Source organism: Micromonospora sp. NPDC049004 (assembly GCF_040649315.1).
Lineage (GTDB): Bacteria > Actinomycetota > Actinomycetes > Mycobacteriales > Micromonosporaceae > Micromonospora.
The window spans coordinates 166,898-221,657 of record NZ_JBEZFG010000008.1 but is presented as its reverse complement, the minus strand read 5'-3'; the positions used below and the strand labels follow the sequence as shown (position 1 = coordinate 221,657).

Annotated in this window: 58 protein-coding genes and 1 other RNA gene (2 of these 59 cut by a window edge); 19 read left to right on the top strand and 40 right to left on the bottom strand. The window is 71.6% G+C overall.

The window, feature by feature from the left end:
• Both AB0B97_RS24175 and AB0B97_RS24170 read right to left on the bottom strand, forming a co-directional pair.
• Positions 1–1,293 carry the beginning of a bifunctional [glutamine synthetase] adenylyltransferase/[glutamine synthetase]-adenylyl-L-tyrosine phosphorylase gene (locus AB0B97_RS24175; RefSeq protein WP_357496624.1) on the bottom strand. It extends 1,830 nt beyond the left edge of the window, so 1,293 of the gene's 3,123 nt are visible here — the first part of the coding sequence; it begins with the start codon at positions 1,291–1,293; its stop codon lies beyond the left edge, outside the window.
• Positions 1,293–2,060 (bottom strand): type 1 glutamine amidotransferase, encoded by a 768-nt coding sequence (locus AB0B97_RS24170; RefSeq protein WP_234586542.1) that lies wholly within the window; start codon positions 2,058–2,060, stop codon positions 1,293–1,295. Before AB0B97_RS24170 ends, AB0B97_RS24175 begins: the two co-directional genes overlap by 1 nt.
• Before the next feature lie 125 nt (positions 2,061–2,185).
• On the opposite strand from AB0B97_RS24170, the gene AB0B97_RS24165 reads away from it, so the two are divergent.
• Complete coding sequence (locus tag AB0B97_RS24165) at positions 2,186–3,121, top strand: LD-carboxypeptidase (protein WP_357496622.1); 936 nt, start codon at positions 2,186–2,188, stop codon at positions 3,119–3,121.
• A 108-nt stretch (positions 3,122–3,229) separates the two neighbouring features.
• Here the strand turns inward: AB0B97_RS24165 and AB0B97_RS24160 are convergent, their stop codons facing one another.
• Positions 3,230–4,120 (bottom strand): virginiamycin B lyase, encoded by an 891-nt coding sequence (locus tag AB0B97_RS24160; RefSeq protein WP_357496620.1) that lies wholly within the window; start codon positions 4,118–4,120, stop codon positions 3,230–3,232.
• Positions 4,121–4,322: 202 nt separating this feature from the next.
• Here AB0B97_RS24160 and AB0B97_RS24155 point away from each other — a divergent pair, with 202 nt between their 5' ends.
• Complete coding sequence (locus tag AB0B97_RS24155) at positions 4,323–4,802, top strand: hypothetical protein (protein WP_357496618.1); 480 nt, start codon at positions 4,323–4,325, stop codon at positions 4,800–4,802.
• Positions 4,803–5,028: 226 nt separating this feature from the next.
• On the opposite strand, the gene AB0B97_RS24150 is transcribed toward AB0B97_RS24155, so the two are convergent.
• The 4 genes from AB0B97_RS24150 to glnA all read right to left on the bottom strand — a co-directional run bounded on the left by AB0B97_RS24150 (position 5,029) and on the right by glnA (position 8,188).
• On the bottom strand, positions 5,029–5,406 hold the full coding sequence (locus tag AB0B97_RS24150; protein ID WP_357496616.1) for a VOC family protein: 378 nt from the start codon (positions 5,404–5,406) through the stop codon (positions 5,029–5,031).
• Between the two features lie 127 nt (positions 5,407–5,533).
• Positions 5,534–6,226, bottom strand: a complete 693-nt coding sequence (locus AB0B97_RS24145; protein WP_357496614.1) for a YafY family protein — start codon at positions 6,224–6,226, stop codon at positions 5,534–5,536.
• A gap of 99 nt (positions 6,227–6,325) precedes the next feature.
• The gene (locus AB0B97_RS24140; protein WP_234586527.1) at positions 6,326–6,751 is read right to left on the bottom strand and encodes a DUF350 domain-containing protein; all 426 of its coding nucleotides are present in this window, start codon (positions 6,749–6,751) and stop codon (positions 6,326–6,328) included.
• 87 nt (positions 6,752–6,838) lie between these two features.
• Entirely contained in the window at positions 6,839–8,188 is a 1,350-nt protein-coding gene (gene glnA / locus AB0B97_RS24135) for a type I glutamate--ammonia ligase (protein ID WP_007463316.1), read from the bottom strand.
• Positions 8,189–8,427: 239 nt separating this feature from the next.
• Here glnA and AB0B97_RS24130 point away from each other — a divergent pair, with 239 nt between their 5' ends.
• The 3 genes from AB0B97_RS24130 to AB0B97_RS24120 all read left to right on the top strand — a co-directional run bounded on the left by AB0B97_RS24130 (position 8,428) and on the right by AB0B97_RS24120 (position 12,530).
• Entirely contained in the window at positions 8,428–10,185 is a 1,758-nt protein-coding gene (locus AB0B97_RS24130; RefSeq protein WP_357496611.1) for an NAD+ synthase, read from the top strand.
• Between the two features lie 175 nt (positions 10,186–10,360).
• On the top strand, positions 10,361–11,206 hold the full coding sequence (gene panB, locus AB0B97_RS24125; RefSeq protein ID WP_357496609.1) for a 3-methyl-2-oxobutanoate hydroxymethyltransferase: 846 nt from the start codon (positions 10,361–10,363) through the stop codon (positions 11,204–11,206).
• Between the two features lie 73 nt (positions 11,207–11,279).
• Complete coding sequence (locus tag AB0B97_RS24120; RefSeq protein WP_357496607.1) at positions 11,280–12,530, top strand: DUF222 domain-containing protein; 1,251 nt, start codon at positions 11,280–11,282, stop codon at positions 12,528–12,530.
• 214 nt (positions 12,531–12,744) lie between these two features.
• On the opposite strand, the gene AB0B97_RS24115 is transcribed toward AB0B97_RS24120, so the two are convergent.
• The 5 genes from AB0B97_RS24115 to AB0B97_RS24095 all read right to left on the bottom strand — a co-directional run bounded on the left by AB0B97_RS24115 (position 12,745) and on the right by AB0B97_RS24095 (position 16,905).
• A complete protein-coding gene (locus AB0B97_RS24115; protein ID WP_357496605.1) occupies positions 12,745–13,095 on the bottom strand; it encodes a hypothetical protein in 351 nt (116 codons plus the stop codon).
• A gap of 121 nt (positions 13,096–13,216) precedes the next feature.
• On the bottom strand, positions 13,217–13,915 hold the full coding sequence (gene npdG / locus AB0B97_RS24110) for an NADPH-dependent F420 reductase (RefSeq protein ID WP_007463329.1): 699 nt from the start codon (positions 13,913–13,915) through the stop codon (positions 13,217–13,219).
• Between the two features lie 232 nt (positions 13,916–14,147).
• Positions 14,148–15,578 carry an RNB domain-containing ribonuclease gene (locus AB0B97_RS24105; RefSeq protein WP_357496603.1) on the bottom strand — a complete coding sequence of 477 codons (1,431 nt, stop codon included), beginning with the start codon at positions 15,576–15,578 and terminating at the stop codon, positions 14,148–14,150.
• An 86-nt stretch (positions 15,579–15,664) separates the two neighbouring features.
• Entirely contained in the window at positions 15,665–16,618 is a 954-nt protein-coding gene (locus tag AB0B97_RS24100; protein WP_357496601.1) for a histone, read from the bottom strand.
• 83 nt (positions 16,619–16,701) lie between these two features.
• Positions 16,702–16,905 carry a hypothetical protein gene (locus AB0B97_RS24095; RefSeq protein WP_357496599.1) on the bottom strand — a complete coding sequence of 68 codons (204 nt, stop codon included), beginning with the start codon at positions 16,903–16,905 and terminating at the stop codon, positions 16,702–16,704.
• Between the two features lie 250 nt (positions 16,906–17,155).
• Here AB0B97_RS24095 and AB0B97_RS24090 point away from each other — a divergent pair, with 250 nt between their 5' ends.
• A complete protein-coding gene (locus AB0B97_RS24090; protein ID WP_357496597.1) occupies positions 17,156–17,653 on the top strand; it encodes an NUDIX domain-containing protein in 498 nt (165 codons plus the stop codon).
• A 9-nt stretch (positions 17,654–17,662) separates the two neighbouring features.
• Here the strand turns inward: AB0B97_RS24090 and AB0B97_RS24085 are convergent, their stop codons facing one another.
• Both AB0B97_RS24085 and AB0B97_RS24080 read right to left on the bottom strand, forming a co-directional pair.
• Positions 17,663–18,529, bottom strand: a complete 867-nt coding sequence (locus AB0B97_RS24085) for an AraC family transcriptional regulator (RefSeq protein ID WP_234586506.1) — start codon at positions 18,527–18,529, stop codon at positions 17,663–17,665.
• A gap of 165 nt (positions 18,530–18,694) precedes the next feature.
• Positions 18,695–19,282, bottom strand: coding sequence for a GNAT family N-acetyltransferase (locus AB0B97_RS24080; protein ID WP_357496595.1), 588 nt, complete (start codon positions 19,280–19,282; stop codon positions 18,695–18,697).
• Between the two features lie 66 nt (positions 19,283–19,348).
• On the opposite strand from AB0B97_RS24080, the gene AB0B97_RS24075 reads away from it, so the two are divergent.
• Positions 19,349–20,233: a transglutaminase domain-containing protein gene (locus AB0B97_RS24075; protein WP_357496593.1), complete on the top strand. Its 885-nt coding sequence runs from the start codon at positions 19,349–19,351 to the stop codon at positions 20,231–20,233.
• Here the strand turns inward: AB0B97_RS24075 and AB0B97_RS24070 are convergent.
• The 3 genes from AB0B97_RS24070 to soxR form a co-directional block, all read right to left on the bottom strand.
• Complete coding sequence (locus tag AB0B97_RS24070) at positions 20,220–21,161, bottom strand: redoxin family protein (RefSeq protein ID WP_357496591.1); 942 nt, start codon at positions 21,159–21,161, stop codon at positions 20,220–20,222. The two genes, AB0B97_RS24075 and AB0B97_RS24070, sit on opposite strands and share 14 nt — an antisense overlap.
• Positions 21,162–22,388, bottom strand: a complete 1,227-nt coding sequence (locus tag AB0B97_RS24065; RefSeq protein ID WP_357496589.1) for an epoxide hydrolase family protein — start codon at positions 22,386–22,388, stop codon at positions 21,162–21,164.
• A gap of 164 nt (positions 22,389–22,552) precedes the next feature.
• Positions 22,553–23,011 (bottom strand): redox-sensitive transcriptional activator SoxR, encoded by a 459-nt coding sequence (gene soxR, locus AB0B97_RS24060; protein ID WP_357496587.1) that lies wholly within the window; start codon positions 23,009–23,011, stop codon positions 22,553–22,555.
• A gap of 85 nt (positions 23,012–23,096) precedes the next feature.
• Between soxR and AB0B97_RS24055 the strand changes: the two genes are divergently transcribed.
• Positions 23,097–23,984, top strand: coding sequence for an NmrA/HSCARG family protein (locus AB0B97_RS24055; RefSeq protein ID WP_357496585.1), 888 nt, complete (start codon positions 23,097–23,099; stop codon positions 23,982–23,984).
• Between the two features lie 19 nt (positions 23,985–24,003).
• On the opposite strand, the gene AB0B97_RS24050 is transcribed toward AB0B97_RS24055, so the two are convergent.
• Complete coding sequence (locus tag AB0B97_RS24050) at positions 24,004–24,450, bottom strand: hypothetical protein (protein WP_357496583.1); 447 nt, start codon at positions 24,448–24,450, stop codon at positions 24,004–24,006.
• Between the two features lie 127 nt (positions 24,451–24,577).
• Here AB0B97_RS24050 and AB0B97_RS24045 point away from each other — a divergent pair, with 127 nt between their 5' ends.
• Together AB0B97_RS24045 and AB0B97_RS24040 are read left to right on the top strand one after the other, a co-directional pair.
• Entirely contained in the window at positions 24,578–25,498 is a 921-nt protein-coding gene (locus AB0B97_RS24045; protein WP_357496581.1) for an expansin EXLX1 family cellulose-binding protein, read from the top strand.
• Positions 25,499–25,802: 304 nt separating this feature from the next.
• Positions 25,803–28,598, top strand: a complete 2,796-nt coding sequence (locus AB0B97_RS24040) for a TIM-barrel domain-containing protein (RefSeq protein ID WP_357496579.1) — start codon at positions 25,803–25,805, stop codon at positions 28,596–28,598.
• Between the two features lie 54 nt (positions 28,599–28,652).
• Here the strand turns inward: AB0B97_RS24040 and AB0B97_RS24035 are convergent, their stop codons facing one another.
• The 4 genes from AB0B97_RS24035 to AB0B97_RS24020 all read right to left on the bottom strand — a co-directional run bounded on the left by AB0B97_RS24035 (position 28,653) and on the right by AB0B97_RS24020 (position 30,063).
• A complete protein-coding gene (locus AB0B97_RS24035; RefSeq protein ID WP_357496577.1) occupies positions 28,653–29,093 on the bottom strand; it encodes a MerR family transcriptional regulator in 441 nt (146 codons plus the stop codon).
• Entirely contained in the window at positions 29,090–29,446 is a 357-nt protein-coding gene (locus tag AB0B97_RS24030) for a hypothetical protein (protein ID WP_357496575.1), read from the bottom strand. The genes AB0B97_RS24035 and AB0B97_RS24030 overlap by 4 nt, the downstream gene beginning before the upstream one ends.
• 84 nt (positions 29,447–29,530) lie before the next feature.
• Positions 29,531–29,806, bottom strand: coding sequence for a hypothetical protein (locus tag AB0B97_RS24025; protein WP_357496573.1), 276 nt, complete (start codon positions 29,804–29,806; stop codon positions 29,531–29,533).
• Positions 29,803–30,063 carry a hypothetical protein gene (locus AB0B97_RS24020; protein WP_357496807.1) on the bottom strand — a complete coding sequence of 87 codons (261 nt, stop codon included), beginning with the start codon at positions 30,061–30,063 and terminating at the stop codon, positions 29,803–29,805. Before AB0B97_RS24020 ends, AB0B97_RS24025 begins: the two co-directional genes overlap by 4 nt.
• A 269-nt stretch (positions 30,064–30,332) precedes the next feature.
• On the opposite strand from AB0B97_RS24020, the gene AB0B97_RS24015 reads away from it, so the two are divergent.
• Together AB0B97_RS24015 and AB0B97_RS24010 are read left to right on the top strand one after the other, a co-directional pair.
• Positions 30,333–31,139 (top strand): helix-turn-helix transcriptional regulator, encoded by an 807-nt coding sequence (locus AB0B97_RS24015; RefSeq protein WP_357496571.1) that lies wholly within the window; start codon positions 30,333–30,335, stop codon positions 31,137–31,139.
• The gene (locus AB0B97_RS24010; RefSeq protein ID WP_357496569.1) at positions 31,126–31,317 is read left to right on the top strand and encodes a DUF397 domain-containing protein; all 192 of its coding nucleotides are present in this window, start codon (positions 31,126–31,128) and stop codon (positions 31,315–31,317) included. The genes AB0B97_RS24015 and AB0B97_RS24010 overlap by 14 nt, the downstream gene beginning before the upstream one ends.
• Positions 31,318–31,398: 81 nt before the next feature.
• Here the strand turns inward: AB0B97_RS24010 and AB0B97_RS24005 are convergent, their stop codons facing one another.
• Entirely contained in the window at positions 31,399–31,737 is a 339-nt protein-coding gene (locus tag AB0B97_RS24005) for an immunity 51 family protein (RefSeq protein WP_357496567.1), read from the bottom strand.
• A 146-nt stretch (positions 31,738–31,883) separates the two neighbouring features.
• Between AB0B97_RS24005 and AB0B97_RS24000 the strand changes: the two genes are divergently transcribed.
• Both AB0B97_RS24000 and AB0B97_RS23995 read left to right on the top strand, forming a co-directional pair.
• Positions 31,884–32,426, top strand: a complete 543-nt coding sequence (locus AB0B97_RS24000) for a nuclear transport factor 2 family protein (RefSeq protein WP_357496565.1) — start codon at positions 31,884–31,886, stop codon at positions 32,424–32,426.
• A 147-nt stretch (positions 32,427–32,573) separates the two neighbouring features.
• On the top strand, positions 32,574–32,765 hold the full coding sequence (locus tag AB0B97_RS23995; RefSeq protein WP_357496563.1) for a hypothetical protein: 192 nt from the start codon (positions 32,574–32,576) through the stop codon (positions 32,763–32,765).
• A 363-nt stretch (positions 32,766–33,128) separates the two neighbouring features.
• On the opposite strand, the gene rnpB is transcribed toward AB0B97_RS23995, so the two are convergent.
• An RNA gene (gene rnpB, locus AB0B97_RS23990) (RNase P RNA component class A) lies at positions 33,129–33,545 on the bottom strand.
• Between the two features lie 127 nt (positions 33,546–33,672).
• Between rnpB and AB0B97_RS23985 the strand changes: the two genes are divergently transcribed.
• Entirely contained in the window at positions 33,673–34,434 is a 762-nt protein-coding gene (locus AB0B97_RS23985; protein ID WP_357496561.1) for a sulfite exporter TauE/SafE family protein, read from the top strand.
• A 126-nt stretch (positions 34,435–34,560) separates the two neighbouring features.
• On the opposite strand, the gene AB0B97_RS23980 is transcribed toward AB0B97_RS23985, so the two are convergent.
• Entirely contained in the window at positions 34,561–35,793 is a 1,233-nt protein-coding gene (locus AB0B97_RS23980) for an MFS transporter (protein WP_357496559.1), read from the bottom strand.
• Positions 35,794–35,847: 54 nt separating this feature from the next.
• On the opposite strand from AB0B97_RS23980, the gene AB0B97_RS23975 reads away from it, so the two are divergent.
• The gene (locus tag AB0B97_RS23975; RefSeq protein WP_234586465.1) at positions 35,848–36,309 is read left to right on the top strand and encodes a MarR family transcriptional regulator; all 462 of its coding nucleotides are present in this window, start codon (positions 35,848–35,850) and stop codon (positions 36,307–36,309) included.
• Positions 36,310–36,512: 203 nt separating this feature from the next.
• Here the strand turns inward: AB0B97_RS23975 and AB0B97_RS23970 are convergent, their stop codons facing one another.
• Positions 36,513–37,403, bottom strand: a complete 891-nt coding sequence (locus AB0B97_RS23970) for an NmrA/HSCARG family protein (RefSeq protein WP_357496557.1) — start codon at positions 37,401–37,403, stop codon at positions 36,513–36,515.
• A gap of 86 nt (positions 37,404–37,489) precedes the next feature.
• Here AB0B97_RS23970 and AB0B97_RS23965 point away from each other — a divergent pair, with 86 nt between their 5' ends.
• A complete protein-coding gene (locus AB0B97_RS23965) occupies positions 37,490–38,032 on the top strand; it encodes a helix-turn-helix domain-containing protein (RefSeq protein ID WP_357496555.1) in 543 nt (180 codons plus the stop codon).
• An 81-nt stretch (positions 38,033–38,113) separates the two neighbouring features.
• Here the strand turns inward: AB0B97_RS23965 and mctP are convergent, their stop codons facing one another.
• The 7 genes from mctP to AB0B97_RS23930 form a co-directional block, all read right to left on the bottom strand.
• Positions 38,114–39,763 carry a monocarboxylate uptake permease MctP gene (gene mctP / locus AB0B97_RS23960; protein ID WP_234586461.1) on the bottom strand — a complete coding sequence of 550 codons (1,650 nt, stop codon included), beginning with the start codon at positions 39,761–39,763 and terminating at the stop codon, positions 38,114–38,116.
• Positions 39,763–40,005: a DUF3311 domain-containing protein gene (locus AB0B97_RS23955; RefSeq protein WP_234586459.1), complete on the bottom strand. Its 243-nt coding sequence runs from the start codon at positions 40,003–40,005 to the stop codon at positions 39,763–39,765. Before AB0B97_RS23955 ends, mctP begins: the two co-directional genes overlap by 1 nt.
• A gap of 220 nt (positions 40,006–40,225) precedes the next feature.
• Positions 40,226–41,386 carry a bifunctional RNase H/acid phosphatase gene (locus tag AB0B97_RS23950; protein ID WP_357496552.1) on the bottom strand — a complete coding sequence of 387 codons (1,161 nt, stop codon included), beginning with the start codon at positions 41,384–41,386 and terminating at the stop codon, positions 40,226–40,228.
• Between the two features lie 3 nt (positions 41,387–41,389).
• Positions 41,390–42,127 carry a C4-type zinc ribbon domain-containing protein gene (locus AB0B97_RS23945; RefSeq protein WP_357496551.1) on the bottom strand — a complete coding sequence of 246 codons (738 nt, stop codon included), beginning with the start codon at positions 42,125–42,127 and terminating at the stop codon, positions 41,390–41,392.
• Positions 42,117–42,953 carry a Nif3-like dinuclear metal center hexameric protein gene (locus AB0B97_RS23940; protein ID WP_234586550.1) on the bottom strand — a complete coding sequence of 279 codons (837 nt, stop codon included), beginning with the start codon at positions 42,951–42,953 and terminating at the stop codon, positions 42,117–42,119. The genes AB0B97_RS23945 and AB0B97_RS23940 overlap by 11 nt, the downstream gene beginning before the upstream one ends.
• Positions 42,954–43,083: 130 nt before the next feature.
• Entirely contained in the window at positions 43,084–43,656 is a 573-nt protein-coding gene (locus AB0B97_RS23935) for a flavoprotein (RefSeq protein WP_234586453.1), read from the bottom strand.
• A gap of 16 nt (positions 43,657–43,672) precedes the next feature.
• A complete protein-coding gene (locus AB0B97_RS23930; protein ID WP_234586449.1) occupies positions 43,673–44,902 on the bottom strand; it encodes a helix-turn-helix domain-containing protein in 1,230 nt (409 codons plus the stop codon).
• A gap of 249 nt (positions 44,903–45,151) precedes the next feature.
• Between AB0B97_RS23930 and AB0B97_RS23925 the strand changes: the two genes are divergently transcribed.
• Entirely contained in the window at positions 45,152–45,823 is a 672-nt protein-coding gene (locus tag AB0B97_RS23925) for a bifunctional DNA primase/polymerase (RefSeq protein WP_357496805.1), read from the top strand.
• Positions 45,824–46,206: 383 nt separating this feature from the next.
• Here AB0B97_RS23925 and AB0B97_RS23920 read toward each other — a convergent pair whose 3' ends face one another.
• Genes AB0B97_RS23920 through AB0B97_RS23900 form a run of 5 tightly spaced genes read right to left on the bottom strand, consistent with a single transcriptional unit; the run spans position 46,207 to position 52,522 of the window.
• Positions 46,207–46,929 (bottom strand): FAD:protein FMN transferase, encoded by a 723-nt coding sequence (locus tag AB0B97_RS23920; protein WP_357496803.1) that lies wholly within the window; start codon positions 46,927–46,929, stop codon positions 46,207–46,209.
• A gap of 49 nt (positions 46,930–46,978) precedes the next feature.
• Positions 46,979–47,575, bottom strand: coding sequence for an FMN-binding protein (locus tag AB0B97_RS23915; protein WP_357496548.1), 597 nt, complete (start codon positions 47,573–47,575; stop codon positions 46,979–46,981).
• An 11-nt stretch (positions 47,576–47,586) separates the two neighbouring features.
• Positions 47,587–49,008 (bottom strand): ferredoxin reductase family protein, encoded by a 1,422-nt coding sequence (locus tag AB0B97_RS23910; RefSeq protein WP_357496546.1) that lies wholly within the window; start codon positions 49,006–49,008, stop codon positions 47,587–47,589.
• Positions 49,005–50,387 carry a DUF1501 domain-containing protein gene (locus AB0B97_RS23905; RefSeq protein ID WP_357496544.1) on the bottom strand — a complete coding sequence of 461 codons (1,383 nt, stop codon included), beginning with the start codon at positions 50,385–50,387 and terminating at the stop codon, positions 49,005–49,007. The genes AB0B97_RS23910 and AB0B97_RS23905 overlap by 4 nt, the downstream gene beginning before the upstream one ends.
• Before the next feature lie 8 nt (positions 50,388–50,395).
• Positions 50,396–52,522 (bottom strand): DUF1800 family protein, encoded by a 2,127-nt coding sequence (locus AB0B97_RS23900; RefSeq protein ID WP_357496542.1) that lies wholly within the window; start codon positions 52,520–52,522, stop codon positions 50,396–50,398.
• Positions 52,523–52,952: 430 nt separating this feature from the next.
• Between AB0B97_RS23900 and AB0B97_RS23895 the strand changes: the two genes are divergently transcribed.
• A complete protein-coding gene (locus AB0B97_RS23895; RefSeq protein WP_234586377.1) occupies positions 52,953–53,210 on the top strand; it encodes a DUF3040 domain-containing protein in 258 nt (85 codons plus the stop codon).
• A 4-nt stretch (positions 53,211–53,214) separates the two neighbouring features.
• On the opposite strand, the gene AB0B97_RS23890 is transcribed toward AB0B97_RS23895, so the two are convergent.
• Complete coding sequence (locus tag AB0B97_RS23890; RefSeq protein ID WP_357496540.1) at positions 53,215–54,129, bottom strand: SWIM zinc finger family protein; 915 nt, start codon at positions 54,127–54,129, stop codon at positions 53,215–53,217.
• Positions 54,129–54,760: the 3' portion of a DEAD/DEAH box helicase gene (locus tag AB0B97_RS23885; RefSeq protein ID WP_357496538.1), read on the bottom strand. 2,842 nt of this gene lie beyond the right edge of the window; 632 of the gene's 3,474 nt are visible here — the last part of the coding sequence; the start codon falls outside the window, past its right edge; it ends in the stop codon at positions 54,129–54,131. Before AB0B97_RS23885 ends, AB0B97_RS23890 begins: the two co-directional genes overlap by 1 nt.

Here is a 54,760-nt window from a genome sequence, read left to right as displayed (position 1 = left end):
CAGCGCGCGCAGCGCCGGAATGGTGCCCGGCGCCCGCAGCGTCTCGTCGCCCCGGCCGTGCACGAGTTGCAGGAGCTGGACGGCGAACTCGATGTCGCGCAGCCCGCCGGGACCGCGCTTGATCTCGCGTTCCAGCTCCTTCGGCGGGATGTTGTCGATGATCCGGCGACGCATCGCGCGGACGTCCTCGACCGCCTCGGGTCGTTCGGCGGCCCGCCACACCAGCGGAGCGAGCTGGTCGATCCACTCCTGGGCCAGCGGCAGGTCACCGGCGGCCGGACGGGCCTTGAGTAGCGCCTGGAACTCCCAGGTGCGCGCCCACCGCCGGTAGTAGGCCAGGTGGCTGGCGAGGGTGCGCACCAGCGGGCCGCGACTGCCCTCGGGCCGCAAGGCGGCGTCCACCGGCCAGGCGACCATGCCGCAGATGGAGATCAGCCGGGTCGCCACCTGGGTCGCGGCGGGCAGGTCGGTGTCCTCGGCCGCCACGAAGATCACGTCCACGTCGGAGACATAGTTCAGTTCGCCGCCGCCGCACTTGCCCATCGCCACCACTGCCAGCCGGGGCCGCTCGGTGCCGTCGGCCAGCTCGTCGACGGCGATCTCGTACGCCGCGGCCAGGGTCGCGTCGGCCAGCGCGGACAGCGCGGCCATGGTCTGCTCCAGGGCCCGGCCGCCGGTGAGGTCGGCCGCCGCGATCCGCAGCAACGCCAGCCGGTACGCGGTCCGCAGCACCGCCACGGGGTTGCCGTCGCCGGTCGGTTCCAGTCGACCCTCGGCGATCGGCGCGAGCCCGTCCGGGGCGGTGCGCAGCGCCAGACAGTGCTCCGGGTTGGCCACCAGGTGATCACCGAGCGCCGACGACGCGCCCAGGACGGCGATCAGTCGCCGCCGCAGCCCGGGATCGGCGTGCAGCTCCGCGATCAGCGGCGAGCGCGCGCCGCTGCCGCTACCGCTCGGCGTGCTGGCGCCGCTTCCGCCGGCGGCGCTGGCGGGGGGCGTGCGGGCGCTCGGCGCGCTGGCGGCCCGCGTGCTGGCGGCGCTGGTGCCGTTGGTCCGCGTCTCGGCCTCGACGATGCGGTGCAGTTGGCGCAGCGCCAGATCCGGGTCGGCGGCCCGGGACAGCGCGGCCAGCAGCTCCGTGGCCGTCTCGTCGACCGGCTCCTGCTCGACCGGCTGCCAGAGGCCCAGCCCGTCCGGGCCGAGCAGGTCGGCGGCGCGAGCGCCGCCGTCGCCGTCGGCGACCCCGAAGCCGTACCGGGCGAGCCGACCCGGCGCCCTCGTCGGCCGGCTCATCAGTGCCCGAGCAGCGGCAGGCCACGCCGCGTCGTGCTGTCGTCCAACTCGCCGAGGGCCAGCGCCGCGAACCGGGCGGCGAACGGCTGCCAGACCTCCTCGACGTCCACCATCACCGAGTCGCAGGCCGCCACGACCAGCTCCGGGTCGTAGCCCAGCTCCGCGAGCTGGGCCGAGTCGGTGGCCCAGTCGGCGATCATCGCGGTGTCGCACTCGATGTGAAACTGCAGCCCCCAGGCCCGGTCGCCGAGCCGGAACGCCTGGTGCGGGTACCGGGTGGAGGCGGCCAGCAGGGTGGCGCCCCGGGGCAGCTCGGTGATCTCGTCGGAGTGCCACTGGAGCACGTCCGGGATCAGCGGCACGTACCGGAACAGCGGGTCACCCTCGGCGGCGTCGCGCCGGCCGACCACGCCGGGGCCGATCTCCGGCCCGGACGGGCTCCGCTCGACCAGACCGGCGTGCGCGGTGGCGAGCAGCTGCGCGCCCAGGCAGACGGCCAGCGTCGGCACCCGGTAGCGGACCGCCTTGCGCAGCAGCCCCTCCACCGCCGGGAACCAGTGTGCGCCGGGTGAGCCGTCCGGCAGGGGGTACGCCTGCTGGTCGCCGCCGAGCACCACCAGCGCCGCGTACCCCTCCAGGTCGGCGGGGAGCTCGTCGCCGGCGTGCGGGCGGACCACCCACAGCTCCAGCCCTGCCTCGGTCAGCCACTCACCCAACCGGCGTGCGTCGTCCGTCGGGTCGTTCTCGATCACCAGCGCGGTTGCCACGCGTCGAGGCTAGCCGGTACGTCGCACAGCGCCACGCCCCGCCACGGTGGTCGGCGCGTACACAGGCGTCGACGGCCGGAGTTCGCCGCTCGTCGGGCCCCGCGGTGTCGTTAGGCTCTGCGATTGTGATCAACGAGGATTCGGCCGTCGTCCGCCCGCCCGTCCTGCGCCCCGGGGACACGGTGCTGCTGGTGTCACCGTCCGGGCCGACCTCGCCGGAGCGGGTCGCCCGGGGGATGGAGTTGCTCACCGGGTGGGGCCTGCGGCCGGTGCCGGCGCCCAACGCGTACGCCCGCCACGGCTACCTCGCCGGCACCGACGACCTGCGGGCCGCCGACCTGAACGCGGCGTTCGCCGACCCGCAGGTGCGCGGCGTGATCTGCACGCGGGGCGGGTACGGCGCACAGCGGATCGTGGACGCCATCGACATGGCCGCCGTCCGCCGCGACCCGAAGGTGGTGGCCGGCTTCTCGGACATCACCGCGTTGCAGCTCGCCCTGTGGCGAGGCGCCCGGCTGGCCGGCGTGCACGGCCCGGGGGCCGCCTGGCGGGACGAGCGGACGTCGCTGCGCTCCGCCGAGGCCCTGCACGCGGCGTTGATGACCACCGAGCCGGTGACCGTCGAGGCGGTGCCCACCGAGGAGACCTTCGGCGTACGGGTGCCGGGTCGCGCCACCGGCACCCTGCTGGGCGGCAACCTGTGCCTGATCGCCGCGTCGATCGGCACCGCGGACCTGCCCGACCTGACCGGTGCCGTGCTGTTGATCGAGGACGTGCAGGAACCCCCGTACAAGGTCGACCGGATGCTCACCCACCTGCGCCGCGCCGGCGCGCTGGACGGGCTGGCCGGCGTGGCGATCGGGCAGTTCACCGAATGCGGGGACGGCTGGGAAACCACGATCGTCGACGTCCTCACCGAACGCCTCGGCGACCTGGGCGTACCGATCCTCGGCGGCCTCCCCATCGGCCACGGCCCCGACCAGCTGACCGTCCCGGTAGGCACCACCGCAACCCTGGACACCGACACCGGAACCCTCACGGTCTCCCCCGCCGTCCGCTAACCCCACCCACCCGCCCGCACCCCTTTCCCGGCGGTGATCAAGAGGTTCGGGTCATTTCCGGGCCGGATCGTGACGCGAACCTCTTGATCACCGAGGTCAGGGGGTGGGTCAGGGGGTGGGGTTCGGGGTCAGGTGGGCTACTGCGCCGATCTCCAGGGCTGCCCAGACTCCGTCGGAGGTCCGGGTGATGCCGTGGGGTTCCGAGCGCGGGGTGGGCAGGTCGTAGCTCTCGATCCGGCCGGTGGGATCGATGTACCCGATCCGGTTCGCGCCCCACTCGGTGAACCACGCGCCGCCCGCCGGGTCGGCCACGACGGCGTGCGGCCGGGCGCTCCGGTCCGGTAACGGGATCTCGGTCACCTCGCCGTCCGGAGTGACCCGGCCGAGCTGACCGGCCGCGATCTCCACGAACCAGATGGCCCCGTCCGCGCCGAGCGCGAGGCCGACCGGCCCGGCGTCCGCGGTGGGCAACGGGTGCAGCGTCACCCGGCCGTCGAGGTCGATCCGGCCGATCGCGTTCGCCCGGTTGAGGGTGAACCAGAGAGCGTCGTCCGCGCCGGCGGTGATCATCGAGGCGAACCCGCCGGTCACGGGCAGCGGAAACGCGGTTACCGTCCCGTCGGTGTCCACCCGGCCGATCGCGTCGGAGGTCATGCCGGCGTACCAGAGCGCGCCATCGGGCCCGGCCGCGATGCCGCCCGGCCCGGCACCGGCCGGCAGGGAGACGGTGCGCTGTTCGCCGTCGACGCCGATCCGGCCGATCCGGTCGTCACCGGAGCGGGTGAACCAGAGCGCGCCGTCCGGACCCGCCGTGATGATCAACGGGCGGCCGCCGGCCGGCTCCAGCGGGTATGTCCGGACCCCGCCGTCGGACCCCAGGCGGGCGATCCCGCCGGCCTGGACCAGCGTCAGCCACAACGCGCCGTCGGGCCCAACCGTGATGCCGTACGGGCCGGAGTCCGACCCAGCGAGCGGAATCTCCCGAATGTCGACGGTCATCGTGCGGTGTCCCTCCGTTGGCGACCACCAACACTGGCCGCCGGACCAACGACGACACAACCGATTTCAGCGAGCGCCGCCTCGATCGGCAGCCCGCTGCTCGATTGTCAGCTGGCTGACAGGGTCGCCATGGGTCGCGCCCAGGATCGCCCGTCACTGTCGGTGACGACATTGCCGCATCACCGACCTTCTGGAGGACAGCATGTCCCGCACCATCCGTAGGAAGCACCTGCTGGCCGGCCTGGCCACCGCGGGCGTCCTCGGCGTGGGGATCGCCGCCCCGACGATCGCGTTCGCCGCGGACACCCCGACCCCGACCGCCAGCACCGCCCCCGCCCCCGGAGCGAAGGCCGACCGGCAGGGTGAGTTCGCCGAGGCGCTCGCCAAGGAGTTGGGAGTCCCCACCGACAAGGTGACCGCCGCACTGGAGAAGGTCCGCGAGCAGCACCGGCCCGCCGACCGTCCGGCACGCCCGTCCGCCGAGGACCGGCAGGCCGCGCTCAAGGAGCGGCTGGACCAGGCGGTCAAGGACGGCAAGCTCACCCAGGAGCAGGCCGACGCCATCACCAAGGCCGTCGAGGCCGGCGTCTTCCCCGGCCCCGGCGGCGGCCACCGTGGGCCGGGCGGCGGCGACCGTGGGCCGGCCGGCCACGGCGCTCCCGCAGGTACGCCGGGCAAGTAGCCCGACGGGTCGGCCTCCGACCACCCCGGGCTGGGGTGGTCCGGCGTGATCCACCCCGTTTCGCCGATGTGGCGGCGTCCCTCGCACCCGGACACCGCCACATCGGCGACCTGGAGTCGATCATGCGCGTGGGACCGACGTCGGCCCGCCAGCGCGCGAGATCCGCGCGGCTCAGCCCTTGCTGGCGGGACCGACGTCGGCCCCGGGCGCGCGGGATCCGCGCGGCTCAGCCCTTGCTGGGCGGGGGTGCGAACACGCCGAGGCGATTTCCCGCCGGGTCGAGCAGGTGGGCGAGCGTGAGACCGCTGGGTGCGGTCCGTGCGGGCATCAGCACCTTCGCGCCGGCGGCCTCGGCTCGCCGGCAGGTCTCCGCGACGTCGTCGACCTCGGCGTAGAACACCGCGTAGTTCGGGGACGTCCCGTCGGTCGCCCGGATGGCCCCGCCGATTCCGGTGTCACCGCCGGCACCCGTCACCCGATAGGACCCGCCGCTACCCGCGCCCTGCTCTTCGAAGGTCCAGCCGAACAGCTCGCCGTAGAAGCGTTCCGCCTCCTCCGACCGGTCGGTGCCGATCTCGAACCAGGTGATGGGCGTCGTGGACACGTGCTGCCTCCAGAGTTGCCGGGACGGCGGTTCGCCGTCGTCCAGAGCAGTTTCGAGGCCGTCCGCGACACCGTCCTGTCGGTGTTTCCGGATCACCCGACGGAGATCGGTGTGTGAAGGACCCGCCTCAGACCAGGCTCAGCGGCCGGACCCGTTCCCGGGGGATGTCGAGATCCGTCAGGCGCAGCTCCCGGACCACCACCTCGGGCAGCGCCTGGACGTCCCCGATCCGGTCGGTACGGAAGCAGCGCAGCTCGTCGCGCATGCGGCACCAGGCGAGCAGATACCAGTGTCGGGGGTTGCCGAGGTAGCCCAGCGGTTCGACGTCGCGCACCGAGTCGACGCCGGCGCGGTCGGCGTACCGGATGCGCAGCACCCGCCGCGCGGTGACCGCGTCGGCGACGGTGGCCGGGACGGGCGTGGCCGGCCCGTCGCCGATCAGGTGCACCCGGCCGGCGAGGCGGTGTGCCTCGGCGGCGTCGGCGGCCGGCAGCACCGCCACCAGCTTGCGCAGTGCGGTGGCGCCCGGCCCGGCGAACGGGGTGCCGGCGAGCCGGTGCAGCGCGACGGCCATCGCCACCGCCTCGGCCGGGGTCAGGTTGACCGGCGGCAGGGTGCGGCTGCGGTCCAGGACGTAGCCGCCGGTGCGCCCGGGCTCGGCCCAGATCGGCACCCCGGCCTCCTGGAGCGCGCCGATGTCCCGCTCGATGGTCCGGCTGCTCACCTCGAAGTGGGCGGCGAGCCAGCGGGCGCTGCGGGGCCGGGGCGACACCGCGCGCAGCTCCTCGACCAGGGCGTAGAGCCGGTCCGTGCGGTTCATGCCCGGCACGCTACGGCCGGGGTACGACGACCACCCCGGACGCGGCAGGCTCAAGCGGCCACGCTCAGAACACCGGCCTCAGGCCACCGGCCACCCGCGTCAGGCGATGCAGGCGCAGACGATCAGCGCCGCGCCGAAGTGCGTGGCGGCGCTGACCCGGGCCGCGGGGTGCGGCTCGGACGAGCAGATGACCTCACCGAGCTTGCCCGGGGTGAGCAGGTCGAGCACGAAGAAGGCCAGCGCCATGATGGCCAGCCCGACGAGCCCGAAGAGCACGGTGGAGGCCAGCCCCCGGCCGAAGTCGCTGTAGCTGGTCAGGATCGCCGTGAAGACGATGCCGGCGATGCCGAGCTGGTTGGCGGCGAGCAGCAACCCCGCGTTGGCGTTGCGCTCGACCCAGATCAGCTCCCGCAACCGTCCCGGGGTCAGCAGGTCGACGAGCCCGAACCCGGCAGCCATCAGCCCGACGCCGACGATCCCGAACACGACACTCTGCCAGGCACCGCTGAGCAGATCCTCCAGCACCGACTGCCTCCCGACTCTCCGCCCGGAGGGGTACCGGCGCGGTGATCGAGACGATAGCGGCAGCGCGCCACCGCGTCAGCCCCGCGACTACAGCGCCAGGTAGCGCTGCCGCTCGTACGGGGTGACCTCGCGGCGGTACTGCTCCCACTCGGCCCGCTTGTTGCGCAGGAAGAAGTCGAAGACGTGCTCGCCGAGCACCTCGGCGACCAGTTCGGATTCGGCCATCACGTCGATCGCCTCGGCCAGGTTCTCCGGCAGCGCCTCGTATCCCATGGCGCGGCGCTCGGCGCTGCTCAGCGACCAGACGTCGTCCTCGGCGCCCGGCGGCAGCTCGTAGCCCTCCTCGATGCCCTTCAGGCCGGCGCCGAGCAGCACCGCGAAGGCGAGGTACGGGTTGGTCGCCGAGTCCAGCGACCGGACCTCGACCCGGGCGGAGTTCGGCTTGCCGTACGCCGGGACGCGGACCAGCGCGGACCGGTTCAGGTGACCCCAGCAGACGTACGCCGGGCTCTCGGTGATCCGGTCGGGCAGGGCCTGCGGGAAGAGCCGCTTGTACGAGTTGACCCACTGGTTGGTGACCGCCGTGTACTCCCGGGCGTGCACCAGCAGGCCGGCGATGAAGGACTTCGCCACCTTGGAGAGCTTCATCGGGTCGCCACCGTCGTGGAAGGCGTTGCGCTCGCCCTCGAACAGCGACAGGTGGGTGTGCATGCCGCTGCCCGGCTGGTCGGTGAACGGCTTCGGCATGAAGCTGGCCTGCACGCCGGTGGAGAGCGCGACCTCCTTCACCACGTGCCGGAAGGTCATGATGTTGTCGGCGGTGGTCAGCGCGTCGGCGTAGCGCAGGTCGATCTCCTGCTGGCCGGGGGCGACCTCGTGGTGGCTGAACTCCACCGAGATGCCGATCCGCTCCAGCGCCAGCACGCCCTGGCGGCGGAAGTCGCGGGCCACCGCGTGGGTGGTGTGCTCGAAGTAGCCGCCGGTGTCCACCGGGGTGGGCACCGAGCCGTCCTGCGGGCCGTTCTCCAGCAGGAAGAACTCGATCTCGGGGTGGGTGTAGAAGGTGAAGCCCTTCTCGGCCGCCTTGGACAGCGCGCGGCGCAGCACGTGCCGCGGGTCGGCCCAGGAGGGGCCGCCGTCGGGCAGCAGGATGTCGCAGAACATCCGGGCGCTCTCGCCGCTGACCCCGCCCTCGAACGGGAAGACCTGGAAGGTGGTCGGGTCGGGCATGGCCACCATGTCCGATTCGAAGACCCGGGCGAAGCCTTCGATGGCCGAGCCGTCGAAGCCGATGCCCTCCTCGAAGGCCGCTTCCAGCTCCGCGGGCGCCACCGAGACGCTCTTGAGCGTGCCCAGCACGTCCGTGAACCACAGCCGGACGAACCGGATGTCCCGCTCTTCCAGCGTACGGAGGACGAACTCCTGCTGACGGTCCACTTCCCCAACCCCTCGCGACACTCTTTTTGTCCGCCTTGGCCGGGCTGTACCCGACCTGACCGCCCAGTGTTCCCGGGCCTGGTTACGCAGACGTTACGCGAACCGCCGCCGTCCGTCCCCTCGTGTCCCGCCCGCCGAGCGGTACCGATCCGGCCTGGTCGGTCACGGCCGCTCACGCGTGGCCGCCGTCTCGTCCGACGGTGCGGATTGCTCCGGCCTTGCTGGGGCAAGATGAGGACATGCCCACCCTGCGTCTCGCCCTGTCCCAGGTCAACCCGAGCGTCGGCGACCTCGCCGGCAATGCCGACCTGGTCCGCAGCTGGACCCGCCAGGCCGCCGACGCCGGCGCCCAGCTCGTGCTCTTTCCGGAGATGATGCTGACCGGCTACCCGGTCGAGGATCTGGTCTTTCGGCGTTCCTTCGTCGCCGCGTCCCAGGCCGCCGTCGAGCGGCTCGCCGCCGACCTGGCCGACGACGGTCTCGGTGACCTCCCGGTCGTCGTCGGCTACCTGGACGCCGACGGGCCGCCGCAGGTCAGCGGGGACGCCGAGCCGGGCCGGGGTGCGCGCAACGCCGCCGCGCTGCTGCACCGGGGCACTGTGGTGGCCCGCTACTTCAAGCACCACCTGCCCAACTACGGCGTCTTCGACGAGGACCGCTACTTCGTCTCGGGCGACCAGCTGACCGTGGTGCGGATCGGCGGGGTGGACGTCGCGCTGACCATCTGCGAGGACCTGTGGCAGGCCGGCGGGCCGTTCGCCGCCGCCCGGCAGGCCGGCGTCGGCCTGGTGGTCAACATCAACGGTTCGCCGTACGAGCTGAACAAGGACGACATCCGGCTGCCACTGGTTCGCCGCCGGGCCGCCGAGGCGAACGCGGTCATCGCGTACGTCAACATGATCGGCGGCCAGGACGAGCTGGTCTTCGAGGGCGACTCGATGATCGTCGCCTCGGACGGCGAACTGCTCACCCGCGCCCCGCAGTTCGTCGAGCACCTGCTCGTGCACGATGTCGAACTGCCGGCCGCGACCACGGCCCCGGGCAGCCAGAACGTCGCGGACGGCATGCGGGTGGCTCATTACACGCTGGACGTGATCCCGCCCGCGCCGACCGGCCCGGCCGCCGCCGGCGGGCTGATCGAGCCGGTGGCCGACGAGGCCGAGGTGTGGCACGCGCTGGTGCTCGGCCTGCGCGACTACGTCAACAAGAACCGGTTCGCGTCGGTGGTGCTCGGCCTCTCCGGTGGCATCGACTCGGCGGTGGTGGCCGCCCTCGCCGTCGACGCGCTCGGTCCGGACCGGGTGGTCGGGGTGTCGCTGCCCAGCCAGCACTCCTCCGAGCACTCCCGTGAGGACGCCGCCGACCTGGCCAAGCGCACCGGGCTGGACTACCGCGTCGAGCCGATCCAGCCGATGGTGGACGCCTTCCTCGCCAACCTGTCGCTGTCCGGGATCGCCGTGGAGAACCTCCAGGCCCGGGTACGCGGCGTCATCCTGATGGCGCTGTCGAACCAGGAGGGCCACCTGGTGCTCACCACCGGCAACAAGAGCGAGCTGGCGGTCGGCTACTCCACCCTGTACGGCGACTCGGTGGGCGGCTTCAACCCGATCAAGGATGTCTGGAAGACGCTGGTCTGGCGGCTGGCGAAGTGGCGCAACGCGGACGCGGCCCGCCGCGGCGACACCGCCCCGATCCCGGAGAACTCGATCGGCAAGCCGCCGAGCGCCGAGCTGAGCCCGGGCCAGCTCGACAGCGATTCCCTGCCCGACTACGACGTGCTGGACCCGATCCTCATCGGTTACGTCGACGGCGACCTGGGCCGCGACGGGCTGGTCGAGTCGGGCCACGACCCGGCAGTGGTCGACAAGGTGCTGCGGCTGGTGGATACCGCCGAGTACAAGCGACGCCAGTCGGCGCCCGGCACGAAGATCTCCATGAAGGCGTTCGGCCGCGACCGTCGACTGCCGATCACCAACCGGTGGCGCGAGCACGGCTGACCTCGTACACCCGGGTCGGGTTCACCGGACCCGGCCCGGCGCGGTGCGGCGGGCCCGGTGCGCGACGGTCGTGAGTGACATCTTCCACTGGGCTCTGCCGTCGCCGGGCCTGGCGGTGCGACGATCGCGACGGAACCCGGGGACCGCGCAGGCGGCCTCGAGGAAGGAGACAGTCATGACCGAGTCCACTCCGAACGAGGTGACCGCGCTGTACGGCGGACCGGCCACCCGTCGGGTCCGCACCCGCGACCTGATCGCCGCCAAGGAGCGTGGCGAGCGGTGGCCGATGCTCACCTCGTACGACCAGTACACGGCGGGGATCTTCGACCGGGCCGGCGTGCCGGTGCTGCTGGTCGGCGACTCGGCCGCGAACAACGTGTTCGGCTACGAGACCACCCTGCCGGTGACCGCCGACGACCTGCTCCCGCTGGTACGGGCCGTGGTGCGCTCGACCCGGCAGGCCCTCGTCGTGGGTGACCTGCCCTTCGGCTCGTACGAGGAGGGCCCGACCCAGGCGCTGCGCACCGCCGTCCGGTTCATGAAGGAGGGCGGCTGCCACGCGGTGAAGCTGGAGGGCGGCCGACGCTGCGCCGCGCAGATCGCCGCGATCGTCGGCGCCGGCATCCCGGTGATGGCGCACATCGGCTTCACCCCGCAGAGTGAGCACACCCTGGGCGGCTACCGCGTGCAGGGCCGGGGCGACACGGCCGACGAGGTGCTGGCCGACGCGCGGGCGGTGGCCGAGGCTGGCGCGTTCGCGGTGGTGCTGGAGATGGTGCCGGGTGAGGTGGCCAAGCAGATCACCCACGAACTGGCGATCCCCACTGTCGGCATCGGCGCCGGCCCGGACACCGACGCCCAGGTGCTGGTCTGGCAGGACATGGCCGGCCTGCGCACCGGCAAGGCCCCGCGCTTCGTGAAGCGCTACGCCGAGCTGGCCGACGTCCTCACCGACGCCACCCGCCGTTTCGCCGACGAGGTCCGTGGCGGCGAGTTCCCGAGCGCCGAACACACCTTCTAGAGCGGTCCGGGCCGTGACGAATCAATCGATCTTGGTCGCTGAAAGTGTCGTACAGGTGTTCTAGTCTCGGGTCATGATGGAGGGGTTGGCGCAGGCAGAGGCCACGGTCACGGCCTGCGCCGACTCGGCCGCCTGGGCTCTGCCCGAGCAGGGCCTGATCGCCGCGCTCGACGCCGCGCACCGCGTCGAGCAGCGTCTCGCCGCCATCAAGCTGGCCCTGATCCGCGAGCTCGACTGTCGCGGCACGCCCATCGCGCAGGGCGCGTCCTCCACGGCGGTGTGGCTGCGCGAACGCCTGCACCTCACCGTCCCCACCGCCCGCCGCCTCGTCGACCTGGCCACCACCCTCGACACCGGCAACCCCGGTGTACGACAGGCGCTGGCCGACGCCGACATCACCCTCGACCAGGCGCGCGTCATCGCCGACACCGTCACCACCGTCGAGAGCGCCGCAGGCAGCGCGGCCGCCGACAAGGCCGTCGGCCTGCTGGTCGAGTGGGCCGGGCAGTTCGACCCGACCCTGCTGCGCAAACTCGGCACCCGCATCCTCGACCACGTCGCACCCGACGTCGCCGACCGAGCCGCCCAGGCCGCCCTGGACGCCGAGGATCGCCGAGCCGCCCGCGACCGCCACATCACCATCTCCACCCTCACCGACGGCCGGCTGCGCCTCACCGGCACCCTCGACACCGAGACCGCCGGCCTGCTCCGCGCGGCCATCGACCCCCTGACCGCGCCCACCGGCCCCGACGACCAACGCTCCCCCGGCCAACGCCGCCACGACGCCCTCGGCGACCTGTGCCGACTCAGCCTGCGTACCGGCGAGCTACCCGAACACGGCGGCGAGCCCGCACAGATCGTCGTCACCACCAGCTACGACAACCTCGGCCGGCAGCTCGGCGCAGGCACGTTGGACACCGGTTTCGACCTCGCTCCGGAGACCGTGCGGCGCCTCGCCTGCGACGCCGCCATCCTGCCCGCCGTCCTCGGCAGCACCAGCCAGACCCTCGACGTCGGCCGGCAACGCCGCCTCATCACCGGCCCACTCCGCCGCGCACTCGTCCTGCGCGACCGCGGCTGCGCCTTCCCCGGCTGCGACCGCCCACCCCGCTGGTGCGACGCCCACCACATCCACCACTGGGCCGACGGCGGCGACACCAGCCTGACCAACGCCGTGCTGCTCTGCGGCCACCACCACCGACACGTCCACCACGGCGACTGGGCCGTCCGATTGGCCGCCGACGGCCACCCCGACTTCATCCCACCCGCCTGGCTCGACCCCGAACAGATCCCCCGCCGCAACCACTACCACCGGAGGACGTGACCACCGAGACAGCCGATCATCCCGGTCCGTCGTGGGGCTTCCTCTCGATTCGGGCATGCCTCGGTGGCACGGCGAGGGCCACCGTTCAGCCTCGTGAGCTGCTGGCCAGACGCTGCGCGTCTGTGATCTGACAAGGGTGCAGCCTGCCGGCGCATGGGCCGAGCCGCCCGGCCGCAACGCGGCCGAGCATGGGCGGCTCGATCGGTAGCGACACCTAGTTCTCGCGCACCTCGCGGGTGTCGGTCAGGTCGAGGTACGCCAGCAGCCGCAATAGCCCGCTCACATGCGACAGGTCGTGCCACAGCGACACGACGCCCTCCGGATCATCCCGTTGCAGGAGGCTCGTCAGCTCTGCGAGGTCGTCGCTACTCTGCCCGCAGTCGATCTCCGATTCGGGCCGCTGAACCATGCCGAATGCCGAACTCAGGTCCACGTTCCAGTAGTAGTCAACGTCGAGCTGCGACAGCTCGATCTGCGGACCGAATCGGCTCTCCGCCTCGTCCAGGAGCATCGAGCACGCTCGGCGCAGATCCGCGATCCTCAACACCGCATCAGCATCGGTCACGCCGCATGGTCCCTCCGGGCGCTGTCATCTGACCAGCCGATTCAGAGCGACCGGGCGGGCCCTGGCCGTCCGGCCAAGAGCCGTGCGCCCGGCCGGCCCTGCCCGGAGCGGACGGACGCTGTCAGAGGTCGGTGACGCGGATGCCGGCGTGCGCCTTGTAGCGCTTGTTGATGGCGATCAGATTCGCGGTGAACGCCTCGATCTGGTGGGCGTTGCGCAGCCGGCCGGCGTAGATGCCGCGCATCCCGGGAATCCGGGCGGCGAGCGCGCCGACGATGTCCACGAGCTCCCGGTCTTCGGTGCAGATCAGCACGTCGAGGTCGATCCGGTCGACCTCGGGGTCGGCCAGCAGCGGGGCGCTGACGTGGTTGAACGCGGCGCAGACGCGGGAGTCGGGCAGCAGCGCGGCGGCCTGCTGGACGGCGCTGCCCTCGGCGACGGTGAGGGCGTACGGGCCCTGCTTGTCGAAGCCCAGCGGGTTGACGCAGTCGACGACGATCGTGCCGGCGAGCGGCTCGGCGAGGGCGGCGACGGTGGCGGCGTGCCCGTCCCACGGGACCGCGATGATCACGACGTCGCTGCGACGGGCCACCTCGTCGTTGGCCGCGCCGGTGATGCGGACGTCGGCCGGCATCCGGGGCAGAGCGGCGATCTCGGCGGCGGACTCGGCGGCCCGCTCCGCCGATCGGGAGCCGATCAGCACCGTCTGCCCGGCCCGGGCGAGCCGGTAGGCGAGGCCACGGCCCTGATCGCCGGTGCCGCCGATGATGCCGACCGTCAGCCCGGACACGTCGGGCAGCGTGCTCGCGTCGTATGCCATGGGCTCATCCTCGCAAACCGCCCGGTCCGTCAGCAGCGCCGGCCGCTGTGACAATCCCCGCTACCCGACCGCCCGCCGACGAAGCCCCGCCGACGTGGTCAGCCAGACCCGCCGGCACGGCCGCCCAGGAACAGCCGGCACCGCCCAGCCAGACGAGCCCGACACCGCCCACCAGCAACCGCCGACGACGCCAGCCAGGACCAGCCGACAGGGCACGGCAGGAACAGCCGGTTCAGGCCAGCTCGAACAGCACCGTGCGGGCCGTCGGGTCGGCGGTGACCAGGCGCACCCGGACCCGTTCGCCGAGCGGCAGCGCACCGAGGCAGCGGCCACGGACCGGTGGGGCGTCCAGGGCCACCGTTCCGCCGGGCGGGCGGGGTCGGGACTTGCCGTTGGGTGGGGCGTCCACGTCGAGCACCGCCGCGTCGAAGGTCTCCCCCACCCGGTGCTCCAGCAGCACCGCCTCGGTGAGCTCGACGGCGCCGCGGCTGGCCGCCGAGGCGGTCCGGTCGGTGCTGGCCATCACCTCGGGCAGCCGGGGCAGCGCCGCTCGGGCCCAGTCGGGCACCTCGCGGCCCGCGTGCAGGGCCAGGCAGACCTCGGTGGCGTACCGGTCGGCGAGGCGCCGCAACGGCGCCGTGACATGGGCGTACGCGGCGGCCACCCCGCCGTGCTCCGGCTGCTCCGGCCGGGCGCCGTCGAAGGCGGTGTACGCGGCGCCACGCATCAACTCTGCCGCCTGGTCGATGAACGCGGCGGAACGCGGCTGCGCGGCGTCCAGGCCGGCGATCACCTCACCGGGGCCCGCGCCGTCCGGCCAGTGCACGCCCAGCGGGGCGGCGGCCGCCCGCAGGCGTTGCACCGCCTCCGGCTTCGGCGGTGGCATCGTCCGCAGCAGGCCCACCCCGCCGGCCAGCATGATGTCGGCGGCGGCCATCCCGGTCAGCAGCGAGATCTGCGCGTTGTGCTCCTCCATCGGCACCGGCCCGCGCAGCACCAGCCGCCAGCCGTCGCCGTCGGGCTCCACGTCCTGCTCGGGCAGCGGCAGGTTGATGGCGCCCCGGCGCAGCCCCCGGGCGGTCAGCCGCTCGCCGATCTCGGGCAGCAGCGCGATCGGCTCGGGCAGCCGACCGGCGTCGGCGGCCGCCTGCACCCCGGTGTAGTCGAGCTTCGCCCGGCTGCGCACCAGGGCGCGCTCCAGCTCGACGGCCACGGTGCCGCCGTCGGCGTCCAGGTCGATGGTCCACACCACGGCCGCCCGGTCGTCGTCGGGCAGCAGACTGGCCGCGCCCTCGCTGAGCGTCACCGGGTGCAGCGGCACGTTGCCGTCCGGCAGGTAGACCGTCTGCCCGCGTCGCCAGGTCTCCTCCTCGAGCGCGCCGCCCGGATCGACGTGCGCGGCGACGTCCGCGATCGCGTACCGCACGCGGTAGCCGCCGCCCGGCCGGCGGGCCAGGTGCATCGCCTGGTCCAGGTCACGCGAGGTGGCCGGGTCGACAGTGACGAACGGGACGTCGGTGCGGTCGACGGACGGCCGGGGCGGCGCGGCAGCCGCCGCGTCGGCCTCCCGTTGGGCGTCCGCCGGGAAGCCCTCGGGCAGACCGAGTTCGCGGCGCAGCGCGCCGAAGTCGATGCGGGGCGCGAGTACGCGTCGGATGACCACGGGTCAATCCTGACAGCGCCGCCGGTGATCCGCTTCCGGTGACCGGCCGAGATCTCCGTCGGTGTCGAGTCGAGGCCGCCGTGCGCTCAGCCGGTCGCCTTCCGGGCGGTGCTGCGCGTACCCCGGGGGGTGGTGGCTCGTGCGGCGACCGGGCGGGCGGGTGACTTGCGGGCGGTCACCTTGCGGGCCGGAGCCTTGGCAGCGGTGGTCTTCTTCGCCGGGGCCTTCTTCGCCGCCGCCTTGCGGGCGGTGGTCGACGAGGTGCCGGTCGCTTTCTTCGCCGGGGCGTTGCGGGCGCCGCCGCTCGGGCGGGTGGAAGCGGTCTTCTTCGCCGCCGTCTTCTTCGCGGGGGCCTTCTTCGCCGCCGTCTTTTTCGCCGGGGCCTTCTTGGCTGCCGTCTTCTTCGCCGTGGACGCCTTGGTCGCGACCTTGCGCGCGGGCGCCTTCGCGGCGGCGGTGGTCCTCTTCGCCGCCGACGCCGTGGTCTTCTTCGCCGCGCCTGTCGTCTTCTTCGCAGCGCTTGTCGTCTTCTTGGCGGCGCCTGTCGTCTTCTTCGCCGTACCCGTCGTCCGGCTCGCGGCGGTGGTGCTCTTGCGCGCCGGGGACGTCGAGGTCCGCTTCGCGGCGGTGGTCGTCTTGCGGGTGGCGGGTGAGGTGCCGGCCGACGCCTTCTTGGCCGGCGCCTTCCTGGCCGCCGCGCTGGTCCGGGTCGTGGCCTTCTTCGCCGCTGCGGTCTTCTTCGCCGCCGCGGTCTTGACGGCGGCGGTGGTGGCCGTCCTGGTGGGGGCGGCCTTGCTCGCGGTGGTCTTGGTCGCGGTCTTCTTCGCCGGGGCCTTCTTCGCCGCCGTGGTGGTCTTCCCGGCCGGGGCACGCCCCGCGCCGCCGGCCGCCTTGCGGGCCGGCGCCTTCGCGGCGGCCGTGGTGGACTTGCGTACGGGGGTGGTCCGGCTCGCCGCCGTGTTGCGTTCCGCCGCGGCGGTCTTCTTCGCGGTGGTGCGCCGGACTGTCGGACGGGTGGTGGCCTGCTGTGCTTCGGCCATCGTGGTTTCCTCCTCGGGGGACGTGCTCTCGCGTGCGTCCTCGCGGAGCACGAACTACCGCGACGCGGGCCGTCCCGCGCCGTCTACCTGTCCTCCCCGGCCCAACGGGCGTCCTCGGCCTCCCACGCCTCGTTCCGCTCCTGCACTCGCTGCAGGGCGTTCTCCGCGTCGGCCGCCGAGTTGTACGGGCCGAGGACGTGCTTCGCCGGACACACGTCGGCGTCCGTCTCGACCCGGTGATGCCGGGTGCACCAGTAGAACTGCCCTTTACGTTCGCTGTCGCTCATGGCAATCACTGTGCACCGCGAACCGGCTGACCGCCACCGGATCACACAAGTCGCCGAACCCTCTCCACAGTAGAGACGCTTACCGCGCTGCGGGCGAAAACACCGAAAGAAGTGCAGGTGGGGGCACTGGCCACGCGAAAAAGCCGGGGGAGTACGCGCGCTCTCGTCGTACCGTCGCCTGGTCGGGCTGAGCGCGACGCGGCGTCGACGGGACGGCGGCGGCCGCCCACGCGCGGCCTATGATCACCCGATGGCGGTACCGGACTACATCGTGGGGATGCGCAAACACGTCGGCCACGACCTGCTGTGGCTGCCCAGCGTCAGCGCGGTGATCCGCAACGACGCCGGCGAGCTGCTGCTGGGCCAGCGCTCCGACGACGGACGGTGGTCGGTGATCAGCGGTTTCGTCGAGCCGGGCGAGCAGCCGGCCACGGCGCTCGTCCGGGAGGTACGGGAGGAGACGGGCCTGGACGTGGCGCCGGTACGCCTGTCCAGTGCCGTCTCGCACCCGCACACCTACCCCAACGGGGACCACTGCGAATACCTGAACCTGGGTTTCGTCTGCCGGGTCGTGGCCGGCACCGCCCGGGTCAACGACGACGAGTCGCTGGCCGTGCGGTGGTTCGACGTGGATCGGCTGCCCGAGTTGGACAAGCACGCGCTGCTGGTCCTCGCCTACGCGCTGCGCGAGAACCAGTCGGCCGGCTACCTGCCGCCCGGTACGACCTGGGACGACGTCCCCGACTGAGCCGCCCCGTCAGGACGCGACCCGTTCGACGGGGATCCACAGCTCGGCGTCCGCCGTGGTCCCGTCCGCCGACACCCGGACCCGGGAGATCTCCGGTCCCGGCCGGCTGCGGTACGGGTTGGACGGGAACCACTGGGTGAAGACGTCCCGCCACAGGTACTGCACTGCCTGCGGAAACGCTCCGGAGGTGGTGAACACGGCCCACGTTCCGGCCGCCACCGGCAGCGCGTCCAGGTCCTGCGGTGGCGTGGCGCCGGTGACCGCCCCGTGCCAGTAGTCCAACTCGCTGCCCTCGGCCCGACCGTCGGCGAGGTTGTCGCTGACGTTGACGATCCCGGTCGGTTCCTGATCGGAGAGCGCCTCGATCCGGGCGGTCGTCTCCGCGTCGATGCTGCGGATGAACGCGACGATCGCCGGGTTCATCCCCTCGTGCACCAGCGGGACGCGGGCCTTGCGCCCCACCAGCGCGAACGCGTCCTTCGTGACGATGCGGTACTCCATGCTGCCACTCCCTTCCACGGTGAGTCGGAAGGACATCCGGGGCTGGGCGCGCAGCGCTGCCTGCGTACGCCGAGCTTCTCCCGGCCCCACGCCGTGCACGGCGTGGAACGCCCGGGCGAACGCCTCGGCCGATCCGTAGCCGTGGCGCACGGCGACGTCGAGCAACGTCCGCTCCCCCGCCAGCACGTCCGCCCCGGCGACGGTGAGCCGACGCCGACGGATGTACTCCGACAGCGGCATGCCGGCCAGCGCGGAGAACAGCCGCCGGAAGTGGTACTCCGACGTCAGCGCGATCCGGGCCAGGTCGGCCACCTCGATCTGCTGGTCGAGGTGCCGCTCGATGTGCGCCATGGCCTCGTTGAGCCGCTCCAGCACCCGGGCCTCCTTCCCTTACGAGCAGCAACGCTAGGCGGCAGGCCAGGTGGCCCACCCGACATCCGGTGCCCGCATCGGTCGGGTCAGGTGGACGGAAACTGTCCAAGATCGGGCGGCCGGCCGCGCCAGCTCGCGGTCCGGGGTTGATCCGCCAACCAGGACGTCTCAGCGGGGCGACTGTTGCATGATCCAGGTCGGCACGGGCTCGGGCAGCGAACCCAGTGCCTCCCAGCCGGCGCGGCGGTACAGCTCGACGTTGGCCGGGTTGCTGGTCTCCAGGATCGCCGGCAGGCCGTCAGCGGCGGCGCGGGCCAGCCCGGCCCGCATGACCGCGCGGCCCCAGCCACGTCCGGCACTGTCCGGGTGGGTGCCGAGGACACCGAGATACCAGAACGGGTACGTCGGCAGGGCCGCGTGCACGGCCTCGTCGTAGCCCTGGACGCGGGCCCGCACGTCAGCGGGGTATCGCGCCTCCGCAGGCGATCCGTGCCCGGCCGCCGGGGATCCGGTCGAGGGCTCGGCCGGGGGCTCCCAGATGGCGACGGACGCACCGCCACCTGTCATCCAGATCGACGACCGGTGCACCCGCTTGTCGAAGAGGTCCCCGAAGAAGGTGGCGGCGTGGCGCGGGTAGGTCTCATCGTCGGGGAACAGGAACCGCAGGATGGGATCCTTGACGAACGCGGCGACCAGTGAACCGACCACCGCATCGCGGTCGGCTGAGGTGGCGATGGTGATCTCGGGCGCTGTCACAGCAGTCGACACTAGCCGGAAAAAGCGCCTTGACCCTGACACGGTGGCAGGACGAAGACTCGCCTCATGGACGTCGACAGCTACCGCAAGCACTCCCCGTACAGCGACCCGGGCCGGCATGCCGCTCTGCTCGACGCCGTGCCCGCCGACATCGCCACCGTGGCCGCGACCGCCCGCAACGTGATCGTCCACTACCGGGCCGGCGGCGTCGAGTTGCCCGGCGACCGGCTGGAGGAGGTGAACAGCCGCTGGGTGGAGCGCATTCTCGACACCGACCAGTCCCGCTTCGCCCTGCCCCTGCGCACCGAGCGCCCGGCCGTCGACCGGGTGGCCGGCTGCTGCCGGGACCACACGCTGCTCTCGGTCGCGCTGCTGCGTCAGCACGGCATCCCGAGCCGCAGCCGGGTCGGCTTCGCCTCCTACTTCACCCCCGGCTGGCACTACGATCACGTGCTGGTGGAGTACTGGAACGGCCACCGCTGGGTCTGGGCCGACCCGGAAATCGACCCGGCCGGCGACCGGCGGTTCGACGGCTACGACATCGATCCGACTGCGGGACTCTTCGACTCGGCGGCGCGGGTCTGGTCGGCGTACCGGGCCGGAACGATCGATCCCGACGTCTACGGCGTGGCCCCCGACCTGCCGGTCCACGGCGCCTGGTTCATCTACGACTACGTCCTGCACGAGCTGGCCCATCGGCGCAAGGACGAGTTGCTGCTGTGGGACAGCTTCGGCGCGATGACCGACGACCTCGCCGACGCCGACCTCACGCTCGCCGACGAGATCGCCGCGCTGCTGCTCAAGGCCGACGACGGCGACGAGGCCGCGGAAAAGGCGCTCGCCGACCGGTACGCCACCGACAGCCGTCTGCGTCCCGGCGCTCGGGTACGCAGCTTCTCACCGGTCTCCGACGCGGTGAGCACTGTCGATCTGCGCGTCAGCCGAAGGTGAAGGCGTACGCCTCGGCGCCGGGTTCGCCGAACGTGACCTCCAGGGTCCGCTCCCGGACCGCGCCGTCCTGGCGCACGAGCTGGTAGAGGCGGCCGTCCGCCAGCACGCCGTTGCCGTCCCCGTCGACGTCGACGCCGTGGGACGGGCCGGGGGCCTCGCCGTCGAGGAGCACCCGGAACGGGATCGACCGCCCCGTCCCGGGGGCCAGAACGAGATGCGCGTCCCGGGCGTGGAACCGGAAGGCGATGCTGCCGCCGGCCCGGCCGACCGCGACGTTCTCCGACCCGATCGTCCACTCGCCCGACAGGGCCCACTGGTTGAGGACCAGGCTCTCGGGGAGGTCGTAGGCGCGGCGTTCGTCGAGCGCGGGTCCGTTCGGCGACGCGAAGTGTTCGCCGCGACTGAACCCGAGGTACGTCTCGGGCGTCCGCAGACTGTCCCAGTCGGCCTCCGCCTCCGGGCCGAGCCCGTTGACGGGTACGGGGTCGCGCTCGACGCCGAGCAGGTGCTGGAGAACCCGCTCGGACTGCTCGTAGCGCCCCTCACCGAAGTGCTCGTCGCGGATGACCCCGTCGGTGTCGACGAAGTACAGCGCCGGCCAGTACTGGTTGGCGAAGGCACGCCAGATCGCGTAGTCGTTGTCGACCGCGACCGGGTAGTCGATCGAGCGCGCCGCGACCGCCCGGCGCACCCAGTCGACCTGGTGCTCGAAGCTGAACTCCGGCGTGTGCACCCCGACGACGACGAGGCCGTCGTCGCGGTAGGCCTGCGACCAGGCCCGGACGTACGGCTCCTGGCGCAGCCAGTTGATGCAGGTGAGCGTCCAGAAGTTCACCAGGACGACGCGCCCGCGCAGCTCGGCGGGGCCGAGTGGCTCGGAGTTGAGCCACTCGGCCGCCCCGTTGAACGGGGGCAGGTGCACGGCCATCTAGCGCAGCGACCGGAAGGCGGTGCGAAGCTCCTCGGAGAAGATCTTCGGCTGCTCCCAGGCCGCGAAGTGCCCGCCCACGTCGAGCTTGTTGTAGTAGATGAGGTTCGGGTACGCCTGCTCGGCCCAGCTCTGCGGGGCCTCGTACAGCTCGTCGGGGAAGACGCTCACCGCCACCGGCACGTTGACGCCCTTGGCGGCGAAGAACGAGAGCTTGTTCTCCGCGTACAGGCGGGACGCCGAGATCGCGGTGTTCGTCAGCCAGTAGAGCGAGATGTTGTCCAGGATGTCGTCGCGGGTCAGGCCCGCCTGGGCGCCCTCGAAGACCTGCGCGATCAGGGCCAGGCTCTTCGCGTCGTGGTCGAGCAGGAACGACGCCAGGCCGACCGGAGAGTCGGCCAGCGCGGTGAGCGTCTGCGGCCGCGTCGCCATCATGAGGGCGTACGCGACGTGCTTCCAGACGTAGTTGGCTTCCTCGGCGGCACGCATCTCGTCGGCGGACAGGCCGGAGGGCAGCGAGCCCATGGCGTTGTTCGCGCCGGTGGTGTCGCCCTGGAACAGCAGGTCGATCTCGGGTGGGATCGCACCGGGCATGTTGGTGTGGATGCCGAGCAGTTGCGGAGGGGCCTGCACGCCCATCTGGTCCACGATGACCGCGCCCCAGTCGCCGCCCTGGGCCACGAACCGGTCGTAGCCGAGACGCGTCATCAGCTCGGTCCAGGCGGTCGCGATCTTCTGCGGGTTCCACCCGGACTCGGTCGGCTTGCCGGAGAAGCCGTGGCCGGGCAACGACGGGATGACCAGGTGGAAGGCGTCCGACGCGCTCGCGCCGTGAGCGGTCGGGTTGGTCAACGGTTCGATGATCTTCATTTGCTCGATCACGGATCCGGGCCACCCGTGGGTGACGATGAGCGGCAGCGCATCCTCGTGCTTCGAGCGCACATGGATGAAGTGGATGTCCACCCCGTCGATGGTGGTCATGAACTGCGGTACGGCGTTCAGCCGTGATTCCACCTTGCGCCAGTCGTACTCATCTTCCCAGTACCGCGCGACGGCCTGGATCGTCGCGAGTGGCACGCCCTGCGACTGGTCGTCGACGATTTCCTTTTCCGGCCACCGCGTTGCCGCGATCCGTCGTTTCAGGTCGTCCAGGTCCGCCTGGGGGATTTCCACCGTGAACGGGCGGATCTCCGTGGTGCCGGGACGTGTCTTCGTCTTGACCGCCATGCGTGCTTCCTCTCTGTCTGAGTTCGCGCCTCGCGAGGGGAATCATGCGGTGAGGGCACTGCCCGGACTTGTGCGCCGATTTCGAGAAGGGCACGCCGCCGCCATATCTCGGAGCGTAAAACGACGCCGACGGGCGTCGTGGCCATACCGGCAGACGGCCGTGATCAGTCCGTCCGCGGCAGACGACGTGCGCCGGGGCCCTCACGACCGAGCACGTCACGGGGGTTCGTCAGATGGCAGGCCCGCAGCGAGAGACAGCCGCAGCCGATGCATTCGGTGAGGTCGTCCCGCAACGCCTGCAGGTGGGCGATGCGCGCGTCGAGTTCGGTACGCCAGGCCGCGGACAGCCGGTTCCAGTCGACATGGGTCGGCGTGCGTTCGCTGGGGAGCTGGTCCAGGGCTTCCCGGATCGCCGTCAGCGAGATGCCGACGCGCTGCGACGCCCGGATGAAGGCGACCCGGCGCAGCGTGTCGCGACCGTACCGACGTTGGTTGCTCGCCGTCCGGGTGCTGCGAATGAGGCCCTTGCGTTCGTAGAAGTGCAGCGCGGAGATGGCCACGCCGCTGCGCTCGGCGACCTGTCCGACGCTGAGTTCGTGGAAGGCGGTGCGGGCCCTCGGCATGGCCCGAGCCTAACCCTTGCCCTCAACCATGGTTGAGGGCACAGACTCGGCGTCGTCCACGAACCGCGATCGGGGAGGCCGCACCGTGACCACCGTTCTCGTCATCGGCGCCACCGGAAAGCAGGGCGGCGCCGTCGCCGAACTGCTGCTCGACCACGCCCACGACGTCACCGCCTACGTGCGATCGCCCGAGTCGCCGTCCGCCGTGGCACTGGCCGCCGCCGGGGTACGGCTCGCCGTCGGTGACCTGGCCGATCCGCAGGCGCTCGCCAGAGCCGCCCACGGCGCCGACGCGATCTTCGGGCTGTCCGTGCCGTTCGGCGCCGGTGGCAAGGACGAGGAGGTCGCCCAGGGTCGCCTCCTGGTGGACACCGCGGCGCGGGCCGACGCGCATCTCGTCTACTCCTCCGTACGCGGCGCCGACCGGATGGTCGCCACCGACATCGACCACGCCGACAGCAAACAGCTCGTCGAGGCGTACCTGCGGGAACAGCAGGTCCGTGCCACAGTCCTCGGGCCGGTGTACTTCATGGAGAACGCCCTGAACGTCGGCTTCAGCCGGCTCACCGACGGCGTCCTGGCCAACCCGCTGTCCCCGGGCAAGCCGCTGGACCAGGTGACCGTCCGGGACATCGCCGGCCTCGCCGTGCACGCCATCGAGCACCCGGACCGCTTCGTCGGCGAGCGGATCGACGTCGTCTCCGACCGGGTCACCGGCGAGGAGGCGGCCCGCATCCTCGGCGATGTGCTCGGCCGCGAGATCCCGTACCGGCGGATGCCGCTCGACCAGGTCCGGCAGTGGGCCGGCGACGAGATCGGCGACATGTTCCAACGCTTCGAGGACACCACCGACTTCGCCGACATCGACGCGCTGCACGCCAGGTACCCGGACGTCGCCTGGCACAGCTACGCCGACTGGGCCCGCACCGTCGACTGGGACCGCGTCCTCGCAAGGCCGACGACCGCACGATAGCCACGCGGCTGTCCGGCCGTCAGGGCATATTCGCGTAACGCAGTGGGAGCGGAGGTCGTGGCCGACGCCAGACGACGTACGCCAGGATGGCGGCGACGGTCAGCAGTGCCACGCCGATGAGAAGGATGAACCAAGGCGTTCGATCGCCAACCTCGCGCACCCCGAAGCAGGGGTTGCTCTCGGCGTAGTGGACGTGAATGCGCTCGCCGGCGGTCACGGCCCGGTTCGCGTCGACCGCCGCACTAAAGTCCGCTTCACATGTCTCACCGCGGCTCGTCGTGAACTGAACCGTCAGGATGGTTCGCGCACCGCGATGCTCGACGTCGCGCACCACGGCCGATGCCTCCGACGCTCCGCGGTCAGCCGCGATCGACCAGATCACGAGGCCCGTGACGGTCATCGCGAAGACGAGGTAGAACGCCGAGAAGACCCGTAGGAAGGTTCGGCTCGGGCGTCGACGGTTCATGGCCGGAACTCTAGAAGGGGCCGACAACGCGACAGTCGCAACGGACTGCGCCCTTGCCAAACCAGCGCGTGACGGTTCGCTCGACGGCTTTGCGCTGCCGTGGCGTGGTGCGGCAACATCAGCCGCCGTGACGGCACCAGGCACGGATCCGGAGAACGCCACCCCGGCCGGCGACAACGGCACGCCCCGGTTGAAGCGGCGGGTCCGGCACTGGTTGGCCGGCACCGGGATCGCCGCTCTGGCCGCCGTACTCGGCATCACCCTCGCCGTACGCGGCGGCGCCACCCCGGCCTGCGCCGCGCCACCCGCGGGCAACACCGTCCACAAGGGAACGGCGAGCTTCTACGACGCGGGCCGCTCGGGCGGCACCTGCTCCTTCCCGGGCCCTCCCGCGGACCGGCTCTACGTGGCCCTCGGCGCGTCGCAGTACTCCGGGGCGGCGGCCTGCGGCAGTTACCTGGACGTCAGCGGCCCGAAGGGCACGGTCCGGGTGATGGTCATGGACCAATGCGGCGGGTGCGGGCCTAGCAAGATCGACCTCTCCGACGAGGCGTTCGCCCGGATCGCCGACCGGGCGCAGGGCATCGCGCAGGTGACGTACCGGGCGGTGGTGGACCCGCCGCTCGACGGCGGCCTCACCTTCCGGCTCAAGGGCGGCGCGTCGCAGTGGTGGTTCGCCGTGCAGGTCGGCAACCACGGCAACCCGCTGCGCTCGGTCGAGGCGAAGGGGCCGAGCGGGGGCTTCCGCAAGGCGGCCCGTCAGGTCGACAACTACTGGACCATCGAGGACGGGATCGGCCCCGGGCCGTACACGATCAGGGTCACCGACGTGTACGGCCACCAGACGACCGCCACGGGCATCCGCATGACGCCGAAGCAGGTCCAACGCACCTCGGCCTCCCTTCTCGCCGCCGTCCCGCCGTCACCTTCACCCTCGCCCTCGCCTTCGCTTTCGCCCTCGCCGACGCCGGTGGCGGAGTCAGCCGCGCCGACGACGACGGTCGAGGCCCTGGCCGGCGCAGCCCCACTGGCCGCCGCACCCTGCTGACCGGCGACCCGCGTCCCGCAGCGCGGCGGGCGGCGGTCGGCGCGGCGTGATCCACTCGGGATCGCCGATGTGGCGGCATCCGAGCGGCCTGATACCCCCAGATCGCCGACCTGGAGTGGATCATCCCGGGCGTCGGCTTGCGGCAGACCGGTCCGGAGGCGTGGCGTCCTACGAGCCCGTGGTCATGCATGGGTGGTGCGGGAAAGAGAGAAGGGACACCCTTCGAGGCCCGTTGACATGTGTTTCCGGCGAGTGACAGCGTTGTCATCGACTCATTTCCTCCATATGAGACGAGGAGCGCATCTTGCTCTATCGGAACTCACCGCGCCGCCGCACGACGGCAGCCGCCGCGGCCGGCATTCTCATCACGGGGCTGGCGCTCGCTCCGGCCGGGCCGGCGCAGGCCAGACCCAACAAGGGCCAGGACACAGCCGTACGCTCGGGCAACGCTCGGTTCGAGGTGCTGTCCCCGACCCTGATCCGCACCGAGTACCAGAAGGACGGCAGGTTCACCGACGCCGCCACCTTCAACGCCATCGGGCGCGACGACTTCCCCCGTACGCGGTTCACCAAGCACGTCGACCACGGCTGGCTCACCATCGACACAGGTGAGATGACGCTGCGCTACCAGGTCGGCTCAGGGGCGTTCACCGCCGACAACCTGACGGTGCGGCTCAAGACCGGCAAGCAGGTCGTGCAGGGCCAGCCCTGGGCCAGCCACACCGCTCCGGCGTGCGCGTTCGGCGCGCTCTGCGAGGCCGAGTCACTACAGCTGAGCGGTCCCGGCGTGGCCACCGACCACCGGGGATACAGCGGGCGCGGCTTCGCGGCCGGTTTCGCCTCGTCCGGCGACTCGGTCACGTTCGCGCTCGACGCACCGGCAGGCGGCACGAAGCAGCTCTGGGTCCGCTACGCCAACAGCACCGGCGGCGACGGTCAGAACGTGGCCCGCACCCTGACGGTCACGGTCGACGGCGACGCCGGTCGTACGCTGACGCTGCCGCCCACAGCGAACTGGGACACCTGGGGTCTGGCCAGCGTGCCTGTCGACCTCACCGCGGGTCGGCACGAGATCAGCGTCGTGCGGGGTCCCAACGACTCCGGCAACGTGAACGTCGACAGCCTCGCGGTGGTCAACCCGGGTGACCCGCTCCCGGCGCCGGCCGCGCCCCAGCCGCAGCCCCTGCGCTTCGGCACGCTGGCGGAGGCCGAGACCGGCGCGCTGACCGGCGGCGCGCGGCCCGCGAACGACCACAACGGCGCTTCCGGTACGGGATTCCTTGCCGGCCTGGAGAGCACCACGGCCGCCGTCGCGCTCACCGTGACGGATGTTCCGTCCCCGGGTGCCTACCAGGTGCAGATCCGCTACGCCAACGGCCAGGCCGGCGCCCAGCCGAGCCAGGCGCGCACCATGTCGGTCACGGCCGGGACGGCGACGCCGGTCACGGCGACTCTTCCGACGACCAGCGGGTGGGACTACTGGAACACCGTTTCCGTCCCGGTCCACCTCGACCGTGGCACCAACACGGTGACGCTGGGGTGCCCCACGGACGCCAGTTGCAACGTCAACATCGACACGGTCGCCGTCACGAGCAAGGACTCCCCGCTGCTCGCCCCGCACGCGCCGCTCGGCGGCTACCGCCGGGGCCTGGACGGCGTGACCGGTTCCGCGCTCACCGCCCCGGGCCTGCTCTACCAGGACGGCTGGTACCTCCTCGACGACTCGGCCTCGGCATTGCGCACCACCAAGCCCCGACCCGCCGCCGAGCAGGACGGCTACGTCTTCGCGTACGGGCAGGACTTCACCCGGGCCCTGAAGGACCTGGCGACCCTGACCGGGCCCACGAAGCTGCTGCCGAAGTGGGCGTACGGGGTGTGGTACTCCGAGTACTACGACCGCACCGCCGCCGAGTTCCAGAACCTGGTGGCCCGGGCCAAGGGCGAAGGCGTACCGCTGGATGTTCTTGTTCTTGACACGGACATCAAGGCGCCGGACAAGTGGAACGGCTGGAGCATCGACCCCACCCGGATCCCCGACCCGAAGGCGTTCTTCGACTGGGCGAAGAAGCAGGGCCTGCACACCGGCATCAACATCCACCCGAGCATCCTCGGCTCGGACCCGAAGTTCGCGCAGGCGCAGGCCACCGCGAAGGGCAAGCTCCAGCGCGTCGGCTGCAACGGCGGCCCCGACTGCTACGCGTTCGACTTCGGCGACCCGGACCAGCTCAAGGCGTATATGCAGCTGCACGACGAGATGCTGCCCAAGGGCAGCAAGGGTCCGGACCTGTGGTGGCTGGACTGGTGCTGCGACAACACGAAGTCCTCCCTGCCCGGGGTGACCGCGGACGCGTGGATCAACCAGCAGTACGCCGACAAGACCGGCTTCGCGTTCTCGCGGGCGTACGGCTCGTTGCAGGCCGGCGGCTACGGCAGCCCGACCCCGGTGGCGACCGGCCCGTGGGCCGACAAGCGCACCACGCTGCACTTCACCGGCGACACCACCAGTGACTGGTCGACGCTGCAGATGGAGGTCGGCTACACGCCTGGTGAGTCGGCCGCGACCGGGCTGACCGCAGTGAGCCACGACATCGGGGGGCACACCGGCGGCCTGCAGGAGCCGGGCACCGAACCGGGCAGCACCAAGCTGCCCGACGACCTCTACGCCCGGTGGGTGCAGTTCGGCACGTTCCAGCCGATCGACAGGCTGCACTCCAACCACAGTGACCGGCTGCCCTGGCAGTACGGCCCGGCGGCGAACGCGTCGGCCAAGAAGTTCCTGAACCTACGCAAGGAACTGCAGCCGTATACCTACGCCGCCGCCAAGGAGGCCACCCGCACGGGTACGCCGATCGTCCGCTCGATGTACCTGGCGTACCCGAACGAGCAGGCCGCGTACGCCACCGCCGGCTCGCAGTACCTCTACGGGCCGGACTACCTGGTGGCTCCGGTGACGACGCCGGGCACCACCGCCACGACGTCGGTGTGGTTCCCGCCGGGCAACAGCTGGACCGACATCTTCACCGGGAAGACGTACCGGGGCGGCACCACGCAGAACATCACCACCACCCTGGACACCATGCCGGTGTTCAAGAAGCACTGACGTTTCCAGGTATCAAGACACCGGCCGGGTGGGGCGACCCACCCGGCCGGTTCGTCAGTTGGCGTGACGGTGCTCCGCCAGTTCCGCGAAGGGCAGGGGGCAGCAGGTGTTTGCGGCGCAGGTGACCAGGTCGTCACAGCCGGCCGAGATGGCGTCCCGCAGGGTGTCACGGATGACTGTCAGGTCCGCCAGCCTCCGCTCGATCTCGACAAGCTTTTCCCTGGCACGCGCCTGGAGGCCGGTGTCGGATCGACCCCGGTGCCGGTGTCTGCCGGCGTCGAGCAGGTCCGCCACCTCGTTGAGGGTGAAGCCCAGGCGTTGCGCGGTCTTGATGACGCGCAGCAGGGTGACCGTCTCGGCCGGGTAGAGCCGGTGCCCGCCCGGCGAACGCTGCGGCGGGTCGAGCAGGCCCCGCCGCTCGTAGTAGCGCAGCGTCTGCTGGTTGACCCCTGCCGCGTCGGCCAGTTGCCCGCTGCGCAGGCCCGACCCGGTCAACTCCGGGTCCGCGGAGACCGGGCCCGCTCGGCGAGGGCGTCGAGCACGTCGACGTGGGCCGCCGGCACTCGGACGTCCAGCGCGAGCGATTCGGGTCCCGGCCGGGAAAGGCCGAACGTGAATAACGAGCAACACGATGACTCCCGGGCCGTCAGGTCCCGCGCCACCTCGTCGACCCGCGCGGCACCGTCGAGCTGAAAGCGCAGATGCCGCGCCGACAGCCGGCCCACGCCCCGCACCGCGTCGGTGAAGAACCGATCCCACTCGGCGAGCCGCAGCGGCCGCTCGGCCGTCGGGAGGGTGCAGGCATCCGGCACCCAGGCGTCGTCAGTCGTGACAGGGCGATCACTCATACCGTCGACGGTAAGCCTGTACCCAGGTATCGGATGCAAGCCCGACGGCCTGACTGGGCCACCATCGCCGGCACGCACAGGACCTCAGGTTCGACCGGACCGGCGGGGCCGTCGGGCCAGGGACAACCAGCCGAGGAACCTGTCGTGCATCGCCGCCACGTTTGGACGCAGACCCAGGTCGTACGCGTCGTCGATCGCCTCCCGCATGGACGCGGCCAGGTAGAACGCCAGCGCGATCGAATGACCGTAGAACTCGGTCGCGAGGGCGAGCCGAGCCGGCCCGCACGGCCAGGGCGCGGCGCAGTTGCGACACAGCCACGCCGGACGCATCGGCAGGTGCGGGCGAGGACGGGCGGTCATCCGACGCGCACCGGAACGCGCCTGCGTGGCCTGCTGGGTGCGACGGGCCGGGCCTGCCGGCGCACGCCCGCACGTCGCACGTACAACTCGCGCCGCGCGACCGCGTCGCCGGCGGCGTTCAGCTGGTAACCCTCGATCCAGACCCATCCGTCGTACGTGTGCCGCTCGGGCAGCTCGCGAATGACGCGTACGAAGATCGGCCGCAGGAACTGGACGCTGGCCGCGGTGGTCAGGTGGACCAGGTCGCCGGCCCGCATCGGCTTCTCGGGCTTGCCGTTAGGCACGGTCTCCCCCTGGTGCTGGGTGGGAAGGGCCGCTCCCGTGAGTGCTCGCCCGTCGGGAGCGGCCCCGCTACGAACGCGACCGCCGGGTCTCGTGGTCCCTACCGGCCGCGCCGCCTGGTGACACTCTGCTGTGGATGCCACTACGCTCGGAAGGCGTCGCAGGTGTCCGGGCCGGAGCTGGCGGGACAGGCCCCAGGGGTGTGCCGCCTCGGGTAGTCGATCTCCGTTTTGAGGAGCGTTGAATGGCTGACGTGCCAAGTCCCCTCGCGGACTTCATCGTGAGCGAGATCCGTCGCGCTCGTGGAGCGTCCGGGATGACGCAGGAGTCGTTCGGCCGGGCTGCGGGTTTCAGCGCCTCGCATGTCAGCGCCGTGGAGAGCGGCACCCGAGCGCTGACGATGGACTTCATCCGGGGAGCGGACCGGGCCTTCAGTAACGATGGGCTGTTCGGGCGCCTGGTCGTGAAGCTCGGCGCACCGTCGTGGTTTCTGCCGTGGCTCGACGCCGAGCGCGGCGCGCGACAGCTTCGCCTCTTCGAGCCACTATTGATCCCGGGCCTGCTCCAGACCGAGAACTACGCCCGCGTCGTGATGCGCCTGAACGATCGTATGTCCGCCACCGAGGTGGACCACCAGGTGAGCGCCCGCATGAGCCGACACAAGATCCTGACCAGCGACGCTCCGCCGCAGGTCGTGGGCGTCCTGGACGAGTCCGCGCTCCATCGCGGCGGCGACGAGTACGCCGGCATCATGACGGAACAGATCGCCCACCTCATCGCCATCGCCGAGCTGCCGCACGTCCACGTGCACGTGATCCCGGCGAGCGCCGGTCTCCACATCGGGCTGTCCGGGCCGTTCGCGCTGGCGCGGGCCAGCGATGGGGCTTGGGTCGGGCACCTTGAGAATCAGCTAGGCGGGATCGTGGTCAACACGGAAGATGGGCTGGATACTCTCCAGGCGAGGTGGGAGAACGTTCGCAACGAAGCGCTCCCGCGCCGACAGTCCAACGAGCTGATGAAGGAAGTGCGCAGCCATCATGGACCTCACTAACGCCATCTGGCGCAAGTCCCGGCGCAGCGGATCGTCCGGGGGCAACTGCGTGGAGGTCGCCGACAACCTTCCTGGCGTCGTCGGCGTCCGGGACAGCAAGGACCCCGCAGGCCCGGCCCTGACCTTCGATCCGGCGGCTTGGCGAGCGTTCGTTGCTCAGGTCACCACCCGGTCGTAACCCAGGCCAGACGCCTGGAAGCCCTGCCACCGGGCCGAAGCCTCGAATGTGCCGGCGTCCCCAACGGGCGCCCGCCAGCTGTCAGTCGTCGAACTCGAACCCGCTCGCCTCGGCGTCCGTGATGAGCCGCCGCATGCGTTCGCCGTCGGCCGCGACCACGTTCAACAGAGCTTCCAGCTCTTGAAGTGCGCCTCGATCGGTGCCGTGGGCGCAGAACATGCCACCCTCCGGGTCGTACGCGAACCGGCCTTCGAGCGTCGGGGCCTCGGTGCTGACGAGTACTTCCGCGACTCCTTCCCAGAAGTACCCGTTGGGCTCGTGACCGAGCTCCTCGACCAGGGCGTCGACCGGCATGGTCCCCGCATCCAACAGCAACGAATACTGTCCTGGAGTCGTCTCGATCAGCTTGAGCAAGGTCACCCTTCGAAGACTGACACCGGTTCGCGGTCAGGGCAAGATCACAACGATGGGTCGGCCGGCGTCGTCGTACAACGCTCCGACCCTCACCCTCCGGCGACCGAGACCAGGCGCAGCCGGCCATAGGGCCGGCAGGTTACGGTGAGCCGGTGACCGACACTCCTCGCGAGGTCTTCCTGAAACTCGTGAACGGCGTCTGCGAAGAGCGCTGGGCGGAGGTGGTGGACCTCTATGCCGAGCAGACCGACGTCTCCCACCCGTTCTTCCCGCTGGATGCACCGCCGATGCGCTCCCGCGAAGAGCTACGAGCCCACTTCGGCGGCGGGCCGCAGCCGTACCAAGGCCCGACTCTGCGGCGTCGGCCAACCCAGATCAACATCCACGAGACCGCTGATCCCGAGGTCATTGTGGCCGAGTTCCAGTACGAAGGAATCGTGGTGGAGACCGACGAACCCTTCACCATCCCGGCCGTGTTCGTCATGCGCGTCAGGGACGGCAAGATCGTCGAATCCCGCGACTACCTGGACCACCTGCGTTCAGCCGCAGCTCGCGGTCAACTGCCCGGGGTCTTGGATGCCATCCGCGACCACCACGCGAAGGACCCTGTCACTGACCCACCAGTGCACAACAGCGCCGAACCTCCCAGGCCGGGAAGCACCGGCGCCGGATCGGTACAGAGCGACGCCGAGTAGTCAGGGACGGCCAGACAGCTCCCCACCAAACTGCCCGCCATCGCCCTCCACCCTGACGTGGATGAGCGACAGCGTTCAGGTGAGGGCGTCCACAAGCACCCACGGTGCGGTTCTTCACCGCACGCGTTCGCCAATTACGGTCGCAGCATGGACGACCCGATCGAGCTGCGACTCGACCTCGCCACCGCCGAGGACCTTCGCATTGCTTTGTACGACTTGGGCGAGCACCAGGCCGCAGGCCGGCCGATCCCGTACATGGACCTCGAAACCAGCAGACGGCTCGGCGCCCTCCTGCGAGACCTGGACATCCGGTTAGGCGGTAGGGGCAGGTTCGCCTAGCCGGCTTGCCATCGATCGGTACGGAAGCCGGCACGTCGACGCACGTCGGGGTTGGGGCTCCCGTCCGCCGCGCCGGTCCAAGCCCGGGACTGGCTTGCCACCGGGTCACCATGTCGCGGCACCAGCTCCACCGCCAGGACGTGCCCGACTCTCCCCCACAGTCGCCGGCCCCGCTCCGAAACGATCGAGCGCAGGCCCCGAGACGACCCACGGCGGCACAGCCAGCCCGACCTGAGAAGGGGCCAACTGAGCCAGCACTCAGGGCGTCGTCAAACGCCGCCCGATATTGACCATGAACGACCATCGACGCCCGGACAGAGAACCAGCTCAGAACCTTGATCACGGCTCTGAGCTGGTGGGCGACGGACGAGTCGACCTGTACGCCGGATTCTGTGCGCGGCGCGTACCCCAAGGGGGTTTGCGCCGGCGGCGGCCATCCATCTCGGCCTGCCGTTGCCGGCAGGCTCCAGCGGCCTACCCGCAGACATCGGGCGGGCAGCCCTCAAGCGTCTGCGCCGGGTCGTCATCTTGCGGTGACGGCCCTTGCTTGGCCTTGCTCCGGGTGGGGTTTACCGAGCCACCCCGGTCACCCGGGGTGCTGGTGGGCTCTTACCCCACCGTTTCACCCTTACCGTCCCCGTTGGGGTCGGCGGTCTGTTTTCTGTGGCACTGTCCCGCGGGTCGCCCCGGGTTGCCGTTAACAACCACCCTGCCCTGTGGAGTCCGGACGTTCCTCGGCGGCGGGCCGAAGCCCGCCGACGCGACCGCCCGGTCGACTCGTCCGTCGCGCTCCCATCCTAACGACGAGCGTGCGGCAGGTATTGCCGCCCCGCGCGGGCAAGATCGCGCAGCTCATGGACGATCCGGCGACGCCAGCTCAGAAGGCGACAGCTAGCCTCGTGGGTCTATGGATCTCTCCCATGCCGCGCTGCTGCTCGCCGCCGGTCTCGCCGCTGGCACTGTCAACGCGGTGGCCGGTGGCGGTTCACTCATCACGTTCCCGGCGATGATCGCGATCGGGTTGCCGCCGGTGCCGGCGAACGTCAGCAACTCGGTCGCCGTGTTTCCCGGCTACGTGGCCAGCGTGGCGGGCAGCCGGCAGGACCTGCCGCGACCTCGGGCGCTGGCCACACTGGTGCCCACCACAATCGTGGGCACGATCGTCGGGGCGCTGCTGTTGCTGGCCACCCCGGCTCGCGCGTTCGAGCTGGTCGTACCATTTCTGGTTCTTGGCGCGACAGCGGTCCTGGCCTTCCAGGGCCCGCTGCGCCGGCTGGTCGGTCACCCCCGCGCACTGTCGCCGCGGCGGCGGACGATCGCGGTGCAGACGATGGTCGCGCTCGGCGCGGTGTACGGCGGATACTTCGGCGCGGCGCTCGGGGTGATGCTGGTCGCCGGCCTGGCCCTGGTGCTGGACGCGACGCTGGCGCGGGTGAGCGCCATCAAGAATCTGCTCTCCGCGTTGGTGGGCCTCACGACGCTTGTGGTGTTCGCCCTGTTCGGCCCGGTGAACTGGGCGGCGGTCGCGGTGGTCGCGCCGGCCACGCTGATCGGGGGGTACGCGGGCGCCCGGCTGGTCCGCCGGCTGCCGCCGGTGGTGCTCAAGACGCTGATCGTGGTGTTCGGTACGACGATCGGCCTCTACCTGCTCTGGCGTGCCCTGAACTGAGCGGCGGCAAAGCCAAGATTCGCGCAACTTCCGGGATGGTGCTGCCTCAGCGAGCCCGGAGGCAGCAGTTTCCCCGAAAGTGCGCGGATCTTGGGCGGTCCAGCGGACCAGCGGCGGCAGGCCCCGTCAGTACGCCTCGCCTACCGGTTCCTCGGCGGTGTTCTCGGCGCTCGCGGCGCTGCGGTTCCAGCGGGACCACAGCACCCGCTCGCCGTAGCCGGCGGCCATCACGTGCGCGAAGGCCAGGTAGACCAGCACGCCGACGGCGAGCACCCCGAAGCCGACCCAGAACGGCAGCGACAGCGACTGCTCGGCGAGCTTGCCGGAGATGATCGGCGCAGGCGCGGCGGCACCCCAGCGGACCAAATTGAACGCGCCGGTGGCGACGCGCCGGTCGCTGGAGCCGAGGCCGAGCGCCAGGTCGGTGAGGTTGGCGTTGGCCAGGCCCATGCAGAGGCCGGCGAGCACGAGCACCACGATCGCCTCGGTGGTGCTGGTGGAGGTGGCGAAGAGGACCATGCAGACCAGCAGGCCGGCGATGGCCAGGCCGACGGTCTGCACCGCGCCGATGCGGTGGGCCAGCCGGTGACCGATCACCAGGATGCCGGTGGCCAGGCCGAGACCCCAGCCGGTGAATGCGAGGCCCAGCGGGACGATGTCCAGACCGAGGAAGAGCGGCGTGTAGCCGAGCACCACGAAGAACACGAAGTTGTACGCGGCGGTCACCACGCAGAGGGCGATGAACGCCGGTCGGCGGTAGGTGGCGAAGATCTGGCCGACGCGTACTGGGGCCTGCCGGTTGGTGGGTTCGCGGAGTTTGCGGGAGGCCACGCCGAGGGCGAGGACCATGAAGACGCCGCAGACGAAGAACGGCAGCCGCCAGCTGACCTGGCCGAGCAGGCCACCGATCAGCGGTCCGACGGCGAAGCCGAGCCCCAGGGCGGTCTCGAAGAGGCCGACCACCCATTCCCGGTCGACGGCCAGGTTGACCAGCACCACCATGGCGGTGGCGAAGAACATCGCGTTGCCCAGCCCCCAGACGCCCCGCAGCACGGAGAGCTGCACGATGTTGTCGCTGAACGAGGCGAGGATCGCGGCGACGCCCACCACGGAGACGCCGGTGATCAGCACCGGCTTGAAGCCGAACCGGCCGCTGGCCAGCGTCGCCGGGATCATGCCGACGGCCATCACCGCGATGTACGCGGTGAACAGCAGCTCGACCTGCCAGGCGGTGACGCCGATCGCCTCGCCGATGGCCGGCAGGATCGGGTCGACGACGGCGATGCCGGCGATGGCGAGAAAGGCCACCAGCGTGGTGGCGTAGATGGCACTGCGGTTCGGTTCGGAACGCCGATCCACTCCGACTCCTCAATTAGCTGTATCGTACAGGTACTTATTCTGTATCATACAGCTATGAGCGACGACCAAGACGCGAGCACCCTCGGCCGGATCGAGACCGAGGTGGCCCTGTTGATGCGCTTCGGCGAGGCCACCCGGCGGGCCACCGGCACCGCCGAGCACCGGGTGCTCGACCGCGCGGCGTACGTCATCCTGCGCCACCTGGCCGACGCCGGCCCGCAGAACGTCTCGGCGCTCGCCGCCCGACTCAACCTGGACGGCTCCACCGTCACCCGGCAGGTGTCCGCGCTTCAACGGGACGGCCTGATCACCCGTACCCCCGACCCGACGGACGGCCGGGGCACTGTCATCTCCCCCACCCCGGCCGGCCTGCAGCGGATGGCCGCCGTGCAGTCCGCCCGCACCCGGCTCTACGGCGACATGCTGGCCGACTGGAGCGCCGAGGACCGGGCCTCCCTGGCAACCCTGCTGGGCCGCCTCAACCAGGCCCTGGTGAACCGCAACCGCACCCGCTGACCCCGCGTGGCGGTGTCGTGGTCTGGCTCACCGCGCCATCCAGTCGCGCGAAAAGCCCTTCCACCGCCAAGATCGCGCAAGATCCTGGTTGTAGTGGCCTCCTGCGCGGCCAACACCACTACAACAACGATCGAGCACGATCTTGCGGTGAAGCCGCCGGGCCCGCCCGGCGCGGAAGCCCACACCTGGCACGGGACCGGGTTTCAGGAGAACGTCCGCCGCGCCCACGTGCGGAAGTCCGTGGCGGGCAGGCCGAGTGCCCGGGTCATCTCCGGGCGGGCGGGGCTGCCGTTCTCGTTGATCTGCTCGACAGCGTTGACCATGGCGGGCAGCAGGCCGCGCTCGACTGCCTGCTGCGGGGTGAGCACGGGCGCGGTGATCGTGCGCCCGGTGACCTCACTCAGAATGGCCGCGACCTCGGTCATGGTGAGCAGGTCACCGGCGAGTTCGACATCCAGGCCGTCGAACTTCTCCGGGTTGGCGAACGCGGTCGCCGCGGCCTCCCCGATGTCGTCGACGGCGATCCACGGAAGCCGGGTGTCCGCGGCGAAGCCGGTGATGATCGTGCCGCTGGACCAGTCGCCGAAGAGGTAGGACCAGCCGACGAGGTTCTCCATGAAGGTCGAGGGCTTGAGGACGGTCCAGTGCGCGAAACCACCAGAGCGCACCATCTCGTCGATGGCCGCCTTGCTTTCCCAGTAGTGCCTGTCCCACCGGCCCTCGGCCCAGCCGGGCTGGTTGCGGTGGAACTCGCCGGCACCCGAGACGCTGCTGTGCACGACGTGCGACACGCCGGCGCGGCGCGCTGCCTCGACGACGTTGCGACCGCGGGTCACCTCGGCGTTGCCCTGCAGGTCCGTCACATCCGGATACGGGATGGAGAAGAGGCCGTCCATTCCGTCCGCCGCGGCGAGCAGCGACTCCACGTCGTCCAGGTCCCCCTTGACCAGTTCGGCGCCCCGATTCCGCAGCGCCTGGGCGCTGTCGGTGCCCGGATCACGGACCAGGGCACGAACGTCGACGCCCCGGTCGAGCAGCGCTCGGGCCGTGGCCCCGCCCTGCTTGCCCGTCGCGCCGATGACGAGAACAGCCATGATGCCTCCCGAGAAACAAGCGGGGTGGCCCCCCACTTCTCGTCGGCTACGATATGGGGGACCACCCCACTTCTGCAAGGCGGACCATGAGAGCGGACGCGCAGCGCAACTACGACCTCATCGTCACGGCGGCCGCCGAGGCGATCGCCCGCGACGGCGCGTACGCCTCGCTCGAGGAGATCGCCCGATCCGCCGGGGTGGGATCGGCGACCCTGCACCGGCACTTCCCCACCCGGTGGTCGCTGCTCCAGGCGGTCTTCCGCGGCTGTGTGCACAACCTGGCAACGCGTGCCGGCGACCTGGTCGCCACGCCGGACGCCCTCGACGCGCTGACGACCTGGTTGCACGAGGTCACCGCGTACGCCACGACAACCCGCGGCCTCGCGGATTCGCTCCTGAACGAGCCCGTCGAGCAGACCGACGCCTGCGGCGCGACGCTCGTCGCCGCCGGTGAACCACTGCTGCGCCGAGCCATCGTCGAGGGTTCGGTACGGCCCGACATCACCATGGCCGACCTGATGATCCTCGCCAACGGCATCTCGCTGGCGGCGCAACCCATGGGCGCGGCCAAGGCGGAACAGCTGCTGACCCTTGCCCTGCGGGGGATCGGCTCGGCGAGCCGCCCGTAGCCGTACGCCGCGAAAGCGCAGCCGCCCCGACAGACCGACGCGACGGTCTACCGGGGCGGCTGCGCTCGCCCGGGGGGCGGGTCAGGCGACCGGTTCGCGGGCCGGGTCGGCGTCGCGGTCGACGCCGGGGGTGATGCGGGGGTCGCCCTCGTCGGCGAAGTAGTCGTCCGGCGTGGTGCCGTCGACTCCCTCGGGCGCCTTGACGGCCCGCAGGATCAGCGTCAGCAGGGCGGCGACCGCCAGGTTGACCAGCACCGCCACGATGCCCACGTAGATCGTCTTGGGCGTGTCGAAGCCGAACTTCTCCAGCGGGAACGCGGACCCGCCGAAGTGCTTCCGGGTGGGGCTGGCCACCTGGTAGAGCATCCACATGCCGAGCCCCATGCCGGCGACCCAGCCGACGATCAGGGCGGTTCGGTGGAACCAGCGGGTGTAGAGGCCCAGCGCCACGGCCGGCAGCGTCTGCAGGATGATCACGCCGCCGATGAGCTGGAGGTCGATCGAGAACTGCGGGTCGAGGAACACGATGCAGGCCACGGCCCCGACCTTGACCACCAGCGAGGTGATCTTCGAGACGTTCGCCTCCTGTGCGGCGGTGGCGTCCCGCTTCAGGTACTCCTTGTAGATGTTGCGGGTGAACAGGTTCGCCGCGGCGATCGACATGATCGCCGCCGGCACCAGCGCGCCGATGCCGATGGCGGCGTACGCGACCCCGGCGAACCAGTCCGGGAACTGCTGGTCGAACAGCAGCGGCACGATCGTGTTGTTGTCGACGCTGCCCGCCGACGCTCCCGGCAGCGGCTTCACCCCGGCCGCGATGGCCATGTAGCCGAGCAACGCGATCAGGCCGAGCAGCAGGCTGTACGCCGGCAGCGCCGACATGTTGCGCTTGATCACGTCGCGGTTCCGGCTGGCCAGCACACCGGTGATGCTGTGCGGGTAGAGGAACAGCGCCAGCGCCGAGCCGAACGCCAACGTGACGTACTGCAACTGGTTGTTGCCGTTGAGCAGGATGCCGTCGTTCGGGTTCGGTGACGCCTGGAACTTCGCGTCCGCCGCGTCGAAGATGTCACCCCAACCGCCGAGCTTGTACGGCAGGTAGATGACCGCCACCAGGATCACGATGTAGATCAGGCTGTCCTTGACGAACGCGATCAGCGCCGGTGCGCGCAGCCCCGACTGGTAGGTGTACGCCGCCAGGATGGCGAACGCGATGATGATCGGCAGGTGCCGGGCGAGGGCGCTGTCACCCGTGACGCCCATCGTCTTGAGGACCGCCTCGATGCCCACCAGTTGCAGCGCGATGTAGGGCATCGTGGCCACGATGCCGGTGATCGCGATCAGCAGCGCCAGCACCGGCGAGTCGAACCGCGTACGGACGAAGTCGGCAGGGGTGACGAAGCCGTGCCGGTGCGAGACCGACCAGAGCCGGATCAGCACCAGGAAGACCAGCGGATACACGACGATCGTGTACGGCACCGCGAAGAACCCGGCCGCCCCGGCGCCGAACATCAGCGCCGGCACCGCCACGAAGGTGTACGCGGTGTAGAGGTCGCCGCCGACCAGGAACCAGGTGATCCAGCCGCCGAAGCTGCGCCCGCCCAGGCCCCACTCGTCGAGGTGCGCCATGTCCGTCGGCCGCCGCCACCGCGCGGCCACGAAGCCCATCGCGCTGACCAGCAGGAACAGCAGGGAGAAGACGATGATCTCGGTGAGATGGTCCCGCCACATCAGTGCTCACCCCGCTTCTTCGTCATCTGGTAGACGAGCGTGGTCGTGGAGACGCCGAGCAGGATCCAGGCCAGTTGCAGCCAGTAGTAGCGCGGAAACCCGAAGATCCGGGGCGCGTCACCGTTGAAGAACACCGGGATCAGCGGCACCACGATGGGGAGAAAGAGCAACCAGTTCCAGGGGCTGTGGTCCTTCGCCCGGGATCGCGCCGTGGTGGGCGCCTCCGGTTCCGGTGCAGCCATCTGACACACCTCCGGGGAGTCGTGGCACTCGATGTAACGGCCGGAGGCTACGACTCTGTGACCGCCGTCACGATCAGAGCGCGGACGGCTCTGCGCCGAACGGCGCACCGGCTGCGCCGAACGGCGCGACAGTTCCGCCGGCGGGCGAGGTGCAGCGGACGCCCGAGGGCCACAGCTCAGGCGGTGCAGCGAGGTGCGACGGACGCCGCAGGGGCGCGGCTCAGGCGGCGGGCAGGTGCGCGGTGTCGTTGACCGTGCGGACCGCGATGCCGCCGTCGGGCCACAGGTCGAGCACCGAGATGCCGGCCGCGTCCAGGAAGAGCCGGTGCAGGAAGGCGTCGCTGGCCGCGAGGGCGTCGCGCAGCGCCAGCTTGATCGGCGAGACGTGCGAGACGACCACCACGGTCTCCCCGGGGTACGCCTTCGGCAGCGCGCCGACGACCCGGTGGACGCGTTCGGCCACGTGGGTGAACGACTCGCCGCCCGGCGGGGCGATCCGCGGTGAGGCGAGCCAGGCGTCCATCTCCCCCGGCCACTGCTGGCGTACCTCGGCGAAGGTGCGCCCCTCCCACTGCCCGAAGTCGCACTCGATCAGGTCGGCCTCGGTGCGGACCGGCACGTCACCGAGCGCCCCGGCGATCGCCGCGGCGGTGGCCGTACACCGGGACAGGGGTGAGCTGAGCACGGCCGCGACGGACGGGGCCAGCGCGGCCACCCGGGCACCTGTGGCGCGCGCCTGTGCGCGGCCGCGCTCGGAGAGCGGCACGTCGCCGCGGCCGGAGTAGCGGCCCTGCTCGGTGTACGCGGTCTCGCCGTGCCGCACGAGGATCAGGCGGGTGGCGGTGAAGCTCGGGCGGGGCTCCCAGGAGGCCGGCGCGGTGGCCGGGTCGCTGCCCGTCGCGGCACCCCCGGCCGGGGCGCTGGCCGAGGCCGGTGCGCCGAGGGACGCCGGCGGCGGGGTGGGTCGGCCGGCGGCGGCGTCCATGGCGGCGTTGGCCAGCGCGTCGGCGTGCCGGTTCTGCTCGCGGGGGATCCAGGTGAAGCGGACCGCGTCGAAGCGGCCCACAAGCGTGGCCGCCTGGGCGGCGAGCGGCCGCAGGCCCGGGTGCTTGATCTGCCACCGGCCGCACATCTGCTCGACCACCAGCTTGGAGTCCATCCGGACGTCCACCTCGGCGGCGTCCAGCTCGGCGGCGGCCCGCAGACCGGCGATCAGACCCTGGTACTCGGCGACGTTGTTGGTCGCCGTACCCAGCGACTCGGAGCGCTCGGCGAGCACCTCGCCGGTCTCCGGGTCGCGCACCACCGCGCCGTAGCCGGCCGGCCCCGGGTTGCCCCGGGACCCGCCGTCGGCCTCGACGACGACCACGCGCGGCGCCACGACCTACAGGCCCGACTCGTTGGTACGGACCATGATCCGTCGGCAGTCCTCGCAGCGGACCACGTCGTCCGGGGCCGCCTTGCGGATGCGCGCCAGGTCGGCGCCGGAGAGGTCCAGCCGGCAGCCGCCGCAGCGACCCGCCGTGAGCAGTGCCGCGCCCAACCCGGTGTCCTCGCGGATCTTGTCGTAGAGGGTGACCAGCTCGGCCGGGAGGTCGGCCGCGAGCGGCTGCCGGGCCCCCCGCTTGAACTCCTCCTCCTTGGCGATCTCGGCCAGCGCGTCGTCGCGGCGCTGCTCGGTGGCGGCCCGCTTCTCCCGGGTGTCGGCCAGCCGCTGCTCCACGCCGTCCAGCACGCCCTGCGCGGTCTCCCGCTGCTCCATCAGCTCCAGCTCGGCGTCCTCCAGGTCACCCTGGCGCCGGTTGAGTGAGGTCAGCTCGTGCTGGAGCGCCTCCAGCTCCCGGGCCGGGCCGGTGCCGGCGGCGAGCCGGTTCTGGTCCTTCTCCTTGCGGGCCCGCACCTGCTCGACGTCCTTCTCCAGGCGGGCGATGTCCCGGTCCAGGTCGTCGACAGCGACCTGGGCGCGTACCCGCTCGTCCTCCAGCGACGACAGCTCCCGGGCCAGCGCCTCCAGTTCGGCGCGCTCCGGCAGCGAGCGGCGGCGGTGCGCGAGCTGGGCGAGGTTGGTGTCGATCGCCTGAAGGTCGAGCAGGCGGCGCTGGACCTGGGGGTCAGCCTTCACGGTCGGGCTCCTTGTCGTCCACAACGGGTGCGGCGGCGTGCACGGTCCACGGGTCGGTGTCCAGGTCGGACACCAGCGTCTCGACGCCCGGCGCCTCTCGCAGGAGGGCGGCCAGGTCGTCCAGCCACGGTCGTTCGGTCGCCCAGTGGGCGGCGTCGATCAGGGCGGGACCATCGGCGGCGAGGTGCTCGCTGGCCGGATGGTGCCGCAGGTCGGAGGTGAGATACGCGTCCACCCCGGCGGCGGTCGCGGCGCCGAGGAAGCTGTCCCCCGACCCACCGCTGACGGCGAGGGTACGAACCATACGCCCGGGATCCCCTGCGGCGCGAACTCCCCAGGCCGTGACGGGGAGCACGGCGGCGGCGTGCCGGGTCAGCTCGGCGAGGGTCATCGGGCGGGGCAACTCCCCGATCCGGCCGATGCCCCGGTCGTCACCCTCGGCGGCGGAGCCGGTCGCCGGCCGCTGCAACGGGCGCAGCCCGGTCAGGCCGAACCGGGCGGCGAGGGCGTCGGAGACGCCGGGGGACGCGACGTCGGCGTTGGTGTGCGCCGCGTACAGCGCCACGCCGGCCCGGATCAGCTGGTGGACGATCCGCCCCTTGACTGTCGTCGCCGCGACCGAGGAGACACCCCGCAGCAGCAGCGGGTGGTGCGCGACGATCATGTCCGCGCCGACGGCCAGCGCCTCGGCGACCGTCTCGGGCACCACGTCGACCACGCAGAGCACCCGGCGGACCGGGGCGGTCGGCTCGCCGAGCACCAGGCCGACGCGGTCCCACTCCTCGGCCCAGCTCGGCGGGTACCGCCGTTCCAACTCGGCGACCACGTCCGCCACCGTGGGGGTGGTTGCGCTGATGCTCACGGCGGGCCAGCTTACCGGCGCGGGGACCGTCGGGCGGCGACGCCCGGCCCGGCCGCGCCGGTCCGTCGACCCGGGGAAGGCAACCGCCGGGCGCTCAGGCGGCCCGGTACGCGACGGTCCGCAGCGCGGCCAGTGGCATCTGCCAGGGGAACGCGTGCAGGTGCTGCTCACCCGTCCCGGGTGGGTGCAGGGCGACGACATGATCACCGAAGAGCACCGTGACGCCCCAGTCGGCCAGCCGGGCCACGCCGGCCCGGAACGCCGGGTGGGCGGCCATCGCGACGTTGGTGTACGGCACCGCGACGATGGGGATGCCCTTGCCCTGCGCCTCGACGAGCAGCCCGAGAGCGAGGGTGTCGGCGATGCCGGCGGCCCACTTGTTGACCGTGTTCACGGTCGCCGGGCAGACGATCATGGCGTCGGCCGGCGGCAGCACGTCCGGGTCGCCGGGATTCTTGTAGTGCGTCCGCACCGGGTGGCCGGTCTGCCGGACCAGGGCCGGCTGGTCGACGAACTTGGCGCCGTCCGGCGTGGTGACCACGCAGACGTCCCAGTCGTCCGACTGGGCCAGCTCCACCAGACGGCCGACGTGGCGGGCCAGCGGCGAACCGCAGGCGATGACGTAGAGCACCGCACGGTGCTCACTGGTGTGTGGTGCGCCGGTCATCACGCCGGCTCCGCGCTCATACCCCTACTCCCATGTGCTCAGCCAACTCCGCAATCGGAGAAGGCGGCGCACCACGTGTGCGACGAAGGACGTCCGACATCACCTCGTGGGCGATCGGCCGGCAGCGGATCTCCGACGGCGCGAGCCGATCGCCGAGCAGCAGCATCTCGCCGGCGTTCGCCACGTCGCCGATCTGGGCGTACCCCCGGGCGATGTCGAGCAGGTGGTGGGCACGGCGCTCGGGCAGCAGCGCGTTGAACGCGGGCTCCACGATGCGCACCTGGTGCACCTCCACCGCGCGGCCCCCGTCACCCAGCTCGACGGCGGCAGCGGCCCGGTGCAACTCGACGTTCGTCGGGCCGAACGAGGTCCAGTAGTGGTTGTAGTCGCCGCCGAGCAGGGTGGCGGCCTCCTGCGCACAGTTGATCAGGTCGTCGACGCTTGCCGAGTCGCCGATCCGCGACGCCGCCATGGCCCCCTGCAACAGCAGCATCCCGTAGACGGACAGCCGGGCCGGGGAGACCTCGTTGCTGCCGCCCGGAGCCAACCGGTTGGCGATCTGGACGTTCAGCTCCAGAGCCGGCCGGGCCCGACCCATGGCGACCAGGGCGTTGCAGACCCGGGTGGTGGCGATGCCGGCCAGCAGCGGGTCGTCGGCCCGCTGGGCCACCGCCATCGACCGGTCGGCGGCCAGCCAGGCCAGCTCGCACTCGCCGAGCTTGCGCAGCACCGACGAGGCGATCTGGTAGACCTGCCCGAGCAGGTGGGCCGCCTCCGGCGCCTGCGCTCCCCCGTAGGCGGCGTCGGCCGCCTGAGCGTCGCGCAGCAGCTTGGGCAGCGCCCGGGTGAGCATTCCGTAGCGGCCGTACTGGTAGGTGAGCCAGGCATGGTTGACGGCCTTGCGCATGTCGTCCAGCGGAGGCGGGTACGGCACGGCGTCGAAGTAGGCGCTCATCGAGTCGTACCGCTCCAGGGCCGCCCGGATCTCCTGCACCTCGACCTGGTCGATGCAGTTCAGCGCGTCGGTACGCCGCTCCGGGTCACGGCCCAGCAGCAGTTGCACGTCCATCTGCAGGATGTCGGCGATCTCGTAGAGGACGGAGAACTTGTCCAGCCGGCGAACGCCCCGCTCGACCTTGTCCACCCAGCTCTTCGACTTGCCCAGGCGGTCGGCGAAGACCTGCTGCGACATCTTGCGTCGCCCACGCCAGTAGGCCACTCGCCGTCCAATGGGTAGCTCGTCCATCTCCCCATCCCTCCCCTGCCGCCACCACCCATCGGGTGCCGGCGATGTCCGCGGGTGCGGCGATCCATCGTTCGTCTTGCAGTTTTCGCTGGTCGCACAGTCTGTACGTCAGCCGGACAGCCAGTCCTCGTACTTTTCGTGCAAGTTGCACGAGCCGTTCGTCAACCTCAACGATCGTGGGTTACGGCAGTGACGGTGCTCGACATGCGACCTGGCGTTCGCCGGGCCCGACGAGGGGAGATGGCACACATGTGGGGGAACGTCGTACCGCGCGTCGCCGAACTGTCGCCGCTGGAACGCGTCCGGTTGCGCCGGGTCGCCATCCGGTACGCCGTACACGGCTGGGAGGTGACCCCCGGCGCGTGCCTCGCCCGCAGCCGGTTCGTGTGCGGTCGGGCCGGCTGCCCCACGGTGGGCTGCCACCCCGCCCTGGAGAACTGGGAGTTGGCCGCCACCACCGACCCGGCCCGGGTGGCCACCTGGTGGCGCACCCGCCCGCACGGCGTGCTGCTGCCCACCGGGCGGACCTTCGACGTGCTGGAGGTGCCCGCCCACCTCGGTCGGCACGTGCTCGACGCCGTGCAGGTCCACCCGGCCGGCACCGGCGTACGCGGGCCCGTGCTGGTCACGCCCACCGGCCGGTGGATGTTCCTGGTCCGCCCCGGCGACCCGCTCCGACCGGAGTTGGAGCACTGCTTCCACGTCGTGCGGCACGGGCCGGGCTCGTGGATCCCGGCGCCACCCACCCGGCTGCCCGAGGGGACCGTCCGCTGGGCGGTCGCCCCGGAGCAGGCCCGCTGGCAGCTTCCGGACTCCTACCTGGTGCAGAACACCCTGATCGAGGCGCTGCTGGCCAGCGGGGTGACGCTCGCCCCCGACCTGCTCCCGGGTCACCTGCCCCTGCCCCGCCGGGGCAGGTGACCCGGCCCCGGCCGACGATTCGATCCGGTGGCCGACAGCGTCGCCGAGCGGCCGGTGCTCGTTGAGCAGGTGACAGCGCGAACGCGCGCCACGAACGGGGGAACGATGTCCACGCACGACAGATCGCCGTATCCCGGCGGCACCGAACCGCCCCGTCGCAGCCACCGGCGGCACCGCTGGGCGGGCACCCGCCCGGCCGGCTCGCGCCCCGGGCGGCCCCGCCCCACCGGCACCCGCCCCGCCGGCACCCATCGCCCGCTGCGCTAGACCCCACCCCCACCCACCCCACGCCGCCGATCTTGCACTTTGTGTCGCGGCAAGCCCTGTCAAAGGGCGACGAAGCAGCGACAGAAACTGCAAGATCGCGGACACGGGCGCGGGGTCTAGACCGTCAGGGGGAGCGCGGTGGAGTGGAACTGGCGGGCGTCGTCGGTGACGACCGCGTGTGTGTGGTCCGTCAGACGGTCCAGCCAGCCGATCCCCGCCGCGCCCATGGCCAGGGCGGCGGTGGCGTACGCGTCGGCGACGCCGAGATCGCTGCCGACCACTGTCACCGAGCGCAGCCCGCCGGCCGGCGCACCCCGCCGGGGATCCAGCACGTGCCGACCGCGCTCGTAGACCCCGGAGGTGGCCACGGCCAGGTCGGTGCCGGCGAGCACCAGACACGTCGCCATCGCGTCCCAGGGGTGCCGGATGCCGATCCGCCACGGCTCCCCCGTCGGCGAGAAGCCGCGGACGCGCACGTCACCGCCGGCGTTGACGCAGTGGTTCGCCGCGCCGGCGGCGAGCAGCCGGTCGGAGGCGACCTGCGCCGCCCAGCCCTTCACGAACCCGGACGGGTCGAGCCGCCCGGTGGCGTACGCGTCGAAGAAGCCGTCGGTGGCGCCCCACAGGTCGGCGCACGCCTCCAGCACGAAGCGCAGGTCCGCCGACGCCTCGGAGAGCAGCACCTCGCCCCGGTCGAAGCGGCACACCTCGCTGTCGGGTTTGTACGTGCTGAAGCGGCCGTCCACCTCGCGCATCCAGGCGAAGACGTCATCGGCCAGCTCCCGCAGGCGCGCGGACGGCAGGTCGTCGGCGAGGTCCAGGGTGATCGTCGTACCCATGATCTGTTCGACCCGGCACAGCCCGGGTCGGGTCAGCGCGGGCGGCACGTCAGAACGCCTGCTCGATCGCGGCCCGCAGCGACTGCTTGTACGAGTTGCTGGTCTCGGTGGCGCCGGAGACGGTGTTGAGGTTGGCGCTCTGCTTCTGCACCACCTCACCGCCGGAGCCGTTGTACATGCTCCGGACGTCGCCGCTGTGGATGTCGGACTCTCCACCGCTGGGCAGCTGCAACGTCACCGCGTCGACGATCTTGTTGCCGGAGACCACGATCTGGACCTGCACGTACCCGTACTCGTTCTTCTCTTCCGATCCGGTCACCCGGCGGGTGGTCGACTGGGGCGCCTTGGTGGTGGTGCGCGGCGCGGTCGGGGCCTTCGCGGTGGTCTTGGTGCCCGACGGCCGCGCGGTGGTCCTGGTCGGCTTGGGCGACGACGACGGGCCGGCGGTCACCGACGGCTTCGGTGCCCCGGCGGTCGGGTCGGCGGCCGGGGCGAGGCTCGGGTCGACGCCCGGCCCGGAGGGGTTGACCGGCTGCGCGGTCGGCAGGTTCTGGGCGACCTGGGTGGCGCCGGGCGAGCCCTTGAGCACCACCAGCGCGGTCGTGCTGGCAGCCAGTCCGGTGATCGCGAACAACGCGCGACGCATGCGATGCCTTCCTACAGCTCGAAGGTGGCCAGGTGGATCTGCCGGCGGGGCACGCCGGCGCGGCGCAGCGCGCGCACCGACTGCTCGACCAGCCCGGGAGGCCCACAGAGATAGACGTCGCGCCGGGCCACGTCGGGCACCAGTTGGCGCAGCCCGTCCGGGCTCATCAGCTGGCGGGGGCCGGGGTCGTCGCGGGAGCCGATGACGTACCAGATCGACGTGTCGCGTTCCTGGGCCAGCCAGTCCAGCTCCCGGCTGAGCAGCACGTCGGCAGGCGTACGGGCCCGGTAGATCAGGGCCGCGCCCGGCGGCAGCTCCTCCAGCATGGCCCGGATGGGCGTGATGCCGCTGCCACCGGCGATCAGCAGCGCCCGCTCGCGCACCCGGTGCGCGGCGGTGAAGGTGCCCGACGGGCCGTGCGCCCACACCCGGGTCCCCGGTTCCAGGTCGCGCAGGTCGGCGGTGTGCCGGCCGACGACCTTGACGGTGAGTCGCAGCCAGCGGCCGTTGGCGGCGGCCGAGACGGAGAAGGGGTGCGACTGCCACCAGCAGCCGGGGGTGAGGAAGCGCCAGCGGAAGTACTGCCCGCCGAGCATTTCCAGGCGACCCAGCCGCTCCCCGGTGAGGTAGATGGAGATGGTGTCCGGGCTCTCCGCGACCACGTCGGCGACCCGCAGCCGGTAGCGCAGGTTGAACGCCAGTGGCGCGATCACCCGGCCCCAGAGCAGGGCGGCGACCACCAGCAGGTAGAGCGCGATCCAGCCGGTCCGCACCGGGCCCGGCTTGTAGAGCTGCGCGCCGTGGGTGAACTGGTGCCCGTAACCGAGCAGCAGCACCAGATAACTCGACCGGTGCAGCAGGTGCCACACCTCGTAGGGCAGCGCCCGACGGATCGCCCGGACGCTGCTGAAGCCGACCACGAGCATGATGCCGGTGGCGACGAAGGCCGAGAGCATGTCCTCGTAGTCGCCGAGCAGCGTGCCCACCTCGGCCAGGACCGACTGGTTCCGCAGGTCGGCGTACCCGACGAGGATCAGCGACAGGTGCGACAGCACGGCTACCAGCAGCGTCGCGCCGATGTCGCGGTGCCAGCGGGCGAGCTGCTCGCCGCCGATCCACCGCTCCAGCACCGGCAGCCGGCTCATCATGAGCACCTGCACGAGCAGCAGGTAGCCGGCGATCAGGCCGGTGATCCGGCCGGCGGCGGTGACGGTGGCCGCGGTGGTCCGCAGCGAGCCGGCGGGGGTGCCCAGCCACCAGGGCAGCACGCTGGCGAGCAGCCCGACCAGGAGCAGCGCGGCCAGCAGCCGGCGGCCGCCGGGTCCGCGCCGCGCCGGGATCTGCGGGGGTACGGGCGCAGCCGACCGGCCGCCGTGCCGGGACGAGGTCGTCCCGGTGCGGCGGCCGGCGGCGTGGGTGTGCGAATGCGTCACGCGTACAGCTTCATCGGTGCGTACTTCATGCGGGGGAACACCTTCTGCACCTCGGCGTTGGTGAGCCCGAAGCGGCCCTGCGCCAGGGAGCCGTACACGTTGAACATGTTGTTGTATTCCGGCACGTCGCCGGAGTCCAGCTTGTCCAGGCCGTTCCAGGTGCCCAGCAGCGAGCCGGCCAGCTTCTTGCCGGACAGGACGGTGACCACGCCACCGTGCCCGTGGTCGGTGCCGCCCTTGTTGGAGCCGACCCGGCGGCCGAACTCGCTGGACACCATGATCGTCACGTCGGCAGCCTGCGGGCCGAGGTCGGTGAAGAAGGCGGCCATCGCGCTGGCCAGCTCGCCCAGCCGGCGGTGCAGCTGACCGCCCGCCTGGGTGCCCTGGTTCTCGTGGGTGTCGTAGCCGCCCATGCCGACGGTGGCGACCCGGACGTTGGCGCCGCCCTTGATCAACTGGGCGAGCTGCTGGAACGCGTTGCCGACGCCCTCGTACTTGACGCCCGCGGCGGGCTGGTACGGCTTGGCGGCGAGCTTCTGCGCCGTGGCCAGCGCGCCCATGCCCTCCTGCACGGCCTCCTCGACCGGGTGGTTGATCCCGGTGAAGAGCCCCTTGATGGCCTTCTCGGTGGCGGCCCGGAACTTGTCGTCGCCGTTGAGCCGCAGCGAGCCGACGTTGTTCAGCGAGAGCGCGCCGTTGTTGCCGACCAGCGAGCGGGGCAGCGTGCTGCCGATGCCGACGCTGCGGAACGCGGTGCCCTTGCCGAGGTTGTCGACCAGTCCGTCGAGCCAGCCCCGGCCGCCGGTCTCGTTGGGCAGACCGCCCAGGTTGCAGGCGTCCGCGGCCTGGAAGTGGCTGCGGGACAGCCGCTCGTCGGAGACCGCCGGGATGAAGCCGAGCTGACCGGCCTTGAGGTACTGCTCCAGCGGCTTGAACGCGCTGGTCAGCTTGAAGCCGCGGCTCAGGGCCAGCGAGTCGTTGCCGAGCAACAGCTCGGGGCGACCCTTGGCGAGCACCGGGTCGTTGTCCGGCGCGACGAGGCTCAGCCCGTCCAGCCCGCCGTAGAGGAAGACGTGGATCAGGGTGCCGGTCTTGGTCGCCGCGAACGACGCCGAGGTGGTGACGAACTGGGCGGTGGCCAGGGCGGTGGCGGTCGCCGCCGCACCGGCGACGAACGTCCGCCGGGTGACGCCGCGGCCGTCCTGCTGGGCCTCCTCCAGGTCCTCAAGCGTGCGGTAGCGGTCGGCCTCGGCCGCGTTCTCGGCGGCGACCAGGTCGGCCTCCGCGCGCAGCAGCGCCTCGGCCGGGTTGTCGGCCAGCCGCCCGAGGTCGGGGCATTCGGGGTGCAGGGGGAAAGAGTTGTACACAGTCTTCTCCATCGGGTGCCTCACCGGAGGTGGTGCTGGGGGGACGCGAGGATCGCCCGCGCGACGGCGGTGATGGCCCCGTTGAACGTGGCATCGACCTTGGCGGTCGCCGGCACGCCGGCCACGCCGAGGATCAGGTTCTTCTCCCGGGTGCTCAGCTTCTGGTTGACCAGTCGCATCGAGAGCGCGTCCACGTACGCCCCGGCGGTGGCCGGCGGCTTGGCGACCAGCTTCTCCGGCGCCGTGTACGTGAAGACGGTGCGGTAGCCCGCCACGATCTCGCCGGCCTCGTTCCAGCCGTTGACCATCGTGCCGGCCGAGGTCCACGCGACGTAGACGTCGGGGTAGCCGTCCGGGGTGGGCTGGCCCATCGGGTACTGGCCCAGCTCGCGCAGCTTGTCGTGGATCTGCCGCAGGCCCCGGGCGAACGGGGTGCGCTTGTTGTCGCCGTTGTCGTTCTTCGCCGACGCCTCCGGCGAGACACCCAGGGCGCGGTACGTGCCGACCAGGTACTCCATCGGCCGGCGCACCTTCTGACCCACCGCCGCCCAGAACTCCGACGAGCTGAACAGCGTCATCAGCACCGGCTTGATCATGCCGTTGTTGCTGGTGTACGACTTGGCCAGCCGGTCCACGAGGGACTTCGGCGGGGTGTCCGAGACGAACCGGGTCGCGAGGCTCTGCGCCACGTACTTCGCGGTCGAGGGGTGCAGCGCGATGTAGGTGATGTACTTGTCGATCACCGCGTCCACGGCGGCGATCTCCTTGGCCGTCGGGTTGTTGACGTCCTTGATGCTGAACGTGTTGGCGTGGGTGAAGCCGAGGACCTTCACCTTGCCCATGTAGTGCTGGTTGACGCGCAGGACGTACTGGCCCTTGTCGTCGACGCCACGGCCGGTCTGCAGCATGGCGGCCTGGCGCACGTCCTTCTCGGTGTAGCCACCGTCGACGCCTACCGAGTACAGCTCCAGGTTCTCCCGGGCCAGGTTCTCGTTGATCGCGTCCTTGCGGGAGTCCTTCTGGTTCAGGTAGATCAGCAGCGCGGGGTGCTTGTTCGCCGCGACCAGCATCTCGGGGTAGCTGCCCAGCGCGTGCTTGCGCACCACGTCCTTGTCGAACGACGTGCGGTACACCTCGCCGCCGTCGAAGTCGGCGGCGACGTGCAGGAAGTCGTTCCAGAAGTCGACCATCACCTCGAACAGCTGGCGCTTCGACCAGATCTGCCGGGCCAGGGTGGCGTCGACGACCTCGCGCTCCGGCTGGGCGCCCTGGTCGTTGAGCTTGTCGCGCTGGTCGCGCAACTGCTGGACGGAGAGCGTCTGGGTGGGCAGCTCGGCGAGCTTCAGCTCGGCCTTGCTCGGCTCGATCTTGTCCGGGTCGAGCTGTCCGCGGATCCACGCGTCGATGCCCTGGCGCTTGATGTCGGCGACCACGGCGGGCGTCGCGCCGAAGGTGGCCCGCCGGGCCAGGTGCAGGATCGGGTCCTTGGCGAGCACCGTCTTGACGGTCACCTTGGTCTCCGCGGCGGCAGCCGCCGGGCCGGAGAAGGTCCGGCCGCCGGTCGGCGCGTTCTTCTTCAGCGCCTCGCCGGCCCGAGAGCCCATGTAGCTCTCGTTCTGCTCGGTGTAGGTACGCACCGTGCTGGGCTGCTGGCCGCTGGGCCGCGCCGCGGTCCCGTCGGTCACCGTGCTGCCCGTCGCGTCCGCAGCCGCCTCGTCACCGAAGAGGCTGCGGAACTGCGGCGTCATGGCGAGCGCCGCGCCACCGGCCACGACGGCGGCGGTGCCACCGAGCGCGACAATGGCCTTGCGCCGGCCGACCTTGCGGCCCGGCTCGTCGTCATCGTCCAGGGTGGGCAGTCCGGCGCCGGCCGGACGCGCCGGGGCCGGACGGCCCAGACCCTCCGGGCCGACCCACTGCGGCCCACGCGGGGCGGGGGCGGGTTGTCCGGCGTGCGCGTACCCGTCGCCGTACTGCTCGCGCGGGTCGCCCTGCGCCGGGTAGCCGCCCTGGTAGGGGTGGGGCGAGTCGTATCCGTACGACGCGGACGCGGTGGGGTCGCCGTAGCTGTCCGAGGTGTGGTGCTGGCGTCCGTCCCAGCCGCGGTCGTCCCGCGGTCGACGTGGTGGCACATTCTGGTCGGCCATGTACCAATCCCGATTTCTGATGAGCGCCGGAAGCTGCGACCGAGCGGGTGCGGCAGGTGCGGCGACTGTTGCCTGAGGGGGTTGCTACGGCAAGGTAACCAAGCGCTCAGGTGCCTTCAAGGTGAGCCGAACACGCCGGTGAGGGCACTTAAGACAGCCCTCACCACAGCCTTCGGGGCGGGCCGGCGACCCGGGCCGGACTCGGACCTTCCCAGCAGGGCGGACGTGCGGCAGCCGGGTACGGATCGGACCACACCGCCGTACGCGACACGTTCCGCGCCGTTCACCACCACAGGCAAACTTAAGGTTCGGCTAAGCCGGACGTGAGGTGTCCTCACGCTGGGAAAAGTAGGAGGAGCGGGCGAGCGTGAGCCGCCGCCGCAGCGGGTATGCCGCCGAACCGCTGAACGCGTGAGGGGAAGGCAGCGCCATGCTCAGCAAAGAGGATCAGCGCAGGTTCGACCAGATCACCCGTCAGCTCCGGGAGAGTGACCCGGCCTTCTTCGCCCGGCTGGACCACCGGGTCCGAGCCCGCAGGGGCCGCTACCTGATGTTGTTGACCATCGTGCTGTGGGCGTCGCTCCCGGCGATGGCCGTGTTCGCCGGCCGGCTGGCCGGCGCGATCTGCGCGGTGGTGCTGGTGGCCAACGCGGCGATCATGTGGCGGTTCCGCCGCCGCTGGACGTGACCGCTCACCCCGGGCCGAACGCCCGGTACGCGCGACGTAGCCGCTCCAGCAGGCCCGGCCCTCCGATGGCCGGCGCCGGCGGGCCGAGTTGGCGCAGCAGGAGATCCGGCCCGGTAGCCAGCCGGGGTGGCCGGTCGGGCAGCGGCACCGGCGACGCCCAGAAGCGGTCTGCCGCCTCCGCGAGGGGGGTGACCGCCAGCCCGGCGAGCGCCCGGGCCGCACCGACCGGCGGCAGGGCGTCCACTGCGGACGGATCGTCGTCCGATGTGGACCCGTCCTTGTCACGGGTGGCGGTCGGCGCGGGCGACACCGCAGTGCCGGTGGCCTCGGCCCGCCGGGCGCGCAACCGGTCGAGCAGGTCCGCCCGCGAGCGACCACGCCAGTGCAGCAGCTCGAACGGGTCCGCGTCGAACGCCTCGGCGAGCAGATAGAACGTGGCCGCGAGGTGCTTGCACGGCACCGCGAAGTCGGGGCAGTTGCAGCGTTGGGTCAGCTCGTCGACGGCGGCCGGGAACAGCGGGGCGCCCGCCGCCACGAACAGCTCCTCCAGCTCGTCGGGCAGGTCCCCGGCGAGCAGGCGGGCGCTGAAGAACGCCTGCCCGGCCAGCTCGTCCTCGATCCGGGTCCAGAGTTCGGCCGGGAACGCCGCCAGCGCGATGGACACCTCGTACGGCCGGGGCCGGGAACCCTGCACCTGGGCGGTGACCCGGCCCGGCGCGATGTCGAGCCGGAGCACCTGGCCCGCCCGCGCGTACGACCGGCCGCGGGTCAGCCGGGTGCCGAGCGCGAACGACTCCAGCACCTCCAGGAAGCGCCGGGACCACCAGGACCGCCCGATCGCGCCCTTGGCGCTGCGCGCCCGCAGCCCGCCGTCGACCTTGCGCGGTCGCCCGTAGTCGGCGAACCGGTCGGTGCTCACTACTCCACCACCGCCCCGGCTTCCAGGGCGAACAGCTCCCGCAGCTGACCCGTGGACAGCTCGGTGATCCACTGCTCGCCGGTGCCCACCACCCGCTCGGCGAGGGCGCGCTTGTCGGCGATCATCGCGGCGACCTTCTCCTCCACGGTGCCGGCGCAGACGAACTTGCGGACCTGCACCCGCCGGCGCTGCCCGATCCGGAACGCCCGGTCGGTGGCCTGGTCCTCGACCGCCGGGTTCCACCACCGGTCCACGTGCACCACGTGGTTGGCGGCGGTCAGGGTGAGCCCGGTGCCACCGGCCTTGAGGGACAGGACGAACAGCGGCGGCCCGTCCGCCGACTGGAAGCGCTGCACCAGGGCGTCCCGTTCGGCCTTGCCGAGCCCACCGTGCAGGAACAGCACCTCCCGGCCGAACCGCGCGGACAGGTGGCCGCGCAACATCGCGCCGAACTCCGCGTACTGGGTGAACAGCAGCGCCCGCTCTCCCGCCGCCAGCACCTCCTCCAGGATCTCGGTCAGCCGGGCCAGCTTTCCGGAGCGGCCCTCCAGCGCCGAGCCGTCGCGCAGCAGTTGGGCGGGGTGGTTGCAGACCTGCTTGAGCCGGGTCATGGTGGCCAGCACCAGCCCGC

What these genes read in the sequence shown, in the direction of transcription:
- AB0B97_RS24145 (WP_357496614.1), bottom strand. Translation starts at nt 6,226, where the DNA reads ATGAACCGCACGGACCGGCTCTACGCCCTGGTCGAGGAGCTGCGCGCG.
- AB0B97_RS23955 (WP_234586459.1), bottom strand. Translation starts at nt 40,005, where the DNA reads ATGGCTGCACCGGAACCGGAGGCGCCCACCACGGCGCGATCCCGGGCG.
- AB0B97_RS24050 (WP_357496583.1), bottom strand. Translation starts at nt 24,450, where the DNA reads ATGAACCGTCGACGCCCGAGCCGAACCTTCCTACGGGTCTTCTCGGCG.
- AB0B97_RS24130 (WP_357496611.1), top strand. Translation starts at nt 8,428, where the DNA reads ATGCCCACCCTGCGTCTCGCCCTGTCCCAGGTCAACCCGAGCGTCGGC.
- AB0B97_RS23975 (WP_234586465.1), top strand. Translation starts at nt 35,848, where the DNA reads ATGAGCGACGACCAAGACGCGAGCACCCTCGGCCGGATCGAGACCGAG.
- AB0B97_RS24010 (WP_357496569.1), top strand. Translation starts at nt 31,126, where the DNA reads ATGGACCTCACTAACGCCATCTGGCGCAAGTCCCGGCGCAGCGGATCG.
- AB0B97_RS23965 (WP_357496555.1), top strand. Translation starts at nt 37,490, where the DNA reads ATGAGAGCGGACGCGCAGCGCAACTACGACCTCATCGTCACGGCGGCC.
- AB0B97_RS23925 (WP_357496805.1), top strand. Translation starts at nt 45,152, where the DNA reads ATGTGGGGGAACGTCGTACCGCGCGTCGCCGAACTGTCGCCGCTGGAA.
- AB0B97_RS24155 (WP_357496618.1), top strand. Translation starts at nt 4,323, where the DNA reads ATGTCCCGCACCATCCGTAGGAAGCACCTGCTGGCCGGCCTGGCCACC.
- AB0B97_RS23935 (WP_234586453.1), bottom strand. Translation starts at nt 43,656, where the DNA reads ATGACCGGCGCACCACACACCAGTGAGCACCGTGCGGTGCTCTACGTC.
- soxR (WP_357496587.1), bottom strand. Translation starts at nt 23,011, where the DNA reads ATGCCGAGGGCCCGCACCGCCTTCCACGAACTCAGCGTCGGACAGGTC.
- AB0B97_RS24100 (WP_357496601.1), bottom strand. Translation starts at nt 16,618, where the DNA reads ATGGCCGAAGCACAGCAGGCCACCACCCGTCCGACAGTCCGGCGCACC.
- AB0B97_RS23985 (WP_357496561.1), top strand. Translation starts at nt 33,673, where the DNA reads ATGGATCTCTCCCATGCCGCGCTGCTGCTCGCCGCCGGTCTCGCCGCT.
- AB0B97_RS23970 (WP_357496557.1), bottom strand. Translation starts at nt 37,403, where the DNA reads ATGGCTGTTCTCGTCATCGGCGCGACGGGCAAGCAGGGCGGGGCCACG.
- AB0B97_RS23920 (WP_357496803.1), bottom strand. Translation starts at nt 46,929, where the DNA reads ATGGGTACGACGATCACCCTGGACCTCGCCGACGACCTGCCGTCCGCG.
- AB0B97_RS23930 (WP_234586449.1), bottom strand. Translation starts at nt 44,902, where the DNA reads ATGGACGAGCTACCCATTGGACGGCGAGTGGCCTACTGGCGTGGGCGA.
- AB0B97_RS24030 (WP_357496575.1), bottom strand. Translation starts at nt 29,446, where the DNA reads ATGAGTGATCGCCCTGTCACGACTGACGACGCCTGGGTGCCGGATGCC.
- AB0B97_RS24090 (WP_357496597.1), top strand. Translation starts at nt 17,156, where the DNA reads ATGGCGGTACCGGACTACATCGTGGGGATGCGCAAACACGTCGGCCAC.
- npdG (WP_007463329.1), bottom strand. Translation starts at nt 13,915, where the DNA reads ATGGCATACGACGCGAGCACGCTGCCCGACGTGTCCGGGCTGACGGTC.
- AB0B97_RS24025 (WP_357496573.1), bottom strand. Translation starts at nt 29,806, where the DNA reads ATGACCGCCCGTCCTCGCCCGCACCTGCCGATGCGTCCGGCGTGGCTG.
- AB0B97_RS24160 (WP_357496620.1), bottom strand. Translation starts at nt 4,120, where the DNA reads ATGACCGTCGACATTCGGGAGATTCCGCTCGCTGGGTCGGACTCCGGC.
- AB0B97_RS24070 (WP_357496591.1), bottom strand. Translation starts at nt 21,161, where the DNA reads ATGGCCGTGCACCTGCCCCCGTTCAACGGGGCGGCCGAGTGGCTCAAC.
- AB0B97_RS24120 (WP_357496607.1), top strand. Translation starts at nt 11,280, where the DNA reads ATGATGGAGGGGTTGGCGCAGGCAGAGGCCACGGTCACGGCCTGCGCC.
- AB0B97_RS24065 (WP_357496589.1), bottom strand. Translation starts at nt 22,388, where the DNA reads ATGGCGGTCAAGACGAAGACACGTCCCGGCACCACGGAGATCCGCCCG.
- AB0B97_RS23995 (WP_357496563.1), top strand. Translation starts at nt 32,574, where the DNA reads ATGGACGACCCGATCGAGCTGCGACTCGACCTCGCCACCGCCGAGGAC.
- AB0B97_RS24020 (WP_357496807.1), bottom strand. Translation starts at nt 30,063, where the DNA reads ATGCGGGCCGGCGACCTGGTCCACCTGACCACCGCGGCCAGCGTCCAG.
- AB0B97_RS24015 (WP_357496571.1), top strand. Translation starts at nt 30,333, where the DNA reads ATGGCTGACGTGCCAAGTCCCCTCGCGGACTTCATCGTGAGCGAGATC.
- AB0B97_RS23895 (WP_234586377.1), top strand. Translation starts at nt 52,953, where the DNA reads ATGCTCAGCAAAGAGGATCAGCGCAGGTTCGACCAGATCACCCGTCAG.
- AB0B97_RS24075 (WP_357496593.1), top strand. Translation starts at nt 19,349, where the DNA reads ATGGACGTCGACAGCTACCGCAAGCACTCCCCGTACAGCGACCCGGGC.
- AB0B97_RS24095 (WP_357496599.1), bottom strand. Translation starts at nt 16,905, where the DNA reads ATGAGCGACAGCGAACGTAAAGGGCAGTTCTACTGGTGCACCCGGCAT.
- mctP (WP_234586461.1), bottom strand. Translation starts at nt 39,763, where the DNA reads ATGTGGCGGGACCATCTCACCGAGATCATCGTCTTCTCCCTGCTGTTC.
- AB0B97_RS23915 (WP_357496548.1), bottom strand. Translation starts at nt 47,575, where the DNA reads ATGCGTCGCGCGTTGTTCGCGATCACCGGACTGGCTGCCAGCACGACC.
- AB0B97_RS23905 (WP_357496544.1), bottom strand. Translation starts at nt 50,387, where the DNA reads ATGGAGAAGACTGTGTACAACTCTTTCCCCCTGCACCCCGAATGCCCC.
- AB0B97_RS23900 (WP_357496542.1), bottom strand. Translation starts at nt 52,522, where the DNA reads ATGGCCGACCAGAATGTGCCACCACGTCGACCGCGGGACGACCGCGGC.
- panB (WP_357496609.1), top strand. Translation starts at nt 10,361, where the DNA reads ATGACCGAGTCCACTCCGAACGAGGTGACCGCGCTGTACGGCGGACCG.